The organism is Streptomyces sp. AHA2 (genome assembly GCF_036857595.1).
Lineage (GTDB): Bacteria > Actinomycetota > Actinomycetes > Streptomycetales > Streptomycetaceae > Streptomyces.
The window spans coordinates 57,672-102,500 of sequence record NZ_JAUQWJ010000023.1 but is presented as its reverse complement, the minus strand read 5'-3'; the positions used below and the strand labels follow the sequence as shown (position 1 = coordinate 102,500).

32 protein-coding genes (1 of these 32 cut by a window edge) are annotated in these 44,829 nt (G+C 70.8%); 17 read left to right on the top strand and 15 right to left on the bottom strand.

Going from position 1 to position 44,829, the window contains the following annotated elements; translation table 11 throughout:
- Nucleotides 1–273 precede the first annotated feature (273 nt).
- The 3 genes from Q5694_RS30605 to thyX all read right to left on the bottom strand — a co-directional run bounded on the left by Q5694_RS30605 (nt 274) and on the right by thyX (nt 3,965).
- Nucleotides 274–1,959: a ribonuclease J gene (locus Q5694_RS30605; RefSeq protein WP_333936738.1), complete on the bottom strand. Its 1,686-nt coding sequence runs from the start codon at nt 1,957–1,959 to the stop codon at nt 274–276.
- 154 nt (nt 1,960–2,113) lie between these two features.
- The gene (dapA, locus tag Q5694_RS30600; protein ID WP_333936737.1) at nt 2,114–3,013 is read right to left on the bottom strand and encodes a 4-hydroxy-tetrahydrodipicolinate synthase; all 900 of its coding nucleotides are present in this window, start codon (nt 3,011–3,013) and stop codon (nt 2,114–2,116) included.
- Nucleotides 3,014–3,224: 211 nt separating this feature from the next.
- Nucleotides 3,225–3,965 carry an FAD-dependent thymidylate synthase gene (gene thyX / locus Q5694_RS30595; protein ID WP_333936736.1) on the bottom strand — a complete coding sequence of 247 codons (741 nt, stop codon included), beginning with the start codon at nt 3,963–3,965 and terminating at the stop codon, nt 3,225–3,227.
- A 177-nt stretch (nt 3,966–4,142) separates the two neighbouring features.
- Between thyX and Q5694_RS30590 the strand changes: the two genes are divergently transcribed.
- A complete protein-coding gene (locus Q5694_RS30590) occupies nt 4,143–4,382 on the top strand; it encodes a hypothetical protein (protein ID WP_333936735.1) in 240 nt (79 codons plus the stop codon).
- Between the two features lie 111 nt (nt 4,383–4,493).
- Complete coding sequence (locus Q5694_RS30585; protein WP_333936734.1) at nt 4,494–5,048, top strand: hypothetical protein; 555 nt, start codon at nt 4,494–4,496, stop codon at nt 5,046–5,048.
- A gap of 94 nt (nt 5,049–5,142) precedes the next feature.
- Here the strand turns inward: Q5694_RS30585 and Q5694_RS30580 are convergent, their stop codons facing one another.
- The 6 genes from Q5694_RS30580 to eccD all read right to left on the bottom strand — a co-directional run bounded on the left by Q5694_RS30580 (nt 5,143) and on the right by eccD (nt 12,335).
- Entirely contained in the window at nt 5,143–5,598 is a 456-nt protein-coding gene (locus Q5694_RS30580; RefSeq protein ID WP_333936733.1) for a hypothetical protein, read from the bottom strand.
- A gap of 13 nt (nt 5,599–5,611) precedes the next feature.
- Nucleotides 5,612–6,364, bottom strand: coding sequence for a 4-hydroxy-tetrahydrodipicolinate reductase (dapB, locus tag Q5694_RS30575; RefSeq protein ID WP_333936732.1), 753 nt, complete (start codon nt 6,362–6,364; stop codon nt 5,612–5,614).
- Nucleotides 6,365–6,392: 28 nt separating this feature from the next.
- On the bottom strand, nt 6,393–7,772 hold the full coding sequence (locus tag Q5694_RS30570; protein ID WP_333936731.1) for a M16 family metallopeptidase: 1,380 nt from the start codon (nt 7,770–7,772) through the stop codon (nt 6,393–6,395).
- Nucleotides 7,769–9,988 carry a polyribonucleotide nucleotidyltransferase gene (locus tag Q5694_RS30565; RefSeq protein ID WP_333936730.1) on the bottom strand — a complete coding sequence of 740 codons (2,220 nt, stop codon included), beginning with the start codon at nt 9,986–9,988 and terminating at the stop codon, nt 7,769–7,771. The genes Q5694_RS30570 and Q5694_RS30565 overlap by 4 nt, the downstream gene beginning before the upstream one ends.
- Nucleotides 9,989–10,315: 327 nt before the next feature.
- Nucleotides 10,316–10,603 carry a 30S ribosomal protein S15 gene (gene rpsO / locus Q5694_RS30560; RefSeq protein WP_003993372.1) on the bottom strand — a complete coding sequence of 96 codons (288 nt, stop codon included), beginning with the start codon at nt 10,601–10,603 and terminating at the stop codon, nt 10,316–10,318.
- Nucleotides 10,604–10,865: 262 nt separating this feature from the next.
- Nucleotides 10,866–12,335, bottom strand: a complete 1,470-nt coding sequence (gene eccD / locus Q5694_RS30555) for a type VII secretion integral membrane protein EccD (protein WP_333936729.1) — start codon at nt 12,333–12,335, stop codon at nt 10,866–10,868.
- Between the two features lie 162 nt (nt 12,336–12,497).
- Between eccD and eccCa the strand changes: the two genes are divergently transcribed.
- The 6 genes from eccCa to Q5694_RS30525 all read left to right on the top strand — a co-directional run bounded on the left by eccCa (nt 12,498) and on the right by Q5694_RS30525 (nt 23,469).
- Complete coding sequence (gene eccCa, locus Q5694_RS30550) at nt 12,498–16,454, top strand: type VII secretion protein EccCa (protein WP_333936728.1); 3,957 nt, start codon at nt 12,498–12,500, stop codon at nt 16,452–16,454.
- Between the two features lie 59 nt (nt 16,455–16,513).
- Nucleotides 16,514–17,059: a hypothetical protein gene (locus tag Q5694_RS30545; RefSeq protein ID WP_333936727.1), complete on the top strand. Its 546-nt coding sequence runs from the start codon at nt 16,514–16,516 to the stop codon at nt 17,057–17,059.
- Between the two features lie 1,572 nt (nt 17,060–18,631).
- A complete protein-coding gene (mycP, locus tag Q5694_RS30540) occupies nt 18,632–20,023 on the top strand; it encodes a type VII secretion-associated serine protease mycosin (RefSeq protein ID WP_333936726.1) in 1,392 nt (463 codons plus the stop codon).
- Nucleotides 20,024–20,053: 30 nt separating this feature from the next.
- Complete coding sequence (locus Q5694_RS30535) at nt 20,054–20,491, top strand: hypothetical protein (RefSeq protein WP_333936725.1); 438 nt, start codon at nt 20,054–20,056, stop codon at nt 20,489–20,491.
- 9 nt (nt 20,492–20,500) lie between these two features.
- Nucleotides 20,501–22,825, top strand: a complete 2,325-nt coding sequence (locus Q5694_RS30530; protein WP_333936724.1) for a hypothetical protein — start codon at nt 20,501–20,503, stop codon at nt 22,823–22,825.
- A gap of 2 nt (nt 22,826–22,827) precedes the next feature.
- Nucleotides 22,828–23,469 carry a hypothetical protein gene (locus Q5694_RS30525; protein WP_333936723.1) on the top strand — a complete coding sequence of 214 codons (642 nt, stop codon included), beginning with the start codon at nt 22,828–22,830 and terminating at the stop codon, nt 23,467–23,469.
- A gap of 460 nt (nt 23,470–23,929) precedes the next feature.
- Here Q5694_RS30525 and Q5694_RS30520 read toward each other — a convergent pair whose 3' ends face one another.
- Nucleotides 23,930–24,241, bottom strand: a complete 312-nt coding sequence (locus Q5694_RS30520; RefSeq protein ID WP_333936722.1) for a WXG100 family type VII secretion target — start codon at nt 24,239–24,241, stop codon at nt 23,930–23,932.
- 34 nt (nt 24,242–24,275) lie between these two features.
- A complete protein-coding gene (locus Q5694_RS30515; protein ID WP_333936721.1) occupies nt 24,276–24,608 on the bottom strand; it encodes a WXG100 family type VII secretion target in 333 nt (110 codons plus the stop codon).
- Nucleotides 24,609–24,838: 230 nt separating this feature from the next.
- On the opposite strand from Q5694_RS30515, the gene Q5694_RS30510 reads away from it, so the two are divergent.
- On the top strand, nt 24,839–25,132 hold the full coding sequence (locus Q5694_RS30510; RefSeq protein ID WP_333936720.1) for a DUF397 domain-containing protein: 294 nt from the start codon (nt 24,839–24,841) through the stop codon (nt 25,130–25,132).
- 48 nt (nt 25,133–25,180) lie between these two features.
- On the opposite strand, the gene mycP (Q5694_RS30505) is transcribed toward Q5694_RS30510, so the two are convergent.
- Both mycP (Q5694_RS30505) and eccB read right to left on the bottom strand, forming a co-directional pair.
- Nucleotides 25,181–26,419, bottom strand: coding sequence for a type VII secretion-associated serine protease mycosin (mycP, locus tag Q5694_RS30505; protein ID WP_333936719.1), 1,239 nt, complete (start codon nt 26,417–26,419; stop codon nt 25,181–25,183).
- Nucleotides 26,420–26,485: 66 nt separating this feature from the next.
- Nucleotides 26,486–28,009 (bottom strand): type VII secretion protein EccB, encoded by a 1,524-nt coding sequence (gene eccB, locus Q5694_RS30500; protein WP_333936718.1) that lies wholly within the window; start codon nt 28,007–28,009, stop codon nt 26,486–26,488.
- Between the two features lie 183 nt (nt 28,010–28,192).
- Between eccB and eccE the strand changes: the two genes are divergently transcribed.
- The 8 genes from eccE to Q5694_RS30460 all read left to right on the top strand — a co-directional run bounded on the left by eccE (nt 28,193) and on the right by Q5694_RS30460 (nt 40,669).
- The gene (gene eccE / locus Q5694_RS30495) at nt 28,193–29,530 is read left to right on the top strand and encodes a type VII secretion protein EccE (RefSeq protein ID WP_333936717.1); all 1,338 of its coding nucleotides are present in this window, start codon (nt 28,193–28,195) and stop codon (nt 29,528–29,530) included.
- A gap of 62 nt (nt 29,531–29,592) precedes the next feature.
- On the top strand, nt 29,593–30,444 hold the full coding sequence (locus Q5694_RS30490) for a hypothetical protein (RefSeq protein ID WP_443040975.1): 852 nt from the start codon (nt 29,593–29,595) through the stop codon (nt 30,442–30,444).
- 349 nt (nt 30,445–30,793) lie between these two features.
- On the top strand, nt 30,794–34,408 hold the full coding sequence (locus Q5694_RS30485) for an SCO5717 family growth-regulating ATPase (RefSeq protein WP_443040973.1): 3,615 nt from the start codon (nt 30,794–30,796) through the stop codon (nt 34,406–34,408).
- Nucleotides 34,409–34,705: 297 nt separating this feature from the next.
- A complete protein-coding gene (locus tag Q5694_RS30480; RefSeq protein ID WP_333936714.1) occupies nt 34,706–36,559 on the top strand; it encodes an ABC transporter substrate-binding protein in 1,854 nt (617 codons plus the stop codon).
- A gap of 18 nt (nt 36,560–36,577) precedes the next feature.
- Nucleotides 36,578–37,624 (top strand): ABC transporter permease, encoded by a 1,047-nt coding sequence (locus Q5694_RS30475; RefSeq protein WP_333936713.1) that lies wholly within the window; start codon nt 36,578–36,580, stop codon nt 37,622–37,624.
- Nucleotides 37,621–38,535, top strand: coding sequence for an ABC transporter permease (locus Q5694_RS30470; protein WP_333936712.1), 915 nt, complete (start codon nt 37,621–37,623; stop codon nt 38,533–38,535). The genes Q5694_RS30475 and Q5694_RS30470 overlap by 4 nt, the downstream gene beginning before the upstream one ends.
- Nucleotides 38,532–39,668 (top strand): ABC transporter ATP-binding protein, encoded by a 1,137-nt coding sequence (locus Q5694_RS30465; protein ID WP_333936710.1) that lies wholly within the window; start codon nt 38,532–38,534, stop codon nt 39,666–39,668. Before Q5694_RS30470 ends, Q5694_RS30465 begins: the two co-directional genes overlap by 4 nt.
- Nucleotides 39,665–40,669, top strand: a complete 1,005-nt coding sequence (locus Q5694_RS30460) for an ABC transporter ATP-binding protein (RefSeq protein WP_333936709.1) — start codon at nt 39,665–39,667, stop codon at nt 40,667–40,669. The genes Q5694_RS30465 and Q5694_RS30460 overlap by 4 nt, the downstream gene beginning before the upstream one ends.
- A gap of 115 nt (nt 40,670–40,784) precedes the next feature.
- On the opposite strand, the gene Q5694_RS30455 is transcribed toward Q5694_RS30460, so the two are convergent.
- Nucleotides 40,785–41,747 (bottom strand): bifunctional riboflavin kinase/FAD synthetase, encoded by a 963-nt coding sequence (locus Q5694_RS30455; RefSeq protein ID WP_333936708.1) that lies wholly within the window; start codon nt 41,745–41,747, stop codon nt 40,785–40,787.
- 169 nt (nt 41,748–41,916) lie between these two features.
- On the bottom strand, nt 41,917–44,829 hold the 3' portion of the coding sequence (locus tag Q5694_RS30450; RefSeq protein WP_333936707.1) for a trypsin-like peptidase domain-containing protein. It continues 510 nt past the right edge of the window; only the last 2,913 of its 3,423 coding nucleotides appear in the window; its start codon lies off the right edge, out of view; it ends in the stop codon at nt 41,917–41,919.

Sequence of the window (44,829 nt, the reverse complement as noted above, 5' to 3'; positions counted from 1 at the left end):
CTTCGGTCTTGCGTCTCCGACTCTATCAGATCTTTCCGATCCGATTTCCTCGGTGCTTTCCAGGTTTCCGCTTCCGCGGTTTCCTTTCCGGCGGTTCCGACTTTATCAGAAGTTTCTGAGTCGGATTTCCCGTCCCGGTCGGAGGCGGCCGCTGAGCCTGAGTTGGCTCGGGTGCCCCGTCGGGAGGAGTCGTAAACGTACTGGAGCGGGGCGCCCCGATGCAAATCGAGGCGCCCCGCTCCCAGTTGGTCCGGGTTCAGACCCGACGGGCCGTCAGACCTCCACCACGACGGGCAGGATCATCGGCCGGCGCCGGTAGTTGTCCGAGACCCACTTGCCGAGCGTGCGGCGCACCAGTTGCTGGAGCTGGTGGGGCTCGACCACGCCGTCCTGGGCGGACCGCTCGAGGACCTCCGTGATCCGGGGGATCACGTCGCTGAAGGCCGAGTCCTCGATGCCCGAGCCCCGGGCCTGGACGTGCGGACCGCCGGTGATCTTCCCGGTCGACGAGTCGATGACCACGAAGACCGAGATGATGCCCTCGTCGCCGAGGATCTTGCGGTCCTTCAGTGCCGGCTCGCCCACGTCGCCCACGGAGAGGCCGTCGACGTAGACGTATCCCGCCTGGACCTTGCCGGAGATCTTGGCCTTGCCCTCGACGAGGTCGACGGCGACGCCGTCCTCCGCGATGACGATGCGGTCGTGCGGGACACCGGTCAGGGCGCCCAGTTCGGCGTTGGCGCGCAGGTGGCGCCATTCACCGTGCACCGGCATCAGGTTCTTGGGGCGGCAGATGTTGTAGAAGTACAGCAGCTCGCCGGCGGAGGCGTGGCCGGAGACGTGGACCTTGGCGTTGCCCTTGTGGACGACGTTGGCCCCCCAGCGCGTGAGACCGTTGATCACGCGGTAGACCGCGTTCTCGTTGCCGGGGATCAGGGACGACGCCAGGATCACCGTGTCGCCCTGGACGATGCGGATCTGGTGGTCGCGGTTGGCCATCCGGGACAGGGCGGCCATCGGCTCGCCCTGGGAGCCCGTGCAGACCAGGACCACCTCGCTGTCGGGAAGGTCGTCGAGCGTCTTGACGTCCACGACCAGGCCCGGCGGGACCTTCAGGTAGCCCAGGTCCCGGGCGATGCCCATGTTGCGGACCATGGAACGGCCGACGAAGGCGACGCGGCGGCCGTACTCGTGGGCCGCGTCCAGAATCTGCTGGATGCGGTGCACGTGGCTGGCGAAGCTCGCGACGATGATCCGCTTGCGGGCGCCGGCGAAGACCTGCCGCAGGACGTTGGAGATCTCCCGCTCGGGCGGGACGAACCCCGGGACCTCGGCGTTCGTCGAGTCCGAGAGGAGGAGGTCGATGCCCTCCTCGCTCAGCCGCGCGAAGGCGTGCAGGTCGGTGAGGCGGTTGTCCAGCGGGAGCTGGTCCATCTTGAAGTCGCCGGTGTGGACGACCATGCCCGCCGGGGTGCGGATGGCCACGGCCAGCGCGTCGGGGATGGAGTGGTTGACCGCGACGAACTCGCAGTCGAACGGGCCGATACGCTCGCGGTGCCCCTCCGCCACCTCCAGGGTGTACGGGCGGATGCGGTGCTCCTGCAGCTTGGCCTCGATCAGGGCCAGGGTCAGCTTGGAGCCGATCAGCGGGATGTCCGGCTTCTCGCGCAGCAGGAAGGGGACGCCGCCGATGTGGTCCTCGTGACCGTGGGTGAGGACGATGCCCTCGATGTCGTCGAGACGGTCCCTGATCGATGAGAAGTCCGGCAGGATCAGGTCGATTCCGGGCTGCTCCTCCTCGGGGAAGAGCACTCCGCAATCGACGATCAGCAGACGGCCGCCGTACTCGAAGACCGTCATGTTGCGGCCGATCTCGCCGAGGCCGCCGAGCGGGGTGACACGCAGGCCGCCTTCGGCAAGCGGCGGGGGCGTGCGGAGTTCGGGGTGCGGATGACTCAAAAGACTCTCCTCACCACACGCGCCACGTACCGGTGGGGCACGTGGCGCGCGTGACGTTCGTGCATGAGCAGTTGTCGTGTGGGTCTGCGGGCACCGGTCGGCCCGCGTATTCAGTTGTGAAGCAGGTGCGCGGAGGCCGCGCGAAGTCTGGTGGTCAGAGCTGTACCCCGCCGGCGGCAAGATCGATCTTGAGCTGCTCGATCTCCTCGGGCGCGCATTCGACCATGGGGGCGCGCAGCGGCCCGGCAGGGAGCCCCTGCAGGGCGAGCGCCGCCTTGGTGGTCATCACGCCCTGGGTGCGGAACATGCCGGTGTACACCGGGAGCAGCTTCTGGTGGATCTCGGTGGCCTTCTGGACGTCACCCGAGGTGTACGCCTCGACCAGGGCGCGCAGCTCGGGGGTGACCACGTGGCCGACGACCGAGACGAAGCCGACGGCGCCGACGGAGAGCAGGGGGAGGTTGAGCATGTCGTCGCCGGAGTACCAGGCGAGGCCGGAGCGGGCGATGGCCCAGCTCGCACGGCCGAGGTCGCCCTTGGCGTCCTTGTTGGCGACGATCCGCGGGTGCGCCGCGAGGCGGACGAGCGTCTCGGTGTTGATCGGGACGCCACTGCGGCCGGGGATGTCGTAGAGCATGACCGGCAGGCCGGTCGCGTCGGCGACGGCGGTGAAGTGCCGGTACAGGCCCTCCTGCGGCGGCTTGTTGTAGTACGGCGTCACGACGAGCAGGCCGTGTGCGCCGGTGCGCTCCGCGGTGCGGGCGAGTTCGATGCTGTGGTGGGTGTCGTTGGTGCCGACTCCGGCCACGACGTGCGCACGGTCGCCGACGGCTTCCAGGACGGCCCGTACGAGGTCCGCTTTCTCCGCGTCGCTGGTGGTCGGGGACTCGCCGGTGGTGCCGTTGATGATCAGGCCGTCGTTGCCTGCGTCCACCAGGTGGGTGGCGAGTCGCTGAGCGCCGTCGAGGTCGAGTGCGCCGTCCGCCGTGAAGGGCGTGACCATGGCGGTGAGGACCCGCCCGAAGGGGGTCTGCGGAGTCGAGGTCGGAGCCATGGGTTACACGCTACTCGTTGCTCAGGACGGGGTCTGCCCGCGGGTCGGCCGACAGGTTCGGACACAGGCGGAGCCCGGCACTGCTTGCTCGGGGGTTCAAGCAGTGCCGGACCCGTTTGATCAGGCTAGATGAACTTCGCGAAATGCCGCAATCGGGACACTTCGCACGGCTGAACCGTACATCTGTACCCGACCGGTGAACCGGGGCACGTCAGGGCGCCACGCGTCCGTTCGCGTTGAAGGCGGCGTAGGTGAGCGGCATGAGCCGGGCCCACTCGGCCTCCATCTTCTCGCCCACCATCTCGATCTCGCGCTGCGGGAAGGAGGGGACCTTGGCCAGTTCGTGCTGGGTGCGCAGGCCGAGGAAGTGCATCAGGGAGCGCGCGTTGCAGGTGGCGTACATCGAGGAGTAGAGCCCGACGGGCAGGACCGCGCGGGCGACCTCGCGGGCGACGCCGGCGGCGAGCATCTCCTGGTAGGCCTGGTAGGCCTGCCGGTAGGAGTCCTCCATCACCCTGCCGACGAGCTCCTGCTGCGCGCGGGTGCCCTCGACGAAGACGTACTTGCCCGGGCGGCCCTCCTGGACGAGCTTGCGGGACTCGTCGGGTACGTAGAAGACCGGCTGGAGCTCGCGGTAGCGGCCGCTCTCCTCGTTGTAGGACCAGCCGACGCGGTGCCGCATGAACTCGCGGAAGACGAAGATCGGGGCGCTGATCAGGAAGGTCATCGAGTTGTGCTCGAAGGGGCTGCCGTGCCGGTCGCGCATCAGGTAGTTAATCAGGCCCTTGGAGCGCTCGGGGTCCTTGTTCAGCTCGTCCAGGGACTGCTCGCCCAGGGTCGAGACGCGGGCGGCGAACAGGACGTCCGCGTCGGACGCGGTGTGCTTGACCAGCTCGACGGTGACGTCACTGCGGTAGCTGGGCTTGAGGTCGTCGGCGGGGGTGTCGGTCACGATCGGCAGGGCCTTCCCATCTCGTCATTCGGCGACGCCACTCTACGGCTCGCCGAAAGGGGCGCGATCGGTGGCGTGCCGCGATGAAGTCGGTGAAACAGGGCACCTGCGGGGGAGCTCGTTCGTCTCTCCTGACGACAGCTGTCCGTTGTACCCCCGAAGGGAGACGCACCCCTGATGTTCGGTCGGCGTGAACCCGTACCGTTCGCCTTCGTCGCCGAGGCCGACAGGTTCCGCAGCAACGTCACTCCCCCACCGCGTGAGCGGTTGTCGGCGGGTGAGCTGGCCGGGCGCTGGCTGCTGGGGCTGACCATCGTCGCGGGCCTCGTGGGGTCCCTGGTCGTCGGGACGCCCGCGCTGTCGCCCGACCACTCGGCCGACCGGCCCCAGCAGTCGCAGGCGTCCGAGCGGCGCTGAGCCGCCCCGCGCGGGCGTGACTCCATCCGGCCCCCCGCCAGTGGTGACCGGCGACACAGATCGGTAGCCTCACCGGGCACAGCCCACGCATGGATCGAGTGAGGACCCGCCGTGCCCCTGCCCTTCCTGACGGCCGACCGCGTTTTCGAGGCGGCGGACGACGTTCCGCTCCCGTACGAGGACCGTGACCACTGGCGGCGGCCGTACCGGCCCGGACCCTGGCGGGTGGACACGGCGGCGCTGGCGCTGCTGCTCGCCTCGTTCGTGCTGTGCGCGGCGGTCGTCATCGCCGTGACGGCCCGACTCACCTCGGCGCTCGTCGTGTTCGGCTTCGCCCTGCTCGTCATCGGCGCAGCCGTGCGGCTGTTGCGCATGGGCGTGTGGGTGAGCGCCCAGGGGCTGCGGCACGTCGCGTTCTTCACGACGCGTACGACGCCCTGGGCGCAGGTCTCCTCCGTGCGTACGGTGCAGCAGCCGGTGCGGTGGCTGGGGCTGCCGCGGACGGTGCAGGGCCAGGCGCTGCTGCTCGTGCGGCAGGGGTCGGCCGCGGACGGCGTGCCGCCGCTGATGAGCACGCACGACGCGGACTTCCTGGGCCGCACGGAGGCCTTCGACCGGGCGGCGGACGCCGTCGAGGCGTGGGCCGACGAGTACCGGCCGCACTGACACACCCCCTCTTGCCATGCCGGCGGGGCCGGACCGGTCGCGGTCCGGCCCCGCCGGCATGAGTGGGGTGCGCTGCAGGCTGCTTCGGGCCGCGTCAGGCCGCTTCCGGCTGTTTGCCGTCGTGCAGCGCGATCGCGCGCTGCATCGCCTTGCGGGCGCGCGGGGTGTCGCGTGCGTCGTGGTAGGCGACGGCGAGACGGAACCAGGTGCGCCAGTCGTCCGGCGCGGCTTCCGTCTCCGCCTTGCGCCGGGCGAAGACCTCGTCGGCCGAGTTCCGGTCGATGCGCCCGCTGGGGGTGCGCTTGAGCTCGTCGACGGGCAGTCCGCCCTCGGCGTCGAGTTCGGCGGCCAGGGCGTTGGCCCGGCGGACGAACCGGGTGTTCTGCCACAGGAACCACAGGCCGATGCCCGGCAGGATCAGCACCGCCACCCCGAAGGTCACGGTGAGGGGTGTGCCGGTCTCGATGAGCAGCACGCCGCGGCTGCCGACCAGGACGAAGTAGACGACGAGGACGGCGGCCGTGAGGGCGTAGGTGAGCTTCGCGCGCATGTCGGTCAGGGGCTCAGTTCAGGTCCAGGAAGTGTTCCAGGCCGAAGGTCAGGCCCGGGGTGCCCACCACGCGGCGGGCTCCGAGCAGGATGCCCGGCATGAAGCTGCTGTGGTGGAGCGAGTCGTGCCGGACGGTGAGGGTCTCGCCCTCTCCGCCGAGCAGGACCTCCTGGTGGGCGAGCAGGCCGCGCAGTCGCACGGCGTGCACCGGGACGCCGTCGACGTCGGCGCCGCGGGCACCGTCCAGGGCGGTGGCCGTGGCGTCGGGGGCCGGGGCCGTGCCGGCGGCGCGGCGGGCCTCGGCGATGAGCTGCGCGGTGCGCGTGGCGGTGCCGGAGGGGGCGTCCACCTTGTTCGGGTGGTGCAGCTCGACGACTTCGACGGACTCGAAGTACGGCGCGGCGAGCTGGGCGAACTTCATGGTCAGCACGGCCCCGATGGAGAAGTTGGGCGCGATGAGCACGCCCGTCGTCGGGGACTTCTCCAGCCAGCCGTTCAGCTGCGCGAGGCGCTCGTCGTTCCAGCCGGTGGTGCCGACGACCGCGTGGATGCCGTGGCCGACGCAGAACTCGAGGTTGGCCATCACCGAGTCGGGTGTGGTCAGCTCGACCGCGACCTGGGCGCCGGCGTCGGTGAGCGCCTCCAGTGCGTCGCCCCGGCCGAGGGCGGCGACCAGTTCCATGTCCTCGGCGGCTTCGACGGCCCGGACCGCCTCCGAGCCGATCCGGCCCTTGGCACCGAGGACCGCCACGCGCAGCTTGCTCATGTCTTGTGCTTCTTTCACCAGGGGATCGTCAGGCGACGGCGTCGTGCAGGCGGGCCGCCTGTTTGTCCTTCAGCGGGCCGATGACCGACAGGGAGGGCCGCCGTCCCAGGATCTCGCGGGCGACCGCGCGGACGTCGTCCGGGGTGACCGACGCGATGCGCGACAGCATGTCGTCGACGGACATCTGCTCGCCCCAGCACAGCTCGCTCTTGCCGATGCGGTTCATCAGCGCACCGGTGTCCTCCAGGCCGAGGACCGTGGAGCCCTGGAGCTGGCCGACGGCACGGGCGATCTCGTCGTCCGGCAGACCGTGCTCGGCGACCTGGTCGAGCTCGTCGCGGCAGATCTTCAGCACGTCGTGCACCTGGGAGGGCCGGCAGCCCGCGTACACGCCGAACAGGCCGCAGTCGGCGAAGCCCGAGGTGTACGAGTACACGCTGTAGGCCAGGCCGCGCTTCTCGCGGACCTCCTGGAACAGGCGGGAGGACATGCCGCCGCCGAGGGCGGTGTTCAGCACGCCGAGGGCCCAGCGCCGCTCGTCGGTGCGGGACAGGCCCGGCATGCCGAGCACGACGTGCGCCTGCTCGGTCTTGCGGCCGACCAGTTCGACCCGGCCCGCGGTGCGCAAGGCGCGCGTGCCGCCGCGCGGGGCGACGGGGTCGGCGGCGAGGTCCCTGAAGGCCCCGGCCTTGTCGAAGGCGGCGCGGACCTGGCGGACGACCTTGGCGTGGTCGACGTTGCCGGCGCAGGCGACGACCAGGTGGGTGGGGTCGTAGTGCTTCTTGTAGAAGCGGCGTATGCGGTCGGCGGTGAGGGCGTTGACCGTGTCGACGGTGCCGAGGACCGGGCGGCCGAGGGCGTTGTCGCCGAACATCGTGTGCGCGAACAGGTCGTGCACGCAGTCGCCCGGGTCGTCCTCGGTCATGGCGATCTCTTCGAGGATGGCGCCGCGCTCGACGTCGACGTCCTCCTCCCGGATGAGCGAGCCGGTCAGCATGTCGCAGACGACGTCGATGGCGAGCGGCAGGTCGGTGTCGAGCACGCGTGCGTAGTAGCACGTGTACTCCTTCGCCGTGAACGCGTTCATCTCGCCGCCGACCGCGTCGATGGCGGAGGAGATGTCGAGGGCGCTGCGCTTGTGCGTGCCCTTGAAGAGCAGGTGCTCCAGGTAGTGGGTGGCACCGTTCAGCGCGGGGGTCTCGTCACGGGAGCCGACGTGCGCCCAGATGCCGAAGGTCGCGGAGCGGACCGAGGGGAGGGTCTCGGTGACGATGCGCAGGCCGCCGGGGAGGGTGGTCTTGCGCACGGTGCCGATACCGTTCTCGCCCTTGATGAGGGTTTGGGTACGGGCGACGGCCCGCGCCTCCGAGGAGGTGCGGGCCGTCGCCTTGGAGCCACGGGACGTCACTGGTCGGCGTCGTCCTTCTTCGTCTCGTCGCCTTCCTCGCCCTCGATCACGGGGATCAGGGAGAGCTTGCCGCGGGAGTCGATCTCGGCGATCTCGACCTGGACCTTCTGGCCCACACCGAGGACGTCCTCGACGTTCTCCACGCGCTTGCCGCCGGCGAGCTTGCGGATCTGCGAGATGTGCAGCAGACCGTCCTTGCCGGGGAGCAGGGAGACGAAGGCGCCGAAGGTGGTCGTCTTCACCACCGTGCCCAGGTAGCGCTCGCCGACCTCGGGCATCGTCGGGTTGGCGATGCCGTTGATCGTGGCGCGGGCGGCCTCGGCGGCCGGGCCGTCGGCGGCACCGATGTAGATGGTGCCGTCGTCCTCGATCGTGATCTCGGCGCCCGTGTCCTCCTGGATCTGGTTGATCATCTTGCCCTTGGGGCCGATGACCTCGCCGATCTTGTCCACGGGGATCTTGACGGTGATGATCCGCGGGGCGTTGGGGGACATCTCGTCCGGGGTGTCGATCGCTTCCATCATCACGTCGAGGATGTGGAGGCGGGCGTCACGGGCCTGCTTCAGGGCCGCGGCCAGGACGGAGGCCGGGATGCCGTCCAGCTTGGTGTCGAGCTGGAGGGCGGTCACGAAGTCCTTGGTGCCGGCGACCTTGAAGTCCATGTCGCCGAAGGCGTCCTCCGCACCGAGGATGTCGGTGAGGGTGACGTAGTGGGTCTCACCCTCGATCTCCTGGGAGATCAGGCCCATGGCGATACCGGCGACGGGGGCCTTCAGCGGCACACCGGCGTTCAGCAGCGACATGGTGGAGGCGCAGACCGAGCCCATCGACGTCGAGCCGTTGGAGCTCAGTGCCTCGGAGACCTGGCGGATCGCGTAGGGGAACTCCTCGCGCGTCGGCAGGACCGGGATCAGGGCGCGCTCGGCGAGGGCGCCGTGGCCGATCTCGCGGCGCTTCGGGGAACCGACGCGGCCGGTCTCGCCGGTGGAGTACGGCGGGAAGTTGTAGTTGTGCATGTAGCGCTTGCGCGTCACCGGCGACAGCGTGTCCAGCTGCTGCTCCATGCGGAGCATGTTCAGCGTGGTGACGCCCAGGATCTGGGTCTCGCCGCGCTCGAACACCGCGGAGCCGTGGACTCGCGGGATGGCCTCGACCTCGGCGGCCAGGGTGCGGATGTCGGTGACACCGCGGCCGTCGATGCGCTTCTTCTCCTTGATGACGCGCTCACGGACCAGGGTCTTGGTCAGCGAGCGGTACGCGGCGGAGATCTCCTTCTCGCGGCCCTCGAACTCCGGCAGGAGCTTCTCGGCGGCGAGCTGCTTGACGCGGTCCAGCTCGGCCTCGCGCTCCTGCTTGCCGGCGATGGTGAGCGCCTGGGCCAGCTCGGGGCGGACGGCGGCGGTGAGCGCATCGAGGACGTCGTCCTGGTAGTCCAGGAAGATCGGGAACTCGCCGGTGGGCTTGGCGGCCTTGGCGGCGAGGTCCGACTGGGCCTTGCACAGGACCTTGATGAAGGGCTTCGCGGCATCGAGTCCGGCCGCGACGACCTCCTCGGTCGGCGCGTCGGCGCCGCCCTCGACCAGCTTGATGGTCTTCTCGGTGGCCTCGGCCTCGACCATCATGATCGCGACGTCGCCGTCCTCCAGGACGCGGCCCGCGACGACCATGTCGAAGACGGCGTCCTCGAGCTCGGTGTGCGTCGGGAAGGCCACCCACTGGCCGCGGATCAGCGCGACGCGGACGCCGCCGATCGGGCCGGAGAAGGGCAGGCCGGCCAGCTGCGTGGACGCCGAGGCCGCGTTGATCGCGACGACGTCGTACAGGTGGTCGGGGTTGAGCGCCATGATCGTGGCGACGACCTGGATCTCGTTGCGCAGGCCCTTCTTGAAGGACGGGCGCAGCGGGCGGTCGATCAGGCGGCAGGTGAGGATGGCGTCCTCGGAGGGACGGCCCTCACGGCGGAAGAAGCTGCCGGGGATCTTGCCGGCGGCGTACATCCGCTCCTCGACGTCCACCGTGAGGGGGAAGAAGTCGAGCTGGTCCTTGGGGTTCTTGGAGGCGGTGGTGGCCGACAGCACCATGGTGTCGTCGTCCAGGTACGCCACGGCGGAGCCGGCGGCCTGCTTGGCCAGGCGGCCCGTCTCGAAGCGGATGGTGCGGGTGCCGAACGCGCCGTTGTCGATGACGGCCTCGGCGTAGTGGGTCTCGTTCTCCACTAGTGATTTCTCCTCGTCCTCGTCCCGGCTGCCCGTGTGGCAGCGGGACGGTTGCGGAGAAGCGCGCCGTGCTGTGCGGGCCGGTCTTCGATCGAAGCACCCGGGGATAGCTCCTCCCGGGGGCCACTACCGAGGACCGGCGGCGGCTTGGTGCGCCTCTCCTCGTTCGTCTTACGCGATACGCCGTACCCATCTCGGTGAGGACGTATCACGCTGTGTCGCATCTTGCGTTGTGCTACCACACTACAAAGCAGGGGTGACACTCCGCACGTACAGCAAAGGGAGCGGTTCCCTTTTCCTGCCGGGAACCGCTCCCCTCACGGCGTCTTACTTGGCGCCCGCCGCACCGCGGCGGATGCCGAGGCGGTCGACCAGCGCACGGAAGCGCTGGATGTCCTTCTTCGCCAGGTACTGCAGGAGGCGGCGACGCTGACCCACCAGGATCAGCAGGCCACGACGCGAGTGGTGGTCGTGCTTGTGGGTCTTGAGGTGCTCGGTCAGGTCCGAGATGCGGCGCGAGAGCATGGCGACCTGGACCTCGGGGGAGCCGGTGTCGCCCTCCTTCTGGCCGAACTCGGTGATGATCTGCTTCTTCGTAGCGGCGTCGAGCGGCACGCGTACTCCTCATTGGTCTGTGAAATGGCCACCGAGTGCCCCCGGTCTGCTTCTCGGGGGAGCTTCCGTGACTCGGAAGGCGGGGATCCGCTGGGCGCGGCCTCCAGGGCGAGGGATCGCTCCGGAGGTGCGTACACAAACGGCCGTCGACCAGGGTAGCAGGCGGTGGGGGGAGGGTTCGCCGGGCGCCCTGACGCTGCCTGGAGCACAGGCGCCGGACGGACGCGTGCGTCCCTGCCACCGCCCGGCACAGTGTCTCAGGTCAGCCGGTCATGGCGCGGACGTCGGTGAGGACGCCCAGGACGGCCAGGCACAGCGGGACCAGGGTGAGCAGCACGGCCCCCTCCGCCAGGTCGAGGCACCGGCCCCAGAACGGGGACAGGCCCTTGCGCGGAACGACGAGCCCGATCGCGGTGACCAGCGCGGCGCCCGCCGCGACGGCCGCGGTCAGCCAGACCGTGCGCGCCTCGAGCGCCCCGCGGTCGTCGTGCAGCACGAACTCGGTCAGGGCGTCCGCCGGCGGGTTCAGAGCCAGGCCGAGCAGCAGCAGCGCGATCGCCGCGATGCCCGCCACCAGCACGCACACCACCTGTGAGGTGTAGCGGAACAGCCGGGCCCGGATCAGCATGGCCAGCCCGGCCGCCAAGGCCAGCAGCTGCCCCCACAGGTCGTCCGAGAAGCCCAGGACCGCGGCGGAGGCGATGACGACGGCCGCTGTGCCGCCGACGAGTCCCAGCAGCATCTCGTGCCCCCGCCGGGCCTGTGCCGCGATCCGCTCGGCGTCCAGCGGCTCGTCGTCGGGGCCGTGCCCGGGTTCCGGGTCGAAGTCGTCCTGTGCCGCCGAGCGGGGTGGGGCGTAGCCGATGGGCAGGCGCGCGAACCGGGCGGACATGCCGGGCAGGAAGGCGACCAGGCCGATCGCGGCGGGGGCGCACACCGCGGCGGTCGCCGTGGCCGAGGCGCCGGCGAGGACGGCTACGAACGTGGCCAGCGTCCCCACCGCCGCGACGAAGGTGGCCGCCACGAAGGGCGCGTCCGAGGCCGGGGACAGTGCGGCCAGCACCGCGGACGCCACCAGCACGGTCACGCAGCCCAGCATGAACTGGAGCCTGCCCGGCCCGTGACCGGCCTGCGGGCCGACGATGCCGGAGCCGGCGATCATCAGCAGCGGCAGCGCCGACAGGCCCAGGGCAACCGCCGAGGCCCGGTCCGCGTAGACCCGCGCGCGGACGCCCGCGAACGCGGTGAGGAGCAGGCCGATACCGCCGGCGAGGATGCCGGGCAGCCCGTTCATGTCGTGGTGCACCGGGTCGGCGTGCCAGAGGACGAAGCCGGTCAGCAGCACCAGCAGTGCGCCGCCGGCCAGCCCGGCGGCGCGCAGCAGGTCGTCGCTCCACAGGTGGCGGTCACGGACCACGGCCGAGGCGACGGCGTCCGAGACGTCGTCGTGGACGGCCGGGGGCAGCGACTCGGCGAAGGGGCGAAGGCTCAGCACCTCACCGTCCAGGACGCGCTCGTCGGCCAGGGTGCGCGCTCCGTCCAGCACCCTGCCGTCCCGGCGGACCAGGTGATAGCCCGTCGGGGTGCCGGCGGGCTGGGTCTGCCCCGTCAGACGCAGGATCTCCGGGTAGACCTCGGCCACGGCGAGGTCCGTCGGCAGCGCCACGTCGATGCGGCTGTCGGGCGCGACGACGGTGACTCGGCAGAACCCTGTTGCCGTGGTCGTACTCACCTTCACTGACCCCCTGCTTCGCGGATGCGTACGCTGCGGTGCGTCACCCTACCGACAAGCGCCGTCGGTCGTGCCGAGTAGGATCACCGGGCAGCGCGGGACGGCCGGTACCACGGGGGTGCCGGTGCGCAATGGCCCGTCGGAGCAGGGGGATCGGCCTCGGTGAGCCAGATCGTCGTCAAGCGTCCGCCCCGTGCCCTCCCACCCGAAGTGCCCTCGGAAGAACTGCGACTGGAAGCTCCTCCCGAGTTGCCGCGCGGGCAGCAGGAGGGCGTGCTGATGCAGGTGCTGCCGACGCTCGGCATGGGCTCTTCGGTCGTGTTCTACTTCGCGTCGCCCAACGCCCACCCGTTCATGCGGATCATGGGCGTGGTCATGCTGGTGTCGACGGCCGCCATGGTGGTCGCCCAGATCGTCCGCTACCGCCGGGGTACGCAAGGGCAAATGGCCGATGTGCGGCGGGACTACCTCCGTTACCTCGCCCAGACCCGCCGCCGGATCCGGCGGACCGCGCTGCGGCAGCGCGACGCCCAGCTGTATCTGCACCCCGCTCCCGACCAGTTGTGGGCGGTGGTCGCCGAGGGGAGCCGGGTGTGGGAGCGGCGCGTCGGTGACGACGACTTCGGGCAGGTGCGGCTCGGCCTGGGACCGCAGCAACTGGCCACGCCCCTGGTCGCGCCGGACACCGCGCCGGTGGACGAACTCGAGCCGTTGTGCGCGGGGGCCATGCAGCGGTTCCTCACCGTGCACGGCCAGTTGGACGCCCTGCCGGTGGCTGTGTCGCTGCGCGCCTTCTACCACGTCACGGTGTCCGGTGAGCCGGAGTGCGCCCGCTCCACGGCCCGCGCGCTGTTGGCGCAGGCGGTCACCCTGCACTCCCCCGACGACCTGCTGGTGGCCGTGGTGGCCGCGCCCGGAGCGGTGGACCGCTGGGACTGGACCAAGTGGCTGCCGCACAGCCAGGTGGCCGGGCAGGTGGACGGGGCGGGCACGCGGCGGCTGTTCGGCGACGACCTCGGCGAGCTGGAGGCGCTGCTCGCCCCCCGGTTGGAGGGGCGTCCGAGGTTCAGCAGGGAGGGCCGCCCGCTCCTGGACCGACCGCACGTGCTGGTGGTGCTGGACGGCGGCATGGTGCCGCCGACCTCGGCCTTCGCCGCCGCGGAGGGCCTGCAGGGCGTCACGGTGGTGGAAGTGGTCGCCGGTGAACTGGACCAGCCGCGCGGTGACCTCTCCGTCGTCGTGCGCCCGGACCGTCTGTGGCTGGACTCCGGCGGCGGTGTCGCCTACGAGGGCACACCGGACGGGATGCCGCCGACCGCCGCCGAGGCGCTGGCCCGCCAACTCGCGCCCCTGCGCATGGGCGGCGGTGACGACGACGAACCCCTGCTGTCCAACCTGGACTTCACCGACCTGCTCGGGCTCGGCGACGCCGCCTCCGTGGACGTCCGGCGCACCTGGCGCCCCCGCTCGACGCCCGAGCGGCTGCGGGTGCCGATCGGGGTCGGCGAGGACGGCCGGCCCGTGATGCTGGACCTGAAGGAGGCCGCACAGGACGGCATGGGACCGCACGGGCTGTGCGTGGGCGCCACGGGTTCCGGCAAGTCGGAGCTCCTGCGCACTCTCGTCCTGGGACTGGCGGTCACGCACTCCTCCGAGACGCTCAACTTCGTGCTGGCGGACTTCAAGGGCGGCGCGACCTTCGCCGGTATGGCGCAGATGCCGCACGTCGCCGCGGTCATCACCAACCTGGCCGACGACCTGACGCTGGTCGACCGCATGGGCGACGCCATCCGCGGCGAACTGCAGCGCCGGCAGGAGCTGTTGCGGTCGGCCGGCAACTACGCGAACCTCCACGACTACGAGAGGGCGCGCGCCGCGGGCGCCCCGCTCGAACCGCTGGCGTCACTCGTCCTGGTGATCGACGAGTTCAGCGAACTGCTCACCGCCAAGCCCGACTTCATCGACATGTTCATCCAGATCGGCCGCATCGGCCGGTCCTTGGGCGTCCACCTGCTGCTGGCCTCCCAGCGGCTGGAGGAGGGCCGGCTGCGCGGCCTGGACACCTATCTGTCGTACCGCATCGGCCTGCGTACGTTCTCGGCCGCCGAGTCCCGTGCCGCGCTGGGCGTTCCGGACGCGTACCACCTGCCGTCCGTGCCCGGCTCCGGCTATCTCAAGTTCGGCACGGACGAGATGGTGCGGTTCAAGGCCGCCTACGTGTCCGGCGTCTACCGCACCGGTGGGCCGGAGGCCCCGGCCGGCAGGCTGCCCGTGGAGCGGCGGCCCGCGCTGTTCACGGCCGCGCCCGTGCCGGTGACGTACGCCGCCCCCGGCCCGGGGCGGGATCCGCAGCCGCGCGGGGAGGACGACGCCCTCGCCGACACCGTGCTGGACGTGATCGTGCAACGTCTGGAGGGGCAGGGCGTACCGGCGCACCAGGTGTGGCTGCCGCCGCTGGAGCGGGCCCCGGCGCTGAACGACCTGCTGCCCGCCCTGGCCGTGACCGGCGAACGCGGCGCGCACGCCGCGGAGTACACGCGGCTCGGCGGACTGACGGTCCCGCTGGGACTGATCGACAAGCCCTACGAGCAGCGGCGGGACGTCCTGTACCAGGACTTCTCGGGTGCGGCCGGGCACATGATGGTGGTGGGCGGCCCCCAGTCGGGCAAGTCCACCCTGCTGCGCACGCTGATCTCCTCGTTCGCGCTCACCCACACGCCCCACGAAGTGCAGTTCTACTGCCTGGACTTCGGCGGTGGCGGCCTCACCGCGGTGAACGACCTGCCGCACGTCGGCGGGGTGGCGTCCCGGCTCGATCCCGAACGCGTGCGGCGGACGGTCGCCGAGGTCGCGGGCGTCCTCCACCGGCGCGAGCGGTTCTTCCGCAGCAACGGCATCGACTCCATCGCCACCTACCGGCGCCGCCGCGCGGCCGGTGAACTGCCCGGAGAGGTCTGGGGCGACGTCTTCCTCGTGGTCGACGGCTGGGGCGCGTTCCGCAACGACTACGAAGGGCTGGAGGGCGTCGTCCACGACATCGCCGGGCGGGGCCTGGGCTACGGCGTGCACGTCGTACTGTCCGCCTCCCGCTACATGGAGGTGCGCGCGGCCCTGAAGGACCAGATCCTGGGCCGGCTGGAGCTGCGGCTGGGCGACGCCATGGACTCCGAGTTCGACCGCAAGGTCGCGCTGAACGTGCCCGCGGGCGTGCCGGGACGCGGTCAGGTCCCGCAGAAGCTGCACTTCATGACCGCCCTGCCGCGCATCGACTCGCTCTCCGAGGTCGACACCCTCCCCGAGGCCACGGCTCAGCTCGTGCGGACGGTGAGCGGCGGCTGGCAGGGCCCGCCCGCCCCCGCGGTGCGGCTGCTGCCGCGCAAGCTGCCCGCCGACCAGTTGCCCAAGGGGTTCGAGTTCCCGCAGCACGGCATCGCCATCGGCATCGACGAGGCCTCCCTGGAACCGGTTTTCGTCGACTTCGACACCGACCCGTTCCTGCTCGTCTTCGGTGACAGCGAGTCGGGCAAGACCAACCTGCTGCGGCTGATCGCCAAGCAGATCGCCGAGCGCTACACCCCGGCCGAGGCGCGCATCGTGGTCGGCGACTACCGGCGCACCATGCTGGAGGCGGTCTCGGAGGAACACCTGCTGGAGTACGCGCCCATGGCGTCGGCCATGCAGGTGCACATGGACGCCATCGGCCAGTTCATGGAACGGCGCGCCCCCAAGCCGGACATCACCCCCCAGCAGTTGCGGGACCGCAGCTGGTGGAGCGGCCCCCAGCTCTTCGTCGTCGTCGACGACTACGAACTCGTCGCTGCGGGCTCCGGCAACCCGATGGCCCACCTCGTGGAGCACCTGCCGTTCGCCCGTGACGTGGGCGTCAGGTTCATCGTCGCGCGCAGCTCGGCGGGCGCCTCGCGGGCCATGTACGAGTCCTTCCTGCAGCGGCTGAAGGAGCTCGGTGCGCAGGGCGTGATCCTTTCGGGTGATCCGAGCGAGGGTGACATCCTGGGCAACGTACGGGCGCGGCCCATGCCTCCCGGGCGTGGCGTGTTCGTGTCACGCAAGCGCGGGACGCCGCTGATTCAGGTGGGCTTGCTTCCGCAACGGCACTAGGGTGATCGGGTCCGGGCGCTGACACGGGGGTGTTCGGAAGGAACGGGGAGGTTGCCGAGGTGAGTTCGCACGGGGGCGGCGGCGCGCCGGACACGGGCAGGGCGTTCGACACGTTGTCGGGAGTGAATCCCGCGATGGCGCTGGACATCCAGCACAAGGCCATGGCGGGCTTCAAGAAGCGCGTCGACGACCTGCTGCGGGAGCTGGACGAGTCGGAGGCGGCACCGGCGAGGGTCGGCCAGGACCGTCTCCCACGCGCCCAGTTGGGTTCCGCGGAGTTCAAGGAAGCACAGTTCCTCTACGACTCATACGCCATCGTCCACGACGAACTGGAGAGGCTGTCCAAGGCCTTGGGCACGCAGATCGAGAGCATGGGGCTGGCGGTGCACGCCTCACGGGTGGGCTACGAGAACCTCGACGCGGACATCAAGGCGCGGATGAGGGCGGTCAACGCGGAGGCGGAGAAGTACTACGTGGCGGGCCGGGACCCGTACGCGGAGCGGCCGGCCGGTACGACGGATGCGACCGGTGCGACCGGGACGGGCGGCGCGGGTGGCGCGGCCGGTACGCCGGAGCCCTCCGCCGCCGAGGGGGGAGAGTACTGATGGCCGGGCAGACAGGCCGCGGAACGCCGCAGCCGGGGCGTACGGACTTCGAGTCCATGACGCACGAGCAGCTGGCGGCGCTGCTGGAGTCGGCCAGTTCCGCGGGCGCGTCCCAGCTCGTGACGAAGCTCGCCAAGGCCTCGTCAACGATCACGAAGATCGGCGACGACCTCATGACGTACGTCAAGGGACTCGAATGGCAGGGCGAGGGCGGCGACGCCTTCCGCGACTGGGGCGGGCAGAGCGCGGCCGCGACTCTGCGTCTGGGCCAGTACGCAGAGGTCGCCTCCCGCTGGATGGCGACGGTGGCCCAGGCGGTGGCGGAGGCGAAGGCGGCCATGCCTGCCACGTCCGAGACCACCCGGGCCAAGGCGGACCTGGCCGACGCACGGAAGGCCTTCGCCACGACGCAGGAGCCGGGCGCACGGAACGACCCCGACGCGCGCAAGCTCGCGCAGACGGCCCAGTCCGACGCGGCGGCGGCACAGCAGCGCATGGAGGCGGCGCGGGCGGAGGCGATCCAGCAGCTGCGGAAGCTGGCGCAGACGTATGAGTATTCGGCGCAGCAGGTGAATGGGGTGGAGCCACCTACATTTTCGCCGCCGGCTCGTCACCTGGATGCGGAACGTTGGCGGACCCCGGAGCAGCAGGCTATCGCCGTGCCTAGAGACCTGCCGGCACATAAATCCTCCACTGGTTACGGTACTTTCCGAGGTCACTCTGGAGCATCCGCTGCATCGCCAACGGAAAGCTACGTGGCCTCGAGCGGAAGCCGCCCTTCGAGTGAGGCCGTCGCCATGGAGATCGATGGCGTGACCACCGTTCCTGATAGCCGGTCTCAGGCATCGGCCTTGGCGCCCCAGCAGCTGCCTGCCGCTGGTCCGCGTCCCGGAGACGGGCCCTTGCCTCAGCCGGTTGTTGTCACGCCCGCTGCGCCCAGCCGTAGTGGTTTCCCGAGTTCGTACAAACCTCAGTCGATCGCGCCAGCCGTTCGACCGCCCATTCCGAGTCAGGTGACTCCAGGTGGAGGGCAGCCGCGCGGACCCGGAAGCCTTGGAATCGTCGGTGGACGCCCTGTAGTTCCTGGCGCCGGAAAACCGTCCCTCAGTATCCCACGAGGAACTGTGATCGGTTCCGACCAGGAACGCGCTCCGCAGAGTCATGGACCTGTAGGACGCGTCCCCTCAGGGGCAGCCTCGCCAGCTGCGGGTTCCACAGGGCCGAGTGGCACGGGTGGCTCCCGACGTCTCGCATCCGAACCGGGTGGTGTGCTCGGCAGTCAATCGGGTCAGCCGAACCGCGTCCGCCCGCGAGCATTCACGCCGGGCGGTACAGGGCTCGTACGACAGCCCGGTTCCGGCCCCTCATCGCGTGATTCAGTGCCCACACGTCTCAGGACCGGCGCGCCGCCTGCCACCTCACACGCCCCTAGCGGGGACAGCACTCAGGATTGTCGGGGGCGTCCGGACTACCTCACAGAAGAGGAAGAGACCTGGGCTCGCCACGAACGTCGGGCAATTCCGCCTGTCGTCGACTGAGCTTGTCACAAACCTCGTCATCCAGGAAAGGCACATGCTCACCTACAGCAGGCTCAAGGCAAGGGCTCTTTTGACGGCTGGGGCTACCTGCGGCCTATTGCTGGTGTGCGTTGCCGCAACACCCGCCCAAGCTCAATCGATCCGTTCGATGCAGTGGCACCTCGACGTGATGCGCGCAGAGGAGATGTGGAAGACCAGCACTGGCAAGGGCGTGACGGTGGCTGTCATCGACTCCGGCGTAGATGACAGCCTCACCGACCTTTCTGGCCAAGTCCTTGACGGCAAGGACTACTCTGGCCAGCGAGGGGACGAACACACCGACATCGCGAACCATGGAACGTCCATGGCTTCCCTGATCGCTGCGACGGGAGCGCGCGGAGCGGAGGCAGGCTCGTATGGCCTCGCGCCGGGCGCCAAGATTCTGCCGATTCGGATGCGTTACGCCACGGAGGACTACGGCCAGGTCGACAATAAAGCGCAGTACTCGCGCATCCTGACGAAGGCCATTCGGTACGCTGCGAACACCAAGGCTCAGGTCATCAACATCTCCATGGGCAGTTCGAACGCACCTGGCAGAAAGAATATCGGCACCGAAGAGCTGGAAGCGGCAGTCAGATATGCGATCAACAAGGGGAAACTGATCTTTGCCGCCGTTGGCAACACTGGGGACGGTTCCAACCTTGTGGAGTATCCGGCGGCAACCCCGGGCGTTGTGGGCGTCGGGGCGGCAGACAAGCACGGCAAGGTATTGCATCAGTCGCAACGCGGCCCTGAAGTCGATCTCACTGCGCCCGGTGGCGACATCGTCAATGCCTGCGCCGGGGCCACACAGATCTGTAAAGGCAGCGGTACGAGCGCTTCTGCAGCACTGGCTTCGGCTTCCGCCGCACTTATTTGGTCCCAGCACCCTGATTGGACCAACCACCAAGTCCTCCGAGTCATGTTGAACACCGCGGGTAAGTCCAAGAACGGAACTGAGCGCACTGACGCCCTTGGTTACGGGATCGTCCGTCCCCGCATTGCGCTCAAAAACCCGGGAGATCCGGGTCCGGCAGACGAGTACCCCCTGCCCGACCTTGCGGTAGGTGCCTCTGCATCGCCGTCATCCAAGCCAACTGAGACCGCTGGCGCTAGCCATGACGAGCCGCCTACCAACCGAGAAGAGCCAGTGGCACGCGCAGCGGCCGACACCGGCCCCCGGTGGGTGGCTATGGGCGTGGCAGCCGCAGCCCTCTTCGCTGCCGGCATGGCCGTGCCCCTGCTACGAGGTCGGTATCGACGGTCGAGCCCAGCTCCGTCGGCCCCACCCCTCCCACCGCCCTACCCTCCCAGTACGCCACTGCAGTGGCATCCGACTTACAGCCCGCCGACCGGGCACAGCTCACCGCCGCCCGAAGCAGGCCCCAAGCCGGGTCGCGAGCGCTAAGGCCGACCAATCTGAGCATAGGGAATCGACGTGTCATTCGATGAGATGTGGGGCCAAGCACGTAGCAGCGCCCTCGCACGGCAGCAGAGCAGCACACGCTTGAATCAGTTGCCCGCCTCCGGTGGCGGTGGCACCGGCACCGGCACCAGCCACTACACGGTGACATCCTCCGATCTGAGGGCTGTAGGCAACGAGGCGCAAGAGCTCTACCACGGCTTCGAAACGGACGCCTTCTACGCCGGGGCTCAGACAGACAGCGCCGCGACCAGTCTGGACGAGGATGGCTTCAAAACCGGCTCTGCGCTGTGGACCGCGTGGGACACCTGGCGTTCTCAGGCAGAAGCCCTATTGAGCGCATGCGCCCACATTCATAATCACCTGGAAGACACGGTCTCTACGCACAGCAAGCACGAGGAAGTCCTCGTGACAAATCTGTCCGTCGAACAGATCACCAAGCACTTCAAGTAGGTCTGCCCTATGTTGAACTTCGAGAAGCTCCTCAACGCCCGTCTAAGCGTCCTGAAGGCCGCCGTCGACGACTGGAACGAAACCGTCACGAAGCTCAACAAGCTGGAGGAGCAGGTCACCAGGCATCTGCTGGGGAAGGCCAACAAGGCGGATTGGGCTGGGGAAAATGCAGGCGTCACTCTTCCGTTTGTGAGGAGGACCGCGCAGGAGTTCGGCGATGCAGCTAAGGAGGCTCAAAGCCTACGGAATATTCTCCGCGACGCGCTAGCTGAGTTCGATGCGGCACAGAAGACCATTCGAGGTGTTGCCGACACCGCAAAGGGCAAGGGGCTTCGCATCACTCCGGACGGGAATGTCGAGTACCTCATTCACCCGGATCGCCGAAGCAAGGACTCGAGCGAGCCACTGCCCTCCGAAGCGGACTTTGCGGAGGCGCGAAGCCGAATCAAGACAGCACTCGCTAAAGCCAACGAAGCGGACGAAATCGCTTCCAGAGCTTTGCGAATGCTGGTTGGCAAGGATAAGCATAATTTCGCCGGCATCGAATACGACTCCCTCAAAGAGGCAGGAAAGGCGCAGGACGCCCAGGACGCGGAGGCTGCTGCAAAAATCGTCGCTAAGGGAGACGATGCATCTCCGGCCGATATCGCGCGCTTGAATAAGTACCTCACGGACAACGAAGGTGATAAGCATTTCGCCGCATCTTTCGCCCTCGAAGTAGGAGTCAGAGGGACGCTTAATTACTGGGTCGATCTCGGTGATTCCAGTGATGGCTCACGACTTGCCGCTGACCATGCGGACAAATTGAAAGAACTCCAGAAGAACTGGAGCCTGACACTAGCAGCCGCGACACACTCACACAGTCCAGCGATGGAGCAGTGGAAAACCGAGGCAATCAAATCCGGTGACGAAATTGTACGAAGCCGGGGCACCTCGGCCTACGGTTTCCAGGTGATGAGTAATCTCATGCGCCATGGAAACTTTGACGCTAAGTTTCTACGGGACTACGGGAACGCCGTTATGGTCACCGAGAACAGGATGACACGCGGCGGATCCATAAAGGCGAGCCAACTGTGGGACGCAAATCTTGCTGTAGCTCCACGCCTCAATTGGGACGGAAAGGACTTGGGGCGAGACCCAGCTACAGGATTCATGGAGGCATTGGGGCACAACCCGAAGGCCTCGACGCAGTTCTTCAACAGCAAGATCGACCTAACGCCTGAGAGCCCGGATAACGGCAAGAAGCTGGATGCATTCAAATACTTCACGCAGGATCGAGGTTGGCTCGAAGACGCCTTTACGGACGGCCGCAGCAACAAATACGGCTACGACAGCCTTGGGCATGCACTCGAGTCGGCTACGACAGGCCGGCCCTACGACGCAAGCACCGACGGGCGAGGGGATGTCCGTAGCGACGAGAACGCAAAAGTGATGCAGAAGGTGGTGAATTTCTACGGCAGCGATCCCAAGCACATGCATGAGCAAGGGATCGCCGACAGTCTAGCCAGGATAGGAAGCGCCTACATCGACGAGTTCAACCGGTCTTTGGAACAAGAGAACCCGGGAGTCGAGAGGGAAGTTGGTAACTCTCCATTTGGCGCCAATAGGGAAGGCCACTCGCGCTTCGGTGAAGCCTATGACGATGATCTACTTTTCACACGGGGGGACGCCATTGATTTCATGAGTATCGTTTCACAAGATGAGACTGGCCACGCGCAGCTATCCGCAGCTCAGGGCCTTTACACGACCAGCGTGATCGATGCTTCGGCTCCCCGGCCCGACACCGAAGAGATCAAGGCCACAGATCTCACTGACGCAAAGACCGCGTTGCGCGTCGGCGCAGAGGCACATGGCATCTTTGACAATTCTCGCATGGGCCAGATCGACAAAAACTTCGACAAGGAAACGGAAGAGTACAACAAGCAGGTAGCCAACACCACTGAGTGGATCAAATTCGGAACGGGCATGGTCATCGGTGGCGGCGTAGCGGCAGCTACCGGTGGCCTTGCACCCGCTGCGGTTTTGGCGCCGTTGGCCGCTGAGTACGCGGGGGGCGCAGTGGAGACCTACCTCGGTACGCAGATCGACAGTCTTGCCGAGAAATACGCCAAAGAAGATCGAGACCTCGCCAAGGAGAAGTCGGACGACCTCCGCGACGAGGCGTTGCTCATGGGCAAGGCGAATGCACTCGCGCCGGGCGACGCTTACGCGGATGCGCCTGGTTGGAGCGAGAAGAATAGCAACTACGTACGAGAGGAATTCACCAAGTACGTCAAGGATTCTCGAATTCATGCTATTGAAGATCCGCTCCCTGACCCCTACGAGAAAGACTGACAGTGAAGATTCCCTCTCGCGCTATCGTTCTCGCCGTCGTTCTAGCTTCTGGGTCGGGCGCCTGCTCTACTGCTCAGTCCGATGAAGAGACTGGCAAAGCATCCTTCTCCGCATCCAGGGTGTGTGGTGGTTTTGCGAACCGATCAGCCGTTGCTCAAGCCTTGCGCGCAGCCACAGCTGTTGACCGATTCAGTGATGCACGCTCGAAGCCAGAACAAACGCTGCAGTCATTGACAAACGCAGACGGTAAGGTTTCCGGCGCAGAGCTGCTTGGCTCCCCGTACTGTCGACTTCAAGATGGTGATAGCGGGGATGAGGTCCTTACCATCAGCTTTCGGCAGGCGCTGACTGTCGATAAGGCTGACCCTGAGGACGAGAGGCATTTCACCTTTTTCCAAACAGGGCTCTCCGCTCTCGCTTCGGAGCATACTGCTGGGATCTACTTCAACTGCCGCATGAATGATTCCAGAAAGGAAATCATCATTCACGGGGACTTGGAGCTCGAAAAGAGCGCTCGCATCTCCAACGAGAAGCTCACCAATGCCAATATGCAATTGCTGAACGCTGCAGCCAGTAAGGTTTCAGTCGAGCTTGGGTGTCGTGGATCCAGTATCACTTCGAGTATGCCGACGGAAGGCTCTTGACGGGTGGTCTTAGTCGGAACCTCTTAGCACTCCGTCCTAGCACCCCCATGTCGACGAGGGCGGCACGACAGAGGCTCGGCCACCTCTTGCGTCCTCGATAAGTCCAGCTGGCACATCGCGCCCGCCTTACACCCTCAGCACGGCCTCAACGGCCGGCCCGAACTGTGCTGCACACCTTGGACGAGCCTTAGACGCGGATGGCGTTCGTGGATCGGGTCTCGGGAACCAGGAAGTCGTTGATCGTGGCGCTGAGCGCGGAGACGATCATGGCGGCGTCGTCGGCGACAGCCCAAGCCTCGGCGCCACTTGTCGAGGAAGTCGTTGCGTCAAAGATCGCACACGCGCTCGGTCCGACGCCACGCGGACCTGTACGCCGGGGCGTGGTCGAGCGGACCTCCGCGGAAGGGGCGGCAGCCCGAAGCCCGCTCGCCCCTCCCCGTTCGGCGCGATGCGCCCTGTGTCAGCTCATCAGCATGCGGAAGCGGGCCGCGTTGCCCTTGTCCGTGTCCTGGTAGCCGAGGACCGAGTCGTCCAGGAGCTGGGCGATGCGGGCCAGCTTCTGGCACATCTGGTCCATCTCCGTGGCGCTGCTGCGCTGGATCTCGCCGTAGGCGGTCTTCGCCTCGCCCTCCCAGGTCTCGGCGACGGCCTTGACCTTGCGCATCAGGGTTTCGAGCCCTTCGTTCAGCTCGCGCGCGGTCTTGCGGACGTCGATCGCGGCCTGGGTAACCGTGTCGTAATTGACGGCGGTGCGGTCGTAGTTGACGCTCATGGTGCGTACTCCTCGGTGGCGTTGGGCGCGCGGGTCAGGCGAGGTCGGTGATGCGGCTGGAGACCTGGTAGGAGTTGTCCACCCTGCGGATCTCCGAGACGCGCGACTGCTCGTGCTCGCTGAAGCCCTTGACGCTCATCCGCATGACGTCCTCGAGGTCGACGAGGTTGTCCTGGAGCTTCTTCAGGTGCTGGTTCACCCCGCGCTGCACGGCGTCGAACTCCTTGCCGGCTGCGCCCTGCCAGCCCGCCTGGATCATGTCCACCACGGTGTTGAGCGAGGTCACGCGGCTGCTCACGTCCCGGTGGAAGTCACGGATCTTGTCTGCGAGGTCTGTCAGATCCTGGTCGCTGTAATCGACGCTCATGGTCTCTTGCCCTCCTGTAGAAACACCGCCTGGCGGGCAAGAGTCGCTCCGAACCCCGCGCGACGCGTGGTCGCAGCGTCGCACCGCCCCCGTGCTGTACCACACATGTGGCACCCGGGAGCACTCTAGTCACTCGGTTCGAGGGTTCCAACTGCAAAGCGGCTCAGGGCCAGTTCGTGGCCAGTATGGTGACTGGCGATCGTTGATGAGCAGTCGAAGGGATCTCCGCCATGGCCGGTGTGCCGGACGAGGACGTCAAAGCACGCAAAGAGCGGGAGCGGGACGAGCTGTACGGGCTCGACATCTCGGGTGTGGAGTGGCATTGCGCTCCGGGAACGGAGGAGCACGAGGAACGCGTGGAGATCGCCTATCTCCCCAACGGAGCCGTGGCCATGCGCTCGTCGCTCGACCCGGGCACCGTGCTGCGGTACACGGAGGCCGAGTGGCGGGCCTTCGTGCTGGGGGCCCGCGACGGGGAGTTCGACCTGGAGCCGGCGCCCGGCGGAGGGGTCAGCGCCTCCTGACACCCGCTCGGTCCTGTCCGACCGGCCCGTCCCTCGCGCGCCCGTGCGTCACGGGCCGCCGCGGCGACGTCGGCGCAGGTCGCGCAGGACGACGGCTGAGCCCGTGACGATGAGGACCAGGGTCACGGCCGCGCCCAGGGCGTAGGTGGCGTACCGCTCGTCGCGTTCCGCCGGGGTTTCGGCCAGGGAGAACGGTGCCACGTCCGGCGCCTCGGCCCTGGCCATTCCCGGGTCGGGGGCCGGGGACGACGGCGGGTGGGCGAGGTCGGACTCCTGGACCGCGCGGACGGGGTCGACGACGCCCCAGCCGACGAAGTCGTCACGGCCGTTGACGGACCGCTCGGCCGTCCGCTCGATCTGCGTGACGATCTGCGCCGGTGTCCATTTCGGGTGCTTCTCCCTCAGCAGGGCCGCCACCCCGGCGACGAACGGCGCCGAGAAGCTCGTACCGCTGTCGGTGCACTGCCCGCCACCGGGGACGGTGGAGACGATGTCGACGCCCGGTGCGGCGACACCGACGAAGCTGCCGGTCTGGGAGAAAGCCGCGCGTTCGTTGTTCCGGTCCGAGGACGCCACGGCGAGGACGCCGTCGAAGGCGGCCGGGTACGTCTCCTTGGGCTTGCCGTCCAGGCCGTCGTTGCCCGCGGACGCGACCACGACCACGCCCGCCTCGATGGCCCTGTGCACGGCCTGCGCCAGCTCGGAGTCGCCGGACAACGGCTTGGTGGTGTCCTGGGAGATGTTGATGACGTCGGCCTCCTGGGCGACCGCGTGGGCGATGGCCTTGGCCATCGAGGCCGAGTCGCCGTTGCTGTCGGCGTCGTTCTGCCGGATGGGGATGATGGTGGCCGCCGGGGCGAGGCCGACGAAGCCGGTGCCCTCGGCCGGACGTGCGGCGATGATGCCGGCCACCTTGGTGCCGTGCCCCACCTCGTCCTTGGTCGGGTCTCCGCCCTTGTCCAGCAGGTCGCGCCCGGCCGCCTTGTCGACGGCGCCGGCCAGCTGCCGGTTCCCGTCGTCGACTCCGGTGTCGATGACGGCGACCCGCATGTCCTTGCCCCTCTCGGTGCCCTCCCACAGCTCGTCGAGCAGCACGCGTTGCAACGACCAGGGACGCGCCTTGAACTCCTGCTTGCTGGGGAACGTGCACGCACCGCTGCCCGTCAGCCTGGTGGGCTCCCGGAGCCCGTCATGCGCGGGTGCGACGGGGTCGGGGGTGGGTGTGCAGCCGCTCAGGGCGGTCAGCGCGAGCGCCGCGGTGAGCAGCGCGGTCTTCGTGGGCCGCACCGGTTCGGAACTCCTGTTCTTCGGTGTCCGGCAGGAGGGCACGCCGTAGGGGCGGGACGCCACGGGTCACGAACCCTGCGGCTGGCGGGCGCTGTTGGTGTCGAGCCGCGGGCCCTTGGCCAGGAACTCCGACCACACCAGCGGCACCCTGGCGGGCCGGACGTTCTGGTAACCGAGTTTGACCTGGGCCTCACTCGGCTCCGGGCTTCCGTCCGACGGCCTGCGGTCACCGTCGGCACCGATCTTGGACTTGTCCGCGTCGCTGTCGCCGTTGGCCTGGACGGCGTAGCGCAGACCCGTGTCGGTGAGGAGGAAGAGCGCGCCCGAGTCGGTGGCGGAACCCTGGATCTGTGTGTAGAGCAGGCCTGTTCCGGGCGTGGCGTAGGTGCTGGTGCCGTCCGACGTGATCCGGGCCGGGTAGTCCCGGCCCGCCCAGGTGCTCAGCGTGGTGCCGCCGTCCTGGCCCACCGCGCGCAGGACGCTGCACACGGTGTCGCGGCCGTTGCCGGTGGCGGAGTTGACCTGGTGGAGGCGGCGGTCCGGCCAGTTCGCGCGCTGGCCCGCGAAGGGCTCGGGGTCGGCCGTGAAGTCCTGGAGGCCGACGCTGCGGGCCTTGCCGTTCATGTCGAGCCGGGCGGTCTCGGGTGAGTTGATCAGCAGCCAGGCGGTGAACTCGCTGACGGGCTGTACCTTGCCCGGCAGGACGACGTAGAACCTCGCCCCCTCGCCCGTCTCGGCCTCCAGCACCATTCCGACGCGGTTCTCCTCGTCCGACAGGGCGCCCGGGACGTTCGCGGGGGAACCGACACCTGCGGGCAGCCGCGGGAAGGCGATCGCGTCGCCCGCGTGCAGGGTCGCCAGCCACTCCTTGGTGACGAGCTGCGGCTCCCGCGACCCGACGAGCGTCTCGGTGAGCGGGTCGGACTCGGTGCCCGTGACGGGGTAGGCGCTTCCCCCGGAGGCGACCAGGTAGCGCTCGCCGGTCCGGGTCTTCACGTACAGCGCGTCCCCACCGGTCAGCCGGTTGCGGCCGTCCGTCTTCACCGCCTCCCCGGACGCCAGGACGAACGTCGCCTCCTGGACGGTGTCGCCCTTGCCGCCGGGCTGTTCGCAGACCGCCCAGCGCTTGGCCTTGCCGGCCTCCTCCGGCGAGGGCAGCCGGTCGGGTGCGTACGGGATGCCGAGGATGGGTCCCCGCGGTGGCTTGCCGGAGTCGAGGATGCCGTCGCTCACCTGGATGACCTGGTAGCTCGCGTCGTTCATGAGCAGCCGGGCGGACGCCAGGTTCAGGACGGGGTGCAGCCGGGTGGTGCCGTCCGTCTTCAGGACGACGTACCGGGTGGTCGACTGCTTGCCCACGATCACCCTGGTACCGGGCTTGTCCCAGCCGGAGGGCGCGGTGGGCCGGAACATGCCCCAGGCTCCGAAGACCGCCAGGGTCAGGACACCGGCGACCAGGCTCGGCACGACCGCTCTCAGCGGTTTCGGAGCTCCCTCCTCCGTACCGGTCGGGGAGGGCTGGAGGAAGGCCGCCAGCAGACGCCGCTTCGCGAACGTGTAGGCGTTGAGCTCGTCCCGCCGTGATGCCATCAGTGACCGTCTCTCCCCGTGTCGGTCCCGGAGGTCGTCGCCCCCGCCCTGCGCTGTCAGACCGGCCCCCTACTATGCCTGGTGATCGCGCGGGCCGTCGGAGCGGGTACCGTGGCCGGACCGTCAAGAGCCCGGCGCGGTGCCGTCATTGCTGCCGACGCGAGGAAAACGGGGGACTCGGGGATGGCTTCCACGACACGGGTGCGCGCGCGTGGCCGCGGGCGCACCCAGGCTTCCCCGGCGGCGGGCGCGGCGCCCGATCCGGGCGCTTCCGCGACGGTGACGTCCGCTTCCGCGCCCGCAGCGCCACAGCTCCGTCTGCGCCGCGGCCTCGGGGGTTCGTCCCGCCTGCAACGGGTCGTACTGGTCGAACTGGCCGCCGCGGTCCTCCTGGTCGGCCGGGTCGTCGGCACCGCGGGGCTGGTGGTGGCCGCCGTGCTCGCAGCGGGACTGCTGGCGCTCGCCTTCGTACGCCGTCGCGGCCGCTCCGTGCCCGACTGGTGCGCCACCGCGTGGGCGCTGCGGAACCGGCAGAAGCGTGCAGCCGTCCTGGAGATACCGCCGGGGACGGAGCCCGGCCTGGTGCCGGCGCTGGAGTGCGAACCGGCCCTGCGCACCGGCTCGTACGGCGTGCGCGACCGGCGTCCGGTCGGAACCGTCGGGGACGGCACGTTCGTGACGGCGGTCGTGCAGGTGGAGGCCGCCCCCTCCGCCCTGCGTGCCGAGCGGGGCCGTCAGCCGCTGCCGCTGGGACTGGTCCGCGACGCCCTGGAGGTGGACGGGATCAAGCTGGAGTCGGCGCAGGTCGTGCTGCACACCCAGCCCGCTCCCGCACTGCACCTGCCCCAGCAGTCGGTGGCCGTGGCCAACTACGCACCGCTGCAGGCGCAGACGGGCACTCCCGCGGTCCGCATCACGTGGATCGCGCTGAAGCTCGATCCCGAGCTGTGCCCGGAGGCCGTGGCCGCGCGCGGGGGCGGGGTGACGGGGGCGCAGCGGTGTGTCGTCCGCGCGGCCCATCACCTGGCGAGCCGGCTGACGGGTGCCGGCTTCCGTGTCACCGTGCTGGACGAGGGCGAACTGGTCGCGGCGCTGGCCACGTCCGTGTGTGCCAACCCGCTGGTCACCGCGGAGGCGGGACGGGCCGAGGTGCGTCAGCGGCGCACTCGGGAGTCGCCGCGCAACTGGCGCTGCGACAACCGCCGGCACACCACGTACTGGGTCCGCTCCTGGCCGCGGCTCTCGGGAGCCGATGGCCACACGCTGCCGCAGTTCGTCGCTCGGCTCACGGCCGTGCCCGCGCTCGCCACGACCTTCAGCCTCACCCTGGTGAACAGCGACGGCAAGGACCTGTCACTGGCTGGACACGTACGAGTGACGGGCCGCAGCGACGACGAACTCGTGGCCGCGCGGCGGGCGTTGGAGGAGGCCGCGCGGGGTGCCGGCGCGGGACTGGCCAGACTGGACCGTGAGCAGTTGCCCGGCGTGCTCGCCACGCTCCCCCTCGGAGGTGCCCGGTGACGTACCCCACGCCGGCGCCTGCCGGCACGCCGACGCCCGCCGACGCGCCGGCGTCCGCGGGGATGCCGGCATCCGCCGGTTCGCCGTCGCCTGTCGAGCCGCCACCCGCCGGTGCGGCGGCGCCGACCGGCGTCACGGGGGGTGTGCGCGCCGTCGCCGGTTCGCCGAACCGGCCCGGCGGCGCGCCCTCGGCGACGGGCCGGGTCGTCGACCGCCTGCGCAAGGGCTTCGGACTGGCCGGGCCCCGACACGGGCGGCACACGATCGGCGCGGAGCACTTGGACGCGCTCGCCCTGCCCCTCGGGGACGACGGTGTGGTCGCCGGCGTGGACGGTGCGGGAGAGCCGGCGGTCCTGGGGGTCAACCGGCCGACGCCGTACGACGTGGTGCTGATCGGTGGCCTGTGGACCGCGCAGGTGCTGGCGCTGCGGGCCACGGCGACCGGCGCTCACGTCGCCGTGGAGACGGGCCGTCCGCAGGCGTGGCAGCAGATGGTGCACGCCATGGGCGGTGCGCAGAACGGCCTCTCCGTGCACGACGTGGGGCGGGTTCCGCCGCAGGGCGCCTCCGCCGGCACCCCGGTGCTGGTGGTCCGCGACTGCGGCATGCGTCCTCCGCGCGGACGGGTCGTCTCCGGCCCGTGGCAGTCGGTGCTGACGCTCCTGCCGTACCTGAGCCCGGTGGCACCCCGGCTGCTGCGGCAGGCGCGGCTCGTCGGCGTCCAGAGAGTCTCCCCCGACGAGGCGGCCGAACTGGGCCGCAGCATGGCCCTCACGCGCGAGCAGGTCGAGTCCCTGCCCACCCTCGCCGACGGAATGACCCTCTGGTGTGCCGACCGGGATCGCCGCTACGTACTGACCCGTCCGACGGATGCGGAGATCGGGTTGCTGGGAACGCCGCGGCGGATGGACTGAGGGGGCCGGTCCCGGTCGAGGTGTCGAGCCTGTGCACTCGGGACGGGTTTCCGGCGTTTCGTCGCCGTCGCCCGGCTGAGGTGTCTGTCGGCGCCGTGTGAAAGTCCTCCGGTTCCGCGCGTTTTGTGACCTGGGAGGCCCGAGGCGACGGACGGGCGGGGCTGCCGGGGCGGGGCATGTGGTGATTAGGCTGGGACCGGGCGCGACGTCACGACCCGTGGCCCGGCGTCGGTGTTGCAGGGGAGGAGCGGGGGAGCCGACGCACCGTGCTGCCCCGGACGGCCGCGGACTCTTTCGAACCACTGCGGACGGCACAGCAGACAGAAGCAAGGGTCGCCCCCAGCACGGCATGAGGGTGCTCGACCACACCAGGAGGAACACTGTGAGCAGCGATCGGGACGGGATGCGCGGGGGCTGGGCGACACCCGGCGATGACCAGCCCGACGCGGAGTCCTCAGTCGAGATGACGGGCGAGTTCACCATCGACTACGCGCCGCCCGCCTGGTACACGCAGAACGCCTCGGGGAGTTCCGGGCCGGGGCAGGGCCCGGAGGTGCCCGATGGGAGCGGCGCCTCGGCGACGCCCGAGGGGCCCGGCGTGCCCGGCGGTGCGGCGGTGCCGGAAGGGCCCGGGGTGGCCGGTGGTCCGGCGGGTCCCGGGGCTCCCGCAGCGCCGGAGGGAACCGTGCCGCCGCACGCCGGGTCCACTCCCCCGCACCCGGCCGCCGAACCCTTCGGTCAGTCCTCGCCCCCCGCCCCGGCCGCCGGGCAGACTCCGGCGCCCGGCGTCCCCTTCACGCCTCCCGGGCCGCCGTCCGCTCCCTTCACGCCGCCCGCCGCTCCGTTCGCTCCTCCCGTTCCTCCCTCGAGTGCGCCCTTCGTGCCGCCGGTGCCGCCCGTCGACGCCGAGGCTTCCTCGGGGATGCCGAGGCTTCCCGCGGGGAGCGGGTTCGAGCCGCAAGGGGCGCAGCCGGGTGTGGCGCCGCAGGGCACGTGGCCGCCCCAGGGCTCACCGGAGTCGGTTCCGGACGCTGCGGCCTCACCCGCCGTTGCCGCCGCTGCCGCTGCTGCCGCCCAGGAGGAACCCGGGAACGGTGATCTGGAGAGCGGTGCCACCATGCGCTTCTCCGCGGTCGCCCTGAAGCGGGAGATCGCCGAGCGTGCCGCCACGGCCGGGGACCGGCCGCAGGGGCCGGAAGGCACTGGGCCGCACGGCTCAGATGAGCCCCGGCCGCAGGAAGCGGGAGAGAAGCGGAGCGCCACCGAAAGCGCTGACGTCCCGGCTGCCGCCGGGCCGAGTCACGCATCACAGTCGCACGGCGCGCCCGGTGGTGACGACGGTGGCTCGCCGGCCGGCGGGGCCGCCGGGTCCGGCATGTCCGGCGTGCCCGGCGTGCCCGGCGCGCCTGGGAACGTCACCCCTTCCGGTGACGGGGAGAGCCGGGACGCGGCTGCCGCGGACACCCCGCGGGAGGGCGAGTCGGCGTCGGGCGGCGCGGTCGCCGGAGCCGAGTCCGAGCCGGGTTCCTCACGGGAGGGTGAGTCCGCAGACGCCGTGGGCACGTCCTCGGCGCCGGGGACGCCGGTGTCCACGGACGCCGGTGCCGGAGAACCGGATGCGCCTGCGGACGCGGTCGCTGCGGAGGACGCCCCGGCGGTGAGCGAGTCCGCCGACGGTCCTGCCGTGGATGCCGACGGGCCGGAGCAGCCCGCCGTACGGGCTTCCGCCGAGCCCGCCGAGCCCGCTGAGCCCGCCGACAAGGTGGCTTCCGATGCCGTGCCCGTCGAGGACGGACCCGGAGGCAACGCGCCGCAGAGTGACGCAGGGCCCGGTGTCGCCGGTGCCGGTACTGCCGGTGCTGCCGGTACTGCCGGTGCTGCCGGCGGTCAGCCGGCCTGGACTCCCCCGGCCCCCCAGGGCGTGCCGCCCCTGCCTCCGTCGTACCAGCCGGCCGCTCCCGCACCCGCCGGCCAGTGGCCCGCGGAGCCGAACGCCCAGCCGCAGCCGGCAGCCGCCCAGGGCCAGCCGCCGTTCCAGCCGCAGGCGCCACAGCCGGCGCCCGCCGCCTGGAATCAGCAGGCCGCACCCCTGCCGCCGCAGCAGCCCGCACCGCAGCCCGGCGGCTACGGTTTCCCGCAGCAGGGAGCCCCCGGCACCGGCCCGCAGGGCGCCCCCGCTCCCCACCCCCAGGCCGGTTACGGCTTCCCGCACCCCGGGACTCCCGGCCCCCAGGGCGGCTACGGCTTCCCCCACCCGGGAGTCCCGCCGCAGGCCCAGCCCCCGCAGGGGCAGAACGACCCCGGCCGCCCGCCCCACGCGGGACAGCCCCCCGCGGGGCAGCCCGGACAGCCGCAACCCCCCGTCGACCCCCGCACGGGTGCCGCCTGGCCGCAGCCGATCCAGCACGACCAGCGGCAGCCGACCAACCCCGGCGCCGCGCCGCTCGGTTACACGGCCGCCGTCGAGCTGTCGTCCGACCGGCTGCTCAACAGCAAGCGGCAGAAGGCGAAGAGCAGCCGTCCGGTGGGCGGCGGCGGGCGCTTCAAGCTCGGCGGGAAGAAGGAGGAGGCCGAGCGGCAGCGCAAGCTCGAGCTGATCCGTACGCCCGTGCTGTCCTGCTACCGGATCGCGGTGATCAGCCTCAAGGGCGGTGTCGGCAAGACGACCACCACCACCGCCCTCGGCTCGACCCTGGCCACCGAGCGGCAGGACAAGATCCTGGCGATCGACGCCAACCCGGACGCGGGCACCCTCGGGCGCCGCGTGCGGCGGGAGACCGGGGCGACCATCCGCGACCTCGTCCAGGCGATCCCGTACCTCAACTCGTACATGGACATCCGGCGGTTCACCTCGCAGGCCCCGTCGGGGCTGGAGATCATCGCCAACGACGTCGACCCGGCGGTGTCCACGACGTTCAACGACGAGGACTACCGGCGCGCGATCGACGTGCTCGGCAGGCAGTACCCGGTGATCCTCACCGACTCGGGCACGGGCCTGCTGTACAGCGCCATGCGCGGTGTGCTGGACCTCGCCGACCAGCTCATCATCATCTCCACGCCGTCGGTGGACGGGGCGAGCAGCGCGAGCACGACCCTGGACTGGCTGTCCGCGCACGGGTACGCCGACCTCGTCTCGCGGTCCATCACCGTCATCTCCGGAGTGCGCGAGACCGGCAAGATGATCAAGGTCGACGACATCGTGTCGCACTTCGAGACGCGCTGCCGGGGCGTCATCGTCGTGCCGTTCGACGAGCACCTCGCCGCCGGAGCCGAGGTCGACCTCGACATGATGCGGCCGAAGGTGCGCGAGGCGTACTTCAACCTGGCCGCGATGGTCGCCGAGGACTTCGTCCGGCACCAGCAGTCGCACGGCCTGTGGACCTCCGACGGCAACCCGCCGCCGGTCGCCGCTCCTCCCCTGCCCGGCCAGCAGATGCACGGCCGGCAGATGCCGGGTCAGATCCCGGGCCAGGTCCCAGGCCAGGCCCCGGGTCAGATCCCAGGCCAAGCCCCGGGTCAGATCCCAGGCCAGGCCCCGGGTCAGATCCCGGGCCAGGTCCCAGGCCAGGCCCCCTTCCCCGGTCAGCCGCAGCAGCCCGGCCCCGCCCAGCAGGTCCCGGGCCGGCCCGACCCCTACCAGCAGCCGCAGCAGCATCCGCAACAGCCTCAGCAGCCCCAGCCCGGCCAGCCGTACCCCGGCCAGCCCTACGCCCACCCGGGCCAGCCCTACCCCCAGGCCGCGCCGCAGCAGCACTACGCCCAGCCCGGACAGGCCCACCCGCAACAGGCCCACCCCGGCCAGCCGCCCGCCGCTCCCCCGCAGCCCGGCTACGGCTACCCGCAGCCGGGCCACCCCGGGCCTCCCGGCAACCCCGCAGCGCAGCCCCAGCCCCTGCCCGGACACGTCGACGATGCCGGCACCCCCGAAGGGCGCACCCCGCCGCCCCCGCCCCCTACGCAGTAACCGCCTCACCCGATCGGCCCCTTTCGAGGGGCCGGTCACCCGTCGGGCCCGCGCCGTTCCCACTCGGTGCGGGCCTTGCCGCGTTCGGGGGCGAAATGCGTTGCCAGGCCCTGGCCAGCGGCGCGTCAGTGGTCTCGACCAATGGCCGCGAAACACTCGCCGTTTCGTTATTTCCGCAGGCCACAAGGGGTGAACGTGCCGTTGACGGGCGGAGACGGCCGCTGATACACACACATCAACCCCCTGACAGCTGATCAACCCGTCCTACCCGTCCGAGCGATGACGCGAGGTCCGTCCATGGGCACGAACGATCAGAAACGCAGCCTCCCGCACGGCCTCCGGCTCGCCGCCGTCGCCGGGGCGGCCTCCCTCACCCTCACCGCCGGTCTCGCGACCCCGCTCGACCCGGCTCCCCGGCAGGCCCGGGCGGCCGACGACGGCAAGCAGGTTCTGACCGTCGCGGTGGCGCAGAGCGTGGACTCGCTGAGCCCGTTCCTCGCGGTCCGGCTGCTCAGCACGAGCATCCACCGGCTCATGTACGAGTACCTGACCAACTACGACCCCAAGGACAACCGCGCCATCCCGGGCCTGGCCACCAAGTGGGAGCCCTCGCCGGACAAGCTGACCTGGACGTACACGATCCGCTCGAACTCGAAGTGGTCCGACGGCGAGCGGGCCACCGCCGAGGACGCGGCGTGGACGTTCAACACGATGATGACCGACGACGGCGCCGCCACGGCCAACGGCAGCTACGTCGGGAACTTCAGGAAGGTGACGGCCCCGAGCCCCACGAAGCTGGTCATCGAGCTGAAGAAGCCGCAGGCCACGATGACGGCCCTGGACGTGCCGATCGTGCCGAAGCACGTGTGGGAGAAGGTCTCGGACTTCTCCGAGTTCAACAACGACAAGAGCTTCCCCGTCGTGGGCAACGGCCCGTTCGTGCTGACCGGGTACAAGGCCGACAGCTACGTACGGTTGAAGGCCAACGAGGACTTCTGGCGCGGGGCGCCGAAGTTCGACGAGCTGGTGTTCCGCTACTACAAGGACCAGGACGCGGCCGTGTCGGCGCTGCGCAAGGGCGAGGTGTCCTTCGTCGCCGGGTCGCCGTCCCTGACGCCCGCTCAGGCGGAGTCGCTCAAGGGCGCGGAGAACATCCGGGTCAACGACGCGCCCGGCCGCCGCTTCTACGCCCTGGCCACCAACCCGGGCGCCCGGGCGAAGAACGGCGAGAGGTTCGGCGACGGCCACCCGTCCCTGCTGGACCAGCGGGTGCGCAACGCGCTGTTCATGGCGGTCGACCGCGAGGCCGTCATCGACAAGGTGTTCCGCGGCCACGCCGTCGAGGGCGAGGGCTACATCCCGCCCCGCTTCCGGGACTACTTCTGGAAGCCGTCCGCGGGGCAGAAGCTGGCGTACGACCCGGCGAGGGCGGCGCGGCTGCTCGACGAGGCCGGCTACAGGAAGAACGGCGACGGCAAACGCGTCGGCAAGGACGGCAAGCCCATCACCTACCGCGTCCTGTGCCACGCCACCGACCCGAACGACAAGGCGGTCGGCAAGTACCTCCAGGAGTGGTGGGGCGACCTCGGCATCGGCGTCCGGCTCGACTGCCTGGACAACGTGACCGACCCCTGGCTCGCCGGCAAGTACGACCTGGCGTTCGACGGCTGGTCGGTCAACCCCGATCCGGACTTCGTGCTGTCGATCCACACCTGCGGCGCGCTCCCGGCGACCCCGAAGGACACGGGAGCCACGGACAACTTCATCTGCGACAAGAAGTACGACGAGCTCTACGCCCGGCAGCTCGCCGAGTACGACCCCGCCAAACGGGCGGACATCGTCAAGCAGATGGAGTCGCGGCTGTACGACCTCGGGTACATGAACGTCATGGCGTATCCGAACGCGGTCGAGGCCTACCGGACGGACCAGATCAAGTCGATCACGACCATGCCCGCGAAGGCGGGGAACATCTACGGGCAGGACGGCTACTGGAGCTGGTGGTCGGCGGTCCCGGCCGATGCGAGCGGTTCCTCGGACAACACGTCCTCCACGGGTGTCGTCGTGGGGATCGTCGCGGGTGCGGTGGTCCTCGTCGCGCTCGGCGGTTTCGCGGCGATGCGCCGGCGGGCCACCGCCGAGGACCGCGAGTAGACGGGCGAACGGGCACTCATGACCGCTGACGCGACCCCCGCGCTGGTCGAGGACAAGCAGACGGCGGCCGGGCCGCGGGTACGCAAGGGTTCGGCGTACCCGCGCTACCTGGCCGGCAAGGTGGCCGGTGCGCTGGTCTCGCTGCTGGCCGTCCTGGTGACCAGCTTCTTCCTGTTCCGGCTGATCCCGGGCGACCCGGTGAAGACCATGACGGGCGGCCGTCAGGTCTCCGCCGAGCAGCTGGCCGCCTACCGCGAGGAGTTCGGGCTCGACCTGCCGTTGTGGCGCCAGTTCACCGACTACTGCGCCAAGGCGCTCACCGGCGACCTCGGGACGTCCTACCAGTTCCGCACCCCCGTCGTCGACAAGATCACCGAGGCGCTGCCGAACACGCTGCTGCTGACGGTGACCGCCTTCGTCCTGTACACGGCCCTCGGCATCCTCCTGGGAACCCGCTCGGCGTGGCGGCGCGGCGGGACGGGCGACCGGGTCAACACCGGGCTGGCTCTGACGCTGTACTCCATCCCGTCCTTCTGGCTCGGGCTGCTGCTGATCGTCGTGCTGTCGGTGGGCATCGGCCCGGTCCCGGGGATGTTCCCGACCGGCGGAATGGAGTCGGGCGGCGAGGAGGGCTTCGCGTACGTCCTCGACGTGGCCCACCACCTGGTGCTGCCGGTGGTGACGCTGGTGGCGGTGGAGTACGGCCAGACGCTGCTGGTCACCCGGTCCGCGCTGCTGGACGAGATGGGCAGCGACTACCTGACGACCGCCCGGGCCAAGGGACTGCGCGACGACCTCGTGCGCCGCCGGCACGCCGTGCCGAACGCGCTGCTGCCGACCGTGACCCTGATCTTCATCAACCTCGGCCGGACGGTGGCGGGCGTGATCCTGGTGGAGACGGTGTTCTCCTGGCCGGGCCTCGGCGGGCTGTTCTACCAGGCGCTGAGCGTGCCGGACCTGCCACTGGTGCAGGGGCTGTTCTTCGTGTTCGCCGCCGCGGTGATCGTGATGAACACCCTCGCCGACCTGGTCTATCCCCTGCTGGACCCCCGGGTGGCCCGATGACGACGACGACCGAACCGGCCGCGGACCCGCGGGCCCTCGCCCGGCAGCGCCGCCGTGCCTCCGCCGCCCGCTTCTGGCGGCGCTACCGTGCCGAGAGGGCGGGACTGTACGGTCTGGCCGTGCTCGCCCTGTGTGCGCTCCTGGCCCTGTCCGCCCCGCTGTTCGTGGGCTCCGACGTGAGCAGCGTGACGCAGGCCCCCGGGCACCCGATGCAGAGCCCGAGCACCGACTTCCCGCTCGGCACCGACCAGTTCGGGCGGGACCTGCTGGGCCTGGTGATCTGGGGCTCGCGGGTGTCGCTGCTGGTCGGGCTGCTCGCGGCCGTGCTGTCGGTGGCGATCGGCACGCTGATCGGCGTGACGGCGGGGCACTTCAAGGGCTGGTACGCGACGGTGATGATGCGGATCACCGACTGGTTCCTGGTCATGCCGACGCTGGTGCTGGCGATCGCCCTGGCGACCGTGATGTCCCGCTCGCTCACCACGACCGTCGTCGCGATCGGCGTCACCACCTGGCCGACCACGGCCCGCCTGGTGCGGGCGCAGACCCTGGCGGTGGAGACCCGGCCGTACATCGAACGGGCCAGGGCGCTCGGCGGCGGCCACTGGCACATCATGTCCCGGCACGTCCTGCCCAACGTGATGCCGCTGGTGCTGGCCCAGACGACCCTCATCATCTCCTCGGCCATCCTCGCCGAGGCGACCCTCGCCTTCCTCGGGCTGGGCGACCCGACGGTCGTGTCGTGGGGCGGTCTGCTGCAGGACGCCCGGGAGGCGGGCGCGGTCAGCGCCGGCGACTGGTGGTACCTGGTGCCGCCGGGCATCGCCATCGCCGTGGTGGCGCTGGCCTTCACACTGTGCGGGCGGGCCGTGGAGTCCGTCCTCAACCCCAGGCTGGGGGTGTCGCGTTGACTTTGCTCGACGTCAGGAACCTGACGGTGACGTACCCGGGCGGGGCGGCCGCCGTGCGCGGGGTGGACCTGCGCCTGGACGCCGGCCGGAAGCTCGGCATCGCCGGTGAGTCGGGCTGCGGCAAGTCCACGCTGGCGCTGGCCCTGTTGCGGCTGCTGCCCGCGGGCACCCGCATCACCGGGGAGGTACTCCTCGACGGCGAGGACGTGCTGACCATGAAGTGGGGCCGGGTGCGGGCGGTCCGCTGGGCCGGGGCCTCGGTCGTCTTCCAGGGCGCGATGCACTCCCTGAACGCCGTGCACCGCATCGGCGACCAGATCGCCGAGCCGATCCTGCTGCACCGGAAGGCGACACCGGCCGGGGCGAAGAGGAGGACCGGCGAACTGCTGGAGCAGGTCGGCCTCCCCGCGGCCCGCGCACGGGCCTACCCGCACGAGCTGTCCGGCGGGCAGCGCCAGCGCGTCATGATCGCCATGGCGCTGGCCTGCGACCCGCGGCTCGTGATCGCCGACGAGCCGACCACCGCGCTGGACGTGATGATCCAGGCGCAGATCCTCCGGCTCATCGAGCAGCTGGTCGCGGACCAGGACCTCGGCCTGATCATGATCAGCCACGACTTGGCGGTGCTGGCCGACACCTGCGACCGGCTCGCGGTGATGTACGCGGGCCGGGTGGTCGAGGAGGGCCCGGCCGCACAGGTGTACGCGGACGCCCGGCACCCGTACGCCCGTGCCCTGTCGGCGGCGTTCCCGCGCATCGGCGACCCGGCCTCCCGGTTCGCCCCGCAGGGCCTGGCCGGTGACCCGCCCGACCCGGCCGCGCTGCCGTCCGGCTGCACGTTCCATCCGCGCTGTCCGGTGGCGCTGGACTCCTGCTCCGAGCGGGACCCGGAGCTGCGGGAGGCGGGCGCGGACCGCCGGGCGGCCTGCGTGCTGGTCGGCCCGCCGGGAGCACGCACCGGCGCGGAGCGGCCCGCGGACGGGACCGGGCAGGCCCCGGGAGCACCCGCCGACCGCACCGGGCGAGCCCCGGGAGCGCTCACCGGCCACCCCGGGCACGCCCCGGGGACGCCCGGCGAGCGGCCCTCCGACGACCCGGAAGCCCTGGAGGAAGCGAGGCCCGGCACACCATGACCATCTCCCCCACGGCCCCCGGAACGACCACCACGCCCCTGCTGAGCGCCCGCGACCTGCACGTCACCTTCCCCGGCCGGCACGGCGGGCCCGCGGCACGCGCGGTGGACGGCGTCGACCTGGACATCCGCCCCGGCGAGATCGTCGCGCTGGTCGGCGAGTCGGGCTGCGGCAAGACGACCCTGGCCCGCAGCCTGCTGGGCCTGGTCGAGCCGACGTCGGGACGGGTCTCCTTCGACGGCCGCCCGCTGGAGTACTCGGGCCGCTCCCTGAAGGCCTACCGCAAGCGCGTCCAGCTGGTCCTGCAGGACCCGAGCGGCTCCCTCAACCCCCGGCACACGGTCTACGACGCGGTCGCCGAGGGCCTGCGCATCCACGGCCACGGCGGCGACGAGCGCGCGGCGGTCGCGGAGGCGCTCTCCCGTGCCGGTCTGCGTCCCCCGGAGCGCTTCTTCCTGCGCTACCCGCACGAACTGTCCGGCGGGCAGCGGCAGCGGGTGGTCATCGCGGGCGCGCTGGTCCTGAGGCCCGAACTCCTCGTCGCCGACGAGCCGGTGGCCTCCCTGGACGCCTCCGTGCGCGGCGAGATCCTCGCCCTGCTGCTGCGCCTGCGCACCGAACTCGGCCTGTCCGCGCTGGTCGTCACGCACGACCTGGGCCTGGCGTGGAACATCGCCGACCGGGTCGCGGTGATGTACCTGGGGCGGATCGTGGAGACGGGGCCGGTGGAGCAGGTCCTGACGGCCCCTCGGCACCCCTACACGCAGGCCCTGCTGTCCGTCCTCCCCGACGCCCCGGGCGATCCGGTGGTCCTCACGGGCGAGCCCCCCGACCCCTCGCGTGTCCCCCCGGGGTGCCGCTTCCACGCCCGCTGCCAGATCCTGGCGAGCGGCGAGGCGGAACGGACGGGCGTGGCGGACGCCTGCCGGGGCATCGACCTCGAGGTGCTCGGCGGCAGCGGGCAGTCACAGGTCGCCTGCCACTGGGCGACGTCCCTCTAGCGCCTGTCTGACGATTTCCGCCGTCGCCCGGAGGGCGGCCTCGGAGGGAATTGTCAAACAAGCCCAGGGACGGCGGGAACCGCGCGACCCGCCCCCGCGGACCCGGAGACGGCCCTCAAGCGGACGGGGTGGCCTCTTCGGCCGCCACCAGCTCCCGGCACTGCTGCACGTCCCGCCCCATCTGCTCCAGCAGGGCGTCCAGCGTGTCGAACCTGGCCTGCCCCCGCACGAACGCGAGGAAGTCGACGGCGACGTGCAGCCCGTACAGGTCGAGCCCGACGCGGTCGATGGCGTACGCCTCCACGGTCCGCTCGGTGCCCTCGAACTGCGGGTTGGTGCCCACGGAGATCGCCGCGGGCATCGCCTCGCCCTGGGCGTGCAGCCAGCCGGCGTACACGCCGTCGGCCGGGATCGCGGTGTGGGGCAGCGTCTCGACGTTGGCGGTGGGGAAGCCCAGCTCGCGCCCGCGCTGGGCGCCCCGGACGACGACGCCCTCGACCCGGTGCGGACGGCCGAGGATCTCCGCGGCGCCTTCGACGTCGCCCTCGGCGACCAGGCGCCGGGTGAGCGTGGAGGAGAACGGCTCGCCGCCCCCCGCCTCACCCGTCACGTACAGGTCGACGACCTCGACCTCGAAGTCGTAGGTCTTGCCCTGGGTGGCCAGGAACTCCACGTTGCCCGCGGCCTTGTGGCCGAAGCGGAAGTTGGGGCCCTCGACGACGGCCTTGGCGTGCAGCTTGTCGACGAGCACCTTGACGACGAAGTCGGCCGGCGACAGCTTCGAGAACTCGGTGGTGAAGGGGAGGATGAGCACCGCGTCCACGCCCAGGCCGGCCATGAGCTCGGCACGGCGGTGGTGGGGGGCGAGCAGGGGCGGGTGGCTGCCGGGGCGGACGACCTCGCTGGGGTGCGGGTCGAAGGTGACGACGACGGCGGGCACGCCCAGCTGCCGGGCCCGGTCGACGGCATGCCGGATGATCAGCTGGTGTCCGCGGTGGACTCCGTCGTAGGAGCCGATGGTGACGACGCTGCGCCCCCAGTCCTCGGGGATGTCCTCCAAGCCACGCCAGCGCTGCACTGTGCCTGCTCCTTGTCGAAAGCTCGTCGAACCCGTGTCGGTCGGTCGTTCGTTACTGCCTCGTGCGCAGGTCTAAGGGTGCCATGCCGGGTGCCTGCCGCCCGCATCGGCATGGGCGCTGTGACAGGGCGCACGGCACGGCGGTCCGTACCGGTGGCCGGGGCTCCGCTCAGGCGGGCACGCGTACACCCGCCAGGTTCTCGAGCGTGCGGAGCGCGCTGGGTGCGACCAGGGCGGCCCACCGCCCCGGCTCCTCGGACAGCCAGCCCGCCACGCGCACGGCGAACCCGGGTACGTGCCGGCCGAGATCGACCAGCGCGCGGTCGAAGCGGGTGGCGCCCTCCGGGGTGCGGGCCAGGCGCAGGCCGATCCGGTGGGTGAGGTCGCGCAGGTCGTCGCCGCCGTCCCGGGCAGCGGCGTGCAGCAGCGCGTCCAGGACGTCGGTGTCCTGCTCCCGGGCGAGCAGCGCGTCGCGCAGTTCCCGGCGCAGCGGCCGGGAGGCCGGGATGCCGGGTGGGGTGAGGACGGCGGCCAGCGCGCAGCGCAGCCGCACGCTGCCGGTCTGCAGCAGGCCGGTGACCAGGGGCAGGAGCACCGGGCGGGCGGCGGCGCCGCGGTCGAGCCGCCGGTCGACGCAGGCGGCGATCGGCCCGGCGAGGTCCGGGCGGGCCTCGCAGGCGTCCCGGAGGAGGACGGCGACCCGGCGGGCCAGGCCGGGCGGGGCGGCGTCGGCCAGGGCCCGCAGCGGTTCCTCGGCGTCGGGGCGCTCCAGCCGCCGGGCGAAGGCGCCGAGCACCGGCTCGGGGTGGCTGACCAGGGCACCGGCCAGCGCGTCCGGCGGGAACCGGGGGTCCGCCGCGGCGAAGTGTTCCAGTGCCCGGGGCAGGTGACGGGCCCTGGTCTGCGGGTCCTGGACGAGCAGGGCGAGGGCGCCGCCGTGCAGGGCGGCGTCCGCGGGGCGCGCCAGGAGGGTGAGGGCGGTGAAGCGCAGCAGGGCGCGGTCGCCCGCCTTGGTGACCCGGGGGGCGACGCGCAGGCCCTGCTCGACCGCGGCGATCCTGCGCTCGGGCCGCTCGTCGCGGGCCCATCGGTCGACGGCCCGGCAGATCGCCGAGGGTTCCTCCTCGGCCAGTACGGCGAGCAGTTCCTCGGCCCGCCGGTGGGCGCGGTCGGCGAGCACGTCCGTGAGGTCGTCCGGGGCGCGGTGGCGGTGGGTGTGCAGCAGGGCCTGGGCGGCCGTGGCGACGGTCGCGTGCGGGGTGGCGGGCAGCGGCTGTTCGTCGTCGAACCAGCGGGCGAGTTGCGGCTGCACGGCCACCGGGTCGGCGGCGAGCAGCGCGGCGACGGCGTCGAGGAAGCGCGGTCCGGCCTCGCACGGCGGCCCGTCGGCGTGCACCAGCCGTCTGAACAGGGCGCACCGCACGTCCTGCGGCAGGCGCAGGCCGGTCCAGAAGCCGGGTCCGACCTCTGCGGGCAGCGGCCGCTCCTGCCGCCGCCAGGCCACGATCCGGTCGGCGAGCAGCCGCAGCACCTCGGTGTAAGGCGTCGCGTCGGGCACGGCGGCGAGTGTGCCGGCGAGGAGCCGGGCGGCCCACCAGGAGTCCGGGTCGGCGTCCAGGGCGTGCACCAGGTCGGCCAGCCGGGAGGCGAGCCGGTCGCGGCCGTGCTGCCGGGCCAGATGCAGCAGGGCCTGGACGACGGGCCCGGCGCGGTGGTGCGGGACCGGGTGGGGCGGTGCCTGCCCGCCTCGGTGGACCAGGGCGTGCAGCGCCTCGTCGAGGTCGAGGTGGAGGCCCTGGAGCCAGTCGGCGAGTTCCTCGTGGGCGAAGCGGTAGCCGGACCCGGCCGGGACGAGCAGGCCCTCGGCGAGCACGGCCGACGCCCAGCCCGTGCCGCCTCCGAGCCGGGCGGGGGCGGGGCCCCACGGGAACACCGCCTCGAACGCCTCCCCGTCCAGGTCCCCCTGGCCGGGGCCGAGGCTGCGCCGGGCGGCCTCGTGCACCTGCCCGGCGACCCGGGCGGCCAGCCTACGTACCGCGGTGCCGTACAGGCCGTTGCAGGCGGCCAGGCGGGTGGCGATGCGCAGGCACATCAGGTCGAGGTGGGCGGAGAGGACCTCGTGCCGGTCGAGGCCGGCCCCGGTGAGGTCCGGGGTGCCGGGGAGGGCGCCGTGGACCTCGGCGAGCAGGCGCAGGGTCAGGGGGTGCCGGGCGTCGGCGGCGGCGAGGGCGCCGTCCGGGATGCCGTGCCGCAGGCGGGCTTCCCGGGCCTGCGCCTCGGTGAGGTCGCCCAGGCGGACGCACGCGGGCGAGTGCAGCAGGGGCGCGGTCTCCTCCCAGTACTCGTCCCGGCAGGCGACCACCAGGCGCGCGCCGGTGTCGCGCAGCCACCGCACCGTCGCCTCGGCCCAGCCGGCCGTCCGGCGGGCCAGGGCGGGCGGCATCTCCTGGGGGTCGTCGAGCACCAGCAGCAGGGGCCGGCCGAGACCGGCGGCGAGCCGGGCGATCCGTTCGGGCGTGGTGTCGTCCGGGCCGGCCGGGAGCGGGGCCCGGGCCGCGGCCACGACGGGGGCGGAGCGGGCGAGTGCCCGGCGGGCCGCGTCCGCCACCGACGCGTCGTCGTCGCGCAGGTCGCAGCCGCGCAGCCAGAGCGTGGGGTGCCGGTCGGCCTGGCGGCGGGCCGCCAGGGCCGCGAGCTGCGTGGTCCGGCCGCTCCCGGGCGGCCCGACGAGCCCCAGGACGGCCGTCGGGCCTGCGGTGAAAGCGCCGAACGCGGCCAGGGCGTCCGGTCGTTCGACCGGTTCGGGGACACCCGTGCCTCCGGGCGGGCCGTCCAGGCCCACGGAGGTTCCCGTCAGGGCCAGGACACCGGCCAGGTTGAGGTCGGCGCCGTAGGCGGGCACCGTGGCCGCGTTCTCGGCCAGGAGTGCGCCGAGCGGGCCGTCCGGGCCGGGGACACGGGCGCACAGCGGCACGGCGAAGCCCACCTCGCTGTGGCCGGAGCTGAGGGCGGTGCCGAGCACGCCGACGACGGCCCCGGTCCCGGCGTCGAGGACCGGCCCGCCTGCCGCTCCCCCGCCCAG

Coding starts and splice junctions, on each gene's coding strand:
- Q5694_RS30490 (WP_443040975.1), top strand. CDS start 29,593: ATGCCGGCATCCGCCGGTTCGCCGTCGCCTGTCGAGCCGCCACCCGCC.
- Q5694_RS30515 (WP_333936721.1), bottom strand. CDS start 24,608: ATGAGCGTCGATTACAGCGACCAGGATCTGACAGACCTCGCAGACAAG.
- Q5694_RS30470 (WP_333936712.1), top strand. CDS start 37,621: ATGACGACGACGACCGAACCGGCCGCGGACCCGCGGGCCCTCGCCCGG.
- Q5694_RS30475 (WP_333936713.1), top strand. CDS start 36,578: ATGACCGCTGACGCGACCCCCGCGCTGGTCGAGGACAAGCAGACGGCG.
- eccE (WP_333936717.1), top strand. CDS start 28,193: ATGGCTTCCACGACACGGGTGCGCGCGCGTGGCCGCGGGCGCACCCAG.
- dapA (WP_333936737.1), bottom strand. CDS start 3,013: ATGGCTCCGACCTCGACTCCGCAGACCCCCTTCGGGCGGGTCCTCACC.
- Q5694_RS30510 (WP_333936720.1), top strand. CDS start 24,839: ATGGCCGGTGTGCCGGACGAGGACGTCAAAGCACGCAAAGAGCGGGAG.
- eccB (WP_333936718.1), bottom strand. CDS start 28,009: ATGGCATCACGGCGGGACGAGCTCAACGCCTACACGTTCGCGAAGCGG.
- Q5694_RS30460 (WP_333936709.1), top strand. CDS start 39,665: ATGACCATCTCCCCCACGGCCCCCGGAACGACCACCACGCCCCTGCTG.
- mycP (WP_333936726.1), top strand. CDS start 18,632: ATGCTCACCTACAGCAGGCTCAAGGCAAGGGCTCTTTTGACGGCTGGG.
- Q5694_RS30480 (WP_333936714.1), top strand. CDS start 34,706: ATGGGCACGAACGATCAGAAACGCAGCCTCCCGCACGGCCTCCGGCTC.
- Q5694_RS30485 (WP_443040973.1), top strand. CDS start 30,794: ATGAGGGTGCTCGACCACACCAGGAGGAACACTGTGAGCAGCGATCGG.
- Q5694_RS30520 (WP_333936722.1), bottom strand. CDS start 24,241: ATGAGCGTCAACTACGACCGCACCGCCGTCAATTACGACACGGTTACC.
- Q5694_RS30580 (WP_333936733.1), bottom strand. CDS start 5,598: ATGCGCGCGAAGCTCACCTACGCCCTCACGGCCGCCGTCCTCGTCGTC.
- Q5694_RS30530 (WP_333936724.1), top strand. CDS start 20,501: ATGTTGAACTTCGAGAAGCTCCTCAACGCCCGTCTAAGCGTCCTGAAG.
- dapB (WP_333936732.1), bottom strand. CDS start 6,364: ATGAGCAAGCTGCGCGTGGCGGTCCTCGGTGCCAAGGGCCGGATCGGC.
- Q5694_RS30590 (WP_333936735.1), top strand. CDS start 4,143: ATGTTCGGTCGGCGTGAACCCGTACCGTTCGCCTTCGTCGCCGAGGCC.